At 65.2% G+C, this 56116-nt stretch carries 53 protein-coding genes and 1 tRNA gene (2 of these 54 only partly in view); 32 read left to right on the top strand and 22 right to left on the bottom strand.

All coding sequences use genetic code 11. The features are described from left to right. The 3 genes in view from SH584_RS11670 to cysQ are tightly spaced (each overlapping or abutting the next) and all read left to right on the top strand, a layout consistent with a single transcriptional unit that may run on beyond the window. Nucleotides 1-399: the end of an acetyl/propionyl/methylcrotonyl-CoA carboxylase subunit alpha gene (locus SH584_RS11670; protein ID WP_324807282.1), read on the top strand. The gene continues 1494 nt to the left of window position 1, outside the view; only the last 399 of its 1893 coding nucleotides appear in the window; its start codon lies off the left edge, out of view; its stop codon occupies nt 397-399. After that, nucleotides 396-1175 carry an SDR family NAD(P)-dependent oxidoreductase gene (locus tag SH584_RS11675; RefSeq protein WP_322840999.1) on the top strand — a complete coding sequence of 260 codons (780 nt, stop codon included), beginning with the start codon at nt 396-398 and terminating at the stop codon, nt 1173-1175. Before SH584_RS11670 ends, SH584_RS11675 begins: the two co-directional genes overlap by 4 nt. Continuing rightward, complete coding sequence (gene cysQ, locus SH584_RS11680) at nt 1172-2002, top strand: 3'(2'),5'-bisphosphate nucleotidase CysQ (protein WP_322840998.1); 831 nt, start codon at nt 1172-1174, stop codon at nt 2000-2002. Before SH584_RS11675 ends, cysQ begins: the two co-directional genes overlap by 4 nt. A gap of 6 nt (nt 2003-2008) precedes the next feature. Here cysQ and SH584_RS11685 read toward each other — a convergent pair whose 3' ends face one another. Beyond that, nucleotides 2009-2260, bottom strand: a complete 252-nt coding sequence (locus SH584_RS11685; RefSeq protein ID WP_324807286.1) for a hypothetical protein — start codon at nt 2258-2260, stop codon at nt 2009-2011. Nucleotides 2261-2396: 136 nt separating this feature from the next. Here SH584_RS11685 and SH584_RS11690 point away from each other — a divergent pair, with 136 nt between their 5' ends. Then, the gene (locus SH584_RS11690; protein WP_324807288.1) at nt 2397-3317 is read left to right on the top strand and encodes a MarR family winged helix-turn-helix transcriptional regulator; all 921 of its coding nucleotides are present in this window, start codon (nt 2397-2399) and stop codon (nt 3315-3317) included. Nucleotides 3318-3399: 82 nt separating this feature from the next. Continuing rightward, nucleotides 3400-4083 carry a hypothetical protein gene (locus tag SH584_RS11695; protein ID WP_324807290.1) on the top strand — a complete coding sequence of 228 codons (684 nt, stop codon included), beginning with the start codon at nt 3400-3402 and terminating at the stop codon, nt 4081-4083. Between the two features lie 132 nt (nt 4084-4215). On the opposite strand, the gene SH584_RS11700 is transcribed toward SH584_RS11695, so the two are convergent. Both SH584_RS11700 and SH584_RS11705 read right to left on the bottom strand, forming a co-directional pair. Next, a tRNA-Val gene (locus SH584_RS11700) sits at nt 4216-4291 on the bottom strand. Between the two features lie 60 nt (nt 4292-4351). After that, nucleotides 4352-4915 (bottom strand): helix-turn-helix domain-containing protein, encoded by a 564-nt coding sequence (locus SH584_RS11705; protein ID WP_324807292.1) that lies wholly within the window; start codon nt 4913-4915, stop codon nt 4352-4354. 95 nt (nt 4916-5010) lie between these two features. Here SH584_RS11705 and SH584_RS11710 point away from each other — a divergent pair, with 95 nt between their 5' ends. Then, the gene (locus tag SH584_RS11710; RefSeq protein WP_324807294.1) at nt 5011-5505 is read left to right on the top strand and encodes a DUF6456 domain-containing protein; all 495 of its coding nucleotides are present in this window, start codon (nt 5011-5013) and stop codon (nt 5503-5505) included. Between the two features lie 52 nt (nt 5506-5557). After that, nucleotides 5558-6205 (top strand): glutathione S-transferase family protein, encoded by a 648-nt coding sequence (locus SH584_RS11715; RefSeq protein ID WP_324807296.1) that lies wholly within the window; start codon nt 5558-5560, stop codon nt 6203-6205. Nucleotides 6206-6262: 57 nt separating this feature from the next. On the opposite strand, the gene SH584_RS11720 is transcribed toward SH584_RS11715, so the two are convergent. From SH584_RS11720 to rpsF, 4 genes are all read right to left on the bottom strand, one after another. Then, complete coding sequence (locus tag SH584_RS11720) at nt 6263-6661, bottom strand: hypothetical protein (RefSeq protein ID WP_324807298.1); 399 nt, start codon at nt 6659-6661, stop codon at nt 6263-6265. A gap of 257 nt (nt 6662-6918) precedes the next feature. After that, nucleotides 6919-7536, bottom strand: a complete 618-nt coding sequence (gene rplI, locus SH584_RS11725; RefSeq protein ID WP_324807300.1) for a 50S ribosomal protein L9 — start codon at nt 7534-7536, stop codon at nt 6919-6921. A gap of 12 nt (nt 7537-7548) precedes the next feature. Then, on the bottom strand, nt 7549-7773 hold the full coding sequence (gene rpsR, locus SH584_RS11730; protein ID WP_322840989.1) for a 30S ribosomal protein S18: 225 nt from the start codon (nt 7771-7773) through the stop codon (nt 7549-7551). A gap of 3 nt (nt 7774-7776) precedes the next feature. Next, nucleotides 7777-8214, bottom strand: coding sequence for a 30S ribosomal protein S6 (gene rpsF / locus SH584_RS11735; RefSeq protein ID WP_322840988.1), 438 nt, complete (start codon nt 8212-8214; stop codon nt 7777-7779). 209 nt (nt 8215-8423) lie between these two features. Between rpsF and SH584_RS11740 the strand changes: the two genes are divergently transcribed. After that, nucleotides 8424-8891, top strand: a complete 468-nt coding sequence (locus SH584_RS11740; protein WP_322840987.1) for a lysozyme inhibitor LprI family protein — start codon at nt 8424-8426, stop codon at nt 8889-8891. Nucleotides 8892-8938: 47 nt separating this feature from the next. Beyond that, on the top strand, nt 8939-10108 hold the full coding sequence (locus tag SH584_RS11745) for an aromatic ring-hydroxylating oxygenase subunit alpha (protein WP_324807303.1): 1170 nt from the start codon (nt 8939-8941) through the stop codon (nt 10106-10108). Here SH584_RS11745 and SH584_RS11750 read toward each other — a convergent pair. Further along, nucleotides 10047-11384, bottom strand: coding sequence for an APC family permease (locus SH584_RS11750; protein ID WP_322840985.1), 1338 nt, complete (start codon nt 11382-11384; stop codon nt 10047-10049). The two genes, SH584_RS11745 and SH584_RS11750, sit on opposite strands and share 62 nt — an antisense overlap. Nucleotides 11385-11467: 83 nt before the next feature. Here SH584_RS11750 and fabD point away from each other — a divergent pair, with 83 nt between their 5' ends. The 4 genes from fabD (at nt 11468) to dnaJ (ending at nt 16430) form a co-directional block, all read left to right on the top strand. Further along, complete coding sequence (fabD, locus tag SH584_RS11755) at nt 11468-12406, top strand: ACP S-malonyltransferase (RefSeq protein ID WP_322840984.1); 939 nt, start codon at nt 11468-11470, stop codon at nt 12404-12406. Beyond that, on the top strand, nt 12406-13143 hold the full coding sequence (gene fabG / locus SH584_RS11760) for a 3-oxoacyl-[acyl-carrier-protein] reductase (protein WP_322840983.1): 738 nt from the start codon (nt 12406-12408) through the stop codon (nt 13141-13143). Before fabD ends, fabG begins: the two co-directional genes overlap by 1 nt. Before the next feature lie 110 nt (nt 13144-13253). Further along, a complete protein-coding gene (dnaK, locus tag SH584_RS11765; protein ID WP_322840982.1) occupies nt 13254-15197 on the top strand; it encodes a molecular chaperone DnaK in 1944 nt (647 codons plus the stop codon). 114 nt (nt 15198-15311) lie between these two features. Beyond that, the gene (gene dnaJ / locus SH584_RS11770; RefSeq protein ID WP_324807306.1) at nt 15312-16430 is read left to right on the top strand and encodes a molecular chaperone DnaJ; all 1119 of its coding nucleotides are present in this window, start codon (nt 15312-15314) and stop codon (nt 16428-16430) included. 1 nt (nt 16431) lies between these two features. Here the strand turns inward: dnaJ and SH584_RS11775 are convergent, their stop codons facing one another. The 4 genes from SH584_RS11775 to radC are packed head-to-tail and all read right to left on the bottom strand — an operon-like array spanning nt 16432 to nt 21611. After that, nucleotides 16432-19014, bottom strand: a complete 2583-nt coding sequence (locus SH584_RS11775) for an HWE histidine kinase domain-containing protein (RefSeq protein ID WP_324807308.1) — start codon at nt 19012-19014, stop codon at nt 16432-16434. Then, the gene (locus tag SH584_RS11780) at nt 19011-19547 is read right to left on the bottom strand and encodes a biliverdin-producing heme oxygenase (protein ID WP_324807310.1); all 537 of its coding nucleotides are present in this window, start codon (nt 19545-19547) and stop codon (nt 19011-19013) included. Before SH584_RS11780 ends, SH584_RS11775 begins: the two co-directional genes overlap by 4 nt. Further along, nucleotides 19544-20872 (bottom strand): adenylosuccinate lyase, encoded by a 1329-nt coding sequence (gene purB / locus SH584_RS11785; protein WP_322840979.1) that lies wholly within the window; start codon nt 20870-20872, stop codon nt 19544-19546. Before purB ends, SH584_RS11780 begins: the two co-directional genes overlap by 4 nt. 46 nt (nt 20873-20918) lie before the next feature. After that, nucleotides 20919-21611, bottom strand: a complete 693-nt coding sequence (gene radC, locus SH584_RS11790) for a RadC family protein (protein WP_324807312.1) — start codon at nt 21609-21611, stop codon at nt 20919-20921. A 93-nt stretch (nt 21612-21704) separates the two neighbouring features. On the opposite strand from radC, the gene SH584_RS11795 reads away from it, so the two are divergent. The 8 genes from SH584_RS11795 (at nt 21705) to SH584_RS11830 (ending at nt 28250) form a co-directional block, all read left to right on the top strand. Further along, the gene (locus SH584_RS11795) at nt 21705-24995 is read left to right on the top strand and encodes an intermembrane phospholipid transport protein YdbH family protein (RefSeq protein ID WP_322840977.1); all 3291 of its coding nucleotides are present in this window, start codon (nt 21705-21707) and stop codon (nt 24993-24995) included. A gap of 11 nt (nt 24996-25006) precedes the next feature. Beyond that, nucleotides 25007-25225, top strand: coding sequence for a YnbE family lipoprotein (locus SH584_RS11800; RefSeq protein ID WP_322840976.1), 219 nt, complete (start codon nt 25007-25009; stop codon nt 25223-25225). Then, complete coding sequence (locus SH584_RS11805) at nt 25225-25599, top strand: YdbL family probable chaperone protein (protein WP_322841378.1); 375 nt, start codon at nt 25225-25227, stop codon at nt 25597-25599. Before SH584_RS11800 ends, SH584_RS11805 begins: the two co-directional genes overlap by 1 nt. Before the next feature lie 160 nt (nt 25600-25759). Next, nucleotides 25760-26077, top strand: coding sequence for an AtpZ/AtpI family protein (locus SH584_RS11810; protein ID WP_322840975.1), 318 nt, complete (start codon nt 25760-25762; stop codon nt 26075-26077). Between the two features lie 37 nt (nt 26078-26114). Further along, nucleotides 26115-26903 (top strand): F0F1 ATP synthase subunit A, encoded by a 789-nt coding sequence (locus SH584_RS11815; RefSeq protein WP_322840974.1) that lies wholly within the window; start codon nt 26115-26117, stop codon nt 26901-26903. A gap of 30 nt (nt 26904-26933) precedes the next feature. Beyond that, on the top strand, nt 26934-27161 hold the full coding sequence (locus SH584_RS11820) for a F0F1 ATP synthase subunit C (RefSeq protein WP_322840973.1): 228 nt from the start codon (nt 26934-26936) through the stop codon (nt 27159-27161). Between the two features lie 41 nt (nt 27162-27202). Then, nucleotides 27203-27697 (top strand): F0F1 ATP synthase subunit B family protein, encoded by a 495-nt coding sequence (locus SH584_RS11825; RefSeq protein WP_324807317.1) that lies wholly within the window; start codon nt 27203-27205, stop codon nt 27695-27697. Continuing rightward, a complete protein-coding gene (locus tag SH584_RS11830; protein ID WP_322840971.1) occupies nt 27690-28250 on the top strand; it encodes a F0F1 ATP synthase subunit B family protein in 561 nt (186 codons plus the stop codon). The genes SH584_RS11825 and SH584_RS11830 overlap by 8 nt, the downstream gene beginning before the upstream one ends. A 50-nt stretch (nt 28251-28300) precedes the next feature. On the opposite strand, the gene SH584_RS11835 is transcribed toward SH584_RS11830, so the two are convergent. Both SH584_RS11835 and paaZ read right to left on the bottom strand, forming a co-directional pair. Continuing rightward, nucleotides 28301-28729, bottom strand: a complete 429-nt coding sequence (locus SH584_RS11835) for a CBS domain-containing protein (RefSeq protein WP_322840970.1) — start codon at nt 28727-28729, stop codon at nt 28301-28303. A gap of 64 nt (nt 28730-28793) precedes the next feature. After that, nucleotides 28794-30818, bottom strand: coding sequence for a phenylacetic acid degradation bifunctional protein PaaZ (paaZ, locus tag SH584_RS11840; RefSeq protein ID WP_322840969.1), 2025 nt, complete (start codon nt 30816-30818; stop codon nt 28794-28796). 127 nt (nt 30819-30945) lie between these two features. Between paaZ and SH584_RS11845 the strand changes: the two genes are divergently transcribed. Beyond that, nucleotides 30946-31437, top strand: coding sequence for a PilZ domain-containing protein (locus SH584_RS11845; protein WP_324807323.1), 492 nt, complete (start codon nt 30946-30948; stop codon nt 31435-31437). On the opposite strand, the gene paaG is transcribed toward SH584_RS11845, so the two are convergent. After that, nucleotides 31424-32203, bottom strand: a complete 780-nt coding sequence (gene paaG / locus SH584_RS11850) for a 2-(1,2-epoxy-1,2-dihydrophenyl)acetyl-CoA isomerase PaaG (RefSeq protein WP_322840967.1) — start codon at nt 32201-32203, stop codon at nt 31424-31426. The two genes, SH584_RS11845 and paaG, sit on opposite strands and share 14 nt — an antisense overlap. A gap of 47 nt (nt 32204-32250) precedes the next feature. After that, a complete protein-coding gene (locus SH584_RS11855; RefSeq protein WP_324807327.1) occupies nt 32251-33666 on the bottom strand; it encodes a right-handed parallel beta-helix repeat-containing protein in 1416 nt (471 codons plus the stop codon). A 77-nt stretch (nt 33667-33743) separates the two neighbouring features. On the opposite strand from SH584_RS11855, the gene paaA reads away from it, so the two are divergent. From paaA to SH584_RS11890, 7 genes are read left to right on the top strand one after another with little or no spacing between them, the layout of a single operon-like run. After that, the gene (gene paaA / locus SH584_RS11860) at nt 33744-34724 is read left to right on the top strand and encodes a 1,2-phenylacetyl-CoA epoxidase subunit PaaA (RefSeq protein WP_322840965.1); all 981 of its coding nucleotides are present in this window, start codon (nt 33744-33746) and stop codon (nt 34722-34724) included. Beyond that, nucleotides 34721-35023, top strand: coding sequence for a 1,2-phenylacetyl-CoA epoxidase subunit PaaB (gene paaB / locus SH584_RS11865; protein WP_322840964.1), 303 nt, complete (start codon nt 34721-34723; stop codon nt 35021-35023). The genes paaA and paaB overlap by 4 nt, the downstream gene beginning before the upstream one ends. Next, complete coding sequence (gene paaC / locus SH584_RS11870; RefSeq protein ID WP_324807329.1) at nt 35023-35847, top strand: 1,2-phenylacetyl-CoA epoxidase subunit PaaC; 825 nt, start codon at nt 35023-35025, stop codon at nt 35845-35847. Before paaB ends, paaC begins: the two co-directional genes overlap by 1 nt. A 3-nt stretch (nt 35848-35850) precedes the next feature. After that, nucleotides 35851-36924 (top strand): 2Fe-2S iron-sulfur cluster-binding protein, encoded by a 1074-nt coding sequence (locus tag SH584_RS11875; RefSeq protein ID WP_322840962.1) that lies wholly within the window; start codon nt 35851-35853, stop codon nt 36922-36924. Between the two features lie 31 nt (nt 36925-36955). After that, nucleotides 36956-38170, top strand: a complete 1215-nt coding sequence (locus SH584_RS11880; RefSeq protein ID WP_324807332.1) for an amino acid aminotransferase — start codon at nt 36956-36958, stop codon at nt 38168-38170. Continuing rightward, nucleotides 38163-40205, top strand: a complete 2043-nt coding sequence (locus SH584_RS11885; protein WP_324807334.1) for an alpha-ketoacid dehydrogenase subunit alpha/beta — start codon at nt 38163-38165, stop codon at nt 40203-40205. The genes SH584_RS11880 and SH584_RS11885 overlap by 8 nt, the downstream gene beginning before the upstream one ends. After that, on the top strand, nt 40206-41396 hold the full coding sequence (locus tag SH584_RS11890) for a dihydrolipoamide acetyltransferase family protein (protein WP_322840959.1): 1191 nt from the start codon (nt 40206-40208) through the stop codon (nt 41394-41396). Here SH584_RS11890 and SH584_RS11895 read toward each other — a convergent pair. From SH584_RS11895 to SH584_RS11905, 3 genes are read right to left on the bottom strand one after another with little or no spacing between them, the layout of a single operon-like run. After that, nucleotides 41393-42430, bottom strand: a complete 1038-nt coding sequence (locus SH584_RS11895; RefSeq protein ID WP_322840958.1) for a histidine kinase dimerization/phosphoacceptor domain -containing protein — start codon at nt 42428-42430, stop codon at nt 41393-41395. The two genes, SH584_RS11890 and SH584_RS11895, sit on opposite strands and share 4 nt — an antisense overlap. Before the next feature lie 4 nt (nt 42431-42434). Beyond that, nucleotides 42435-42872 carry a response regulator gene (locus SH584_RS11900; RefSeq protein WP_322840957.1) on the bottom strand — a complete coding sequence of 146 codons (438 nt, stop codon included), beginning with the start codon at nt 42870-42872 and terminating at the stop codon, nt 42435-42437. A 1-nt stretch (nt 42873) separates the two neighbouring features. After that, nucleotides 42874-44319, bottom strand: coding sequence for a sensor histidine kinase (locus tag SH584_RS11905; protein WP_324807338.1), 1446 nt, complete (start codon nt 44317-44319; stop codon nt 42874-42876). 229 nt (nt 44320-44548) lie between these two features. Between SH584_RS11905 and SH584_RS11910 the strand changes: the two genes are divergently transcribed. Both SH584_RS11910 and SH584_RS11915 read left to right on the top strand, forming a co-directional pair. Then, a complete protein-coding gene (locus SH584_RS11910) occupies nt 44549-45424 on the top strand; it encodes an ABC transporter ATP-binding protein (protein ID WP_324807340.1) in 876 nt (291 codons plus the stop codon). Between the two features lie 5 nt (nt 45425-45429). After that, entirely contained in the window at nt 45430-49032 is a 3603-nt protein-coding gene (locus SH584_RS11915) for an ABC transporter permease/M1 family aminopeptidase (RefSeq protein WP_324807342.1), read from the top strand. 52 nt (nt 49033-49084) lie between these two features. On the opposite strand, the gene SH584_RS11920 is transcribed toward SH584_RS11915, so the two are convergent. Further along, nucleotides 49085-52195 carry a DEAD/DEAH box helicase gene (locus tag SH584_RS11920; RefSeq protein WP_324807344.1) on the bottom strand — a complete coding sequence of 1037 codons (3111 nt, stop codon included), beginning with the start codon at nt 52193-52195 and terminating at the stop codon, nt 49085-49087. Between the two features lie 135 nt (nt 52196-52330). Here SH584_RS11920 and SH584_RS11925 point away from each other — a divergent pair, with 135 nt between their 5' ends. Then, the gene (locus SH584_RS11925) at nt 52331-53314 is read left to right on the top strand and encodes an isoaspartyl peptidase/L-asparaginase family protein (protein ID WP_322840952.1); all 984 of its coding nucleotides are present in this window, start codon (nt 52331-52333) and stop codon (nt 53312-53314) included. Nucleotides 53315-53321: 7 nt separating this feature from the next. Here the strand turns inward: SH584_RS11925 and SH584_RS11930 are convergent, their stop codons facing one another. Then, nucleotides 53322-55103, bottom strand: coding sequence for a Mur ligase family protein (locus SH584_RS11930; protein WP_324807346.1), 1782 nt, complete (start codon nt 55101-55103; stop codon nt 53322-53324). Next, a protein-coding gene (gene cphA / locus SH584_RS11935; protein ID WP_324807348.1) for a cyanophycin synthetase crosses the window boundary here: on the bottom strand, nt 55103-56116 show its end. 1785 nt of this gene lie beyond the right edge of the window; only the last 1014 of its 2799 coding nucleotides appear in the window; its start codon lies off the right edge, out of view — the gene reads right to left on this strand; its stop codon occupies nt 55103-55105. Before cphA ends, SH584_RS11930 begins: the two co-directional genes overlap by 1 nt.

Here is a 56116-nt window from a genome sequence, read left to right on the forward strand (position 1 = left end):
TCGGTGGCATTGGGGCAGGGCGGCAAATTCCGCACGATCGCGCTCGACGACGAGGGCGAGGTCGCCCCGGTCGCGGGCTTCCGCGACGAAGAGCGCGTGGTCGTCTTCCTCGAAGGGCAGGCTTTTGCGTTCGACCGTTCGGCGCGCGGATCGGTCGGCGCGGCGGCGGGCGATGGCGCGATCCTGTCGCCGATGCCGGGCAAGGTGACCTCGGTCGAAGTGGCCGCGGGCGACGCAGTGACCAAGGGTCAGCGGCTGCTGACGCTGGAAGCGATGAAGATGGAGCATGGGCTGACCGCGCCGTTTGACGGAGTGGTCGCCGAACTCAATGCAAGTGCAGGCGCGCAGGTCGCGGTCGACGCGCTGCTGGTGAAAATCGAAAAGAAGGAAGCATCATGAAGATCGACGGAACAGCGGCAGTCGTCACCGGCGGCGCATCGGGACTGGGCGAAGCGACCGCGCGGGCGCTGGCGGCGAAGGGCGCCAAGGTCGCCATCTTTGACCGGGATTCCGAGCGCGGCGAAAGGGTCGCTGGTGAGATCGGCGGGGTATTCTGCGAAGTCGACGTGACCAGCGACGACAAGGTCGCGGCGGCGTTCGAAAAGGCGCGCGCCGCGCACGGGCAGGAGCGGATCCTGGTCAACTGCGCGGGTGTCGCCAACGCGGTCAAGACGGTCGGCAAGGACAAGGCGACGGGGGAGCTGAAGCGTTATCCGATGCACCAGTTCGAACTGGCGATTGGGATCAACCTGGTCGGCACCTTCCGGTGCATCAGCCATTCGGCGTACGGAATGGTCGCGAGTGAGCCGATGGACGACGGCGAGCGCGGGGTGATCATCAACACCGCCTCGGTCGCGGCCGAGGATGGGCAGATCGGGCAGGCGGCCTATTCGGCATCGAAGGGCGGCGTGCTGGCGATGGCGCTGCCGATCGCGCGCGACCTGATGAACGACGGCGTTCGCGTGAACACGATCCTGCCCGGCATCTTCAAGACGCCGATGATGGCGATGATGCCGCAGAATGTTCAGGACGCGCTGGCGGCGCAGGTGCCCTTCCCGAAGCGGCTCGGCACCGCGGAGGAATATGGCAAGCTGGCGGTGTTCATCGTCGAGAATGTCTACCTCAACGCCGAGAGCATTCGCCTGGACGGCGGCATCCGGATGGCGCCGCGTTGATCGAAAACGAAGCCCAGTTGCTCGAAGCCCTGGTCGTCGCCTCGCGCGCGGCCGGGGCCGAGATATTGAAGCTGGTCGCGGCAGGTTTCGAGGTCGAGACCAAGTCCGACCTGTCGCCGGTGACGGTTTGCGATCGCGCGGCGGAGGCGGTCATACTCGACGCGCTGGCCAAAGCGGCACCGGGCGTTCCGGTGATCGCGGAGGAGGAAGTCGCCGAGGGGCGGATTCCGAGCCATGGCGATACTTATTTCCTGGTCGATCCGCTTGACGGGACGAAGGAATTCGTCCGCGGCGGCGATGATTACACGGTCAATATCGGGTTGATCGTGGGCGGCACGCCTCGGCTTGGCGTGGTCTACCAGCCCGCGACCGACCGCCTGTGGGGCGGAGTCGTCGGCGGCGGGGCGTTCGTCGAGGATTCGGCCGGGCGTCATCCGATCCGAACGCGCGAACTGGGCGAGGAACGCGACGCGGTCGCGTCCAAGTCGCACTTCAACCAAGCGACCGCCGACTATCTGGAGCAGGCGGTCGGCGCCTGCGGGCACGTGTCGGTCGGATCGAGCCTTAAGTTCTGCATCGTCGCGGAAGGCAAGGCGGACATCTATCCGCGGCTGTCGCCCACCAGCGAGTGGGACACGGCGGCGGGTCATGCGATCCTGCTGGCCGCGGGCGGGCGCGTCGACGGGACCGATGGGTCGCCGCTGGCCTATGGAAAGACAGCGTTCCTCAATCGCGGATTCTGCGCGACGGCGGGATGGGAAGCGCCCGCGATCGGGCCCTATCTGGAAATGTTCGGCGGCGGCGGCGACCTGCCGCAGGGCGTCTAAGCCACGCTAACCCGGAAGGTCCGGAAACGGACCGATCGCGACCCCAAGCGCTTCTTCCAGGATGGAGCGTTCGACGCGGCCGCGGCGCAGCTGCTCGAGCTCGTCGATCACCGCGTCGATGCGATCCTTCATCGAATGCGTTTCCGCGTCGCCGCCGAGGCCGGCCGCAAGGCGGCGCGCCTCGTCCAGCGCGTCGGCGAGGTCCGACAGCCAACGGGATCGGGCAAGGCTGTAGGGGGATGGCGGGGGCATCAGCATGTCGTCCTGCCTAGTCGCCGACGGTAACTGCGAGGTGGAGAATATCTCCATTGCGGTGCCGTTTCGGGCTGACATTCCTCCGCATTCGTGGCTAATCGGTCCTGCTCGGTCCCACATGTCACGGAAATGGTGTGATATGGACAATAGCGCGTACCCTCAGTCCTTCGCTTTCGCCGATTATGCGGGGCCGCCGCCGGTCCTGATCGCGGCCTCGACCGCCGCGGCGCACGACCGCGCGGCGCAGGAAATCGAAGCAGCGGGTTTGCGGATCGCGCCCATTTCGATCGCAGAAGCGCCGGCGCGGTTGTCGCTGCAGGCGGCCGCAAGCGCGCTATGGGTCGAGCTTGACGAAGAAGATGACGGCGACGCGCTGCTCGATCGGATCGAGGCGGATGCGGGTGAACGCTTTCCCGCGATCGTCGCGGCGCCAATGTCGATGATCGACCGGGTGTTCGCGCGGCTTGGGGGCGGCGCGACCGAAGTCCTGATCGATCCAACGCCTTCGGACCGGGTCGCTGCCCTCTCGCTCGCGCTGGCGTCGCGATCGGATGGGGGCGTGCTGCACGACGTTGCCGCCGAACCGAGCGCGCAGCGGTTGCGGCAATTGTCCGAGGAGGTCAGCCGGATCGCGGCGACCCTGGCGCGCCTGTCGACCGGGCCGGCGGTCGCCACGCTCGACCGTCCCGAGCCGGCCGCGCAGCCGGGCGAAGCGCCCGCGGTGGCGAGCGAGACCATCCGCCAGATCATTCGCGCGCGTCGGTTGCGCGCGCGCTTCTTCGCCGAAGATCTGTTCGCGGATCCCGCCTGGGACATGCTGCTCGATCTGTTGGCGGCGGAGATCGCGCAGCACCGCGTGCCGGTGTCGTCGTTGTGCATCGCCGCGTCGGTTCCGCCCACGACCGCGCTTCGCTGGATCAAGACGATGACGGACAACGGCCTGTTCAAGCGCCGCGCCGACCCGCACGACGGGCGGCGGGTGTTCGTCGAATTGGCGCCCGACGCGAGCAATGCGTTGCGGCGGTACTTTGGCGAAGTCGGCAAGATGACGGTCATCTGAGTACTCAGGCTGTTCGATCCATCATGCATAACTGCCACGCGCTGTTCGACATATCGAAGATGCCTCCATTTCGGATCAATCCATGAGCGCGGGGGATCGGCTGGTGGAGGAGTTGCTTCGCCTGCAGCCCGAGGGGATGAGCGCCAATCGGTGGGCGGTGGAAGCCGGACTGGGACGAACAGTGTGGGCGGACATGCGTCGCCACGGCAATCCGTCGCGGCGGACGCTGGAAAAGTTGCTGGTCGCGGCGGGGTCGTCGTTGGCGGAGTTCGAGGCGCTTCGAGCGGATGGCATTGTCGACGTGGCCGACGCCAAGTCCGGCGTGGGCGACTTCAGGCCGAGCTGGCGGTCGGGGCGGGAGCCCGGACTGCCGCTTCATGCGTCGACGGCGGCGGGCGATTACATGCCGTCGTCGGGGATCGGCTTGATCCGGATCGATCGCGCGCACGTGACCGAGCGGATCGAGCGGCCGAAATCATTGGCAGGGGCTGCAAACGCCTTCGCCTTCGTCATGATCGGCACCATGATGTGGCCGCGCTTCAGGCCCGGTCGGCGACTGGCGGTCGTTCCCGACGCGGCGGTCGCGATCGGCGATGACGTGCTGGTATCGCTTGGCGACGACAGCCTTTCGACGTGCATCGTCGCCGAAGTCGTGCGCAAGACTCCGGCGATGATCGAGCTTCGCCAGTATAATCCGGACGTGCTGTTCGCGGTGCCGCTCGACCGGGTCGGAGCGGTCCACCGGATCGCGGGTGAGTTGATCTAGCTTAAAACGCTATCGCTTTTTTCCCGCACAGCCTTGGCGAGCGTCTCGTGATCGTCGGTTCCAAGCGCGCGACCCTCGCTTCGCTCGTGATCGTCGGCTTCGCCATGCCCCCGGCATGGCTCCAGGCGACGATGGTGGGCGCTGACGGGCTCGAACCGCCGACCCTCTCGGTGTAAACGAGATGCTCTACCAACTGAGCTAAGCGCCCGCTCGACGCGGTTCGGGGCCCGATGCCACGCCGCTTGACCGAGGGCAAGTCAGCCCGACGTCAAAGCGCGCGCACAAGCCGCACCGCGACCGCTGCCCACGGAGGATCGGCGATCACGCTCTGGCGGCCGCCGGCACCCGGGGGGAGCAGGTGGAGCTTGCCATCCTCACGCCCGATCAGTCGGCCGAACAGGAAGCGCCCGGCGGGACGAGGGACGAGGAGGTCGCGGTTCAGCGCCTGGCCGTAGGCGTCGGCCTCAAGCCGCTCACACCAGATTTCGTCACCGGCGCGATAATCGCCAACGCTCGACGCGACCGTGATCGCCATCTGACCCGGGCCGACCTTGGGCGGGACCACCAGCGCGGCCCGCCGCGGCGCGGTCACGCCATTGTGGCCAAGGATCGCGGCGACGGGCAGCTCGGCGCGATCGGGGTGATCGACGAGGTCGGACGCCTCGACTCCCAACGCGGTTGCGATTCGGTTGAGCCAGCCAACCGAAACGGTTCTCGTGCCTGTTTCCAATCGGCCAACCGTCTGCGGAGTGGTGGGTGGAGAGCAGCGGCGAGCAACCTCGTCGAGCGTCAAACCTCGCGCGCACCTGACTTCGCGGATCCTCGTAATCACGGGCCTACTCCTGCAAAAGCGAACCTTATCGGTTCACCTCTGTCCTACAGTTTTGCCGATGTGGCAAGTGGCGGCGACAGATGAAGGAGTAGATTATGTCGAACCGCCTGATCGCCGAGCGTGCCATCGAGGGAGATGTCGTCGTTGCAAGGAAGGGGGCGGGCAGAGCCGCGCGGTCGGTCGCGGTCAATCTTTCCGAAAGTCCGCTCGGATGGCTGTTGTCGCGCGGGCATCTGACCCGCCGTCAATATGAGGCTGGCGAGCGACTGCGGCTCGACTGGGAGCGCAGTCAGTTGCCGCCGCGCGTGACGATGGCCTGGAACCCGGCGCCCGTGTCGCGCGGGAAGGGAGGGGCCGCGCCCGACATCGACCTCAATGGATCGCAAATCGACGCGCGGCGTCGGTTCGAAGCGGCGGTCGAGGCGGCGGGTCCGGGGCTGTCCGACATTCTGTGGCGCATCGTCTGTGCCGGAGAGGGCATGCGCGATGCCGAGACCGCGCTCGGTTGGCCGGCGCGCGCGGGGAAGTTGGTGCTTTCGATGGCGCTCGACCGGGTCGGCGATCACTTCCGGATGCCGCGAAGCGCTTGATCCTGAGGCGGCTCTCGGCTGTGGTGACGCTCCTTCTTACCGGAGCCACTTCATGATCATCTATGGGTCCAGCCTGTCGCCCTATGTCCGCAAGGTTCTTGTCGTCGCGAGCGAGAAGGGGGTACCCTTCGACCTCAAGACGATCGGCCTTGGCGATCCCGATCCGGCGTTCCGCGCGGCCAGTCCGTTCGGGAAGATGCCGGCGCTGGTCGACGGCGATTACGCGCTCAGCGATTCAAGCGCGATCGCTCATTATCTGGAGGCGAAATTTCCCGATCCGGCGCTGATCCCGGCCGATGCGCAGCAGCGGGGGAAGGTCATCTGGTTCGAGGAATTTGCCGACACGATGCTGATGGAATGCGGGCGCAAGATGTTCTTCAATCGCGTGGTCGCGCCGCGCTTCCTCAAGCGGGAAGGGAATGCCGAAGTGGCCGACAAGGCCGAGCGCGAGGAATTGCCGCCGCTGCTCGATTATCTCGAGGGCGCGCTCGCGGGCCGAGATTATTTGGTCGGGGAGAGTCTGACGCTGGCGGACATCGCGGTAGCGAGCGTCTTGGTGAATCTGGAGCATTGCGGCGCGGCGGTGGAGGCCGGTCGCTGGCCGGGTGTTGCCGCATTCGGGGCGAGGATCCACGCGCGACCGTCGTTCACGGCGTTCCTGGAACGCGAGCGGGCGGCGCTGGCGCGGCCGCTGGCCTGAATGAAAACGGGAGCGCCTCCGGTCGGAAGCGCTCCCGTCGAACGGTCGAAGCGACGCTTACTCTGCGGCGCCCTGTCCGTCCTTGGCGAAATCGCTCGACTCATCGTCGATCAGCGATTCGCTGCTGTCGCTGGCGCCGTCCGAACCGACGAAGCCGGACGATTTACCGCCGGTCGTCGCCGACTGGCTGCTGCCTTCGATGTCGCTCGACTGACCGAGCCCGCCGGTGGGCTCGTCGAGCATCGCGTCCGACTGACGCTCGCTGCCGTAATCGGCCTGACCGGTCTCGAAGCTTTCAGACTGGCCGACGCCCTGTTGTCCGCCGAGCGGTTGCTGTCCGGCCTGGAGATCCTTTTCCTGGCTGGCTTGCTCGGGCTGGGCCTGCTGGCTGCCGATCGGCTGCTGCGCCGACTGCGACTTGCTGATGTCGCTATTCTGATTGTCGCGATTTTCCATGAGGTCATCCTTCCATCGTCACCCCGAGCTCTCGGATGACAAACAAGGAGCGAAGGCTTGCCGTTCCTGCGCGGCGCGGGCGTTTGCGACGGGCCGATGGCGGGAAGATTCATCTGGATCAGTCGGTGCCGCAACGATGGAGCTTGCGAGCCAATTCGCCCGCCGGTCGCGACGGCGCGAATGCGACGGGCCGAAAAGAAAAGGGCCACCGAAGCGGCTGCTCCGGTGGCCCCAATTTCGTGCGACGATGCCTGAGGTTAGGCGGCGTCGCCTTCGCTGGCTTCCGCCGGCGCTGCTTCGTCGGTCGCATCCGCGTCCGCAGTCGCGCCCGGCTCGGCGTTGGGATCGTAATCCTCGGTGAAGCCGGCTTCGTCCTTTTCGAACATCGCCGCCATCACGTCGACGCCCTGCGCCTGAAGCTCTGCTTCCTCCGGCGAGCGAGCGACGTTTACCTTGACGGTCACCGCCACTTCGGCGTGGAGAACGACCTTCACTTCATGCATGCCGATCGACTTGATCGGACGCTGCAGAACGACCTGGCTCTTGGTGACCTTGGCACCGTCGGCCTCAAGGGCTTCGACGATGTCGCGGGCCGAAACCGAACCGTAAAGCTGGCCGGTGTTCGATGCCTGGCGGATGAGCTGGACGGTCTTGCCGTCGACGTCCTTGGAAGCGACTTCGGCTTCCGAACGACGCGACGCATTGTCGGCTTCGATCTTGGCGCGGTTAGCTTCGAACAGCTTCTTGTTGCTGGCGTTGGCGCGCAGGGCCTTCTTGTTGGGAAGAAGGAAATTGCGGGCAAAGCCGTTCTTGACGGTGACGATGTCACCGATGGCGCCGAGTTTCTCGACGCGCTCGAGCAGGATGACTTCCATCGCTAGCTCTCCTTACTTCACGACATAGGGAAGCAGGCCGATGTGGCGGGCGCGCTTGATCGCCTTGGCCAGCTCGCGCTGCTTCTTGGTGCTCACCGCGGTGATGCGGCTCGGGACGATCTTGCCACGCTCGGACACGAAGCCCTGAAGCAAGCGGACGTCCTTATAGTCGATGACCGGGGCGCCCTTGCCCGAGAACGGGCAGCTCTTGCGGCGGCGGAAAAAGGGACGAGCCATGGGTTAAGCCTCCTGCTCGGCGCGCGGGGCGCGCTCGGGACGGTCGCCGCGGTCACCACGGTCGCCACGGTCGTCGCGGCGCGGGCCACGATCACCACGGTCGCCGCGCTCGCTGCGCTCCGACTTGCGCATCATGGCCGACGGGCCGGCCTCGTGGGCGTCGACGCGAATGGTCATGAAGCGGATGATGTCTTCGTTGATACCGGTCTGGCGCTCCAGCTCGGCGATCGCCGCGGGCGGGGCATCGACGTCGAGCATGACGTAATGGGCCTTGCGGTTCTTGGCGATGCGGTAAGCGAGGCCGCGCAGGCCCCAGGTTTCCGTCTTGGTGACCTTGCCGCCGTTGTCGGCGATGATCTTGGTCGCGTTTTCCGCGAGCGTATCGACCTGGGCTTGAGCCAGATCCTGACGCGCGAGGAAAACATGCTCGTAAAGAGGCATGCTTCTTCTCATCATGTTGGCCGATCGCTGACGCCGCCCAATGCGGACGCCCCTCCGGCTGTCGTCTCAAATGCTTGAGGGCGGCGGAAACGAGTCCCGTCGCCCGGCGCGCCTATGGCGCAGGCACGCGCGAAAGGCAAGGCGACGAGGGAACCGTGGCACCGGTGCAAGCGCTGATGGTGCGAGTAGACGTAGTGGAGGGAAAGCGGATGAAGAAGTTGTGGATCGGTGCAACCTTGCTGGCGAGCGTTCCTGTCGCGGCGCAGGGCCAACCCGCCGCGGGCCCGAACCCGGCGACCACGGCGGCCAGTCCGCCCGCCCGGTTGAGCGAGGCGCAGGCCAATGCGCGCCGTACGCCGCAGTTCAAACGCTGCATGAACAGCGGCGACGCCGCGCGCGGGGTGACGATGGGGATGAACAATTGCCTTGGCGCGGAGACGAAGCGGCAGGACGCGAAGCTTAATGCCACCTATCGCCGTATTATGGCGCGCCAGTCCACGCGGGGGAAGACGCGGCTGCAGATGCTGCAGCGGGCGTGGATCCCCGAACGTGACGCGACCTGCAAGCGCGCGTCGGACGAGGCGCGGGGCGGGACGCTGAGCACGATCCTGTTCAGCGATTGCATCATCACCGAGACGATTCGCCGGACGGCCTGGCTAGAACGCTATCGCGGCTGATCGGCGGGGGAATTGAAGAGCGGAGCCCGCGCTGTCACAAGCGCGCGATGGCGACCCTTTCCAATCTTCTGCCCCTGGCCGATCCGCTCGACGGCATGAGCCTGCCCGGCTGGCTTTATCATGACCCGGAATTCCTGGAGGCCGAGAAGCGGGCGTTCCTGCGCGCCGCGCCGCAAGTGGTGTGCCACGAGCGCGAGATCGTGGAGCCGGGCGAGTGGCGCAGCCTCGATTACCTGGGCGAGAGCGTGATCGTCATTCGCGGCGACGACGGCGAGGTCAGGGCGTTCGTCAACGTCTGCCGGCATCGCGGATCGCGCCTGCTCGACGGAAGCGGCGGGTGCGCGCGGGTGCTGACCTGTCCCTATCACGCGTGGAGCTACGCCCGTGACGGTCGGCTGGTCGGGGTGCCGCATCGGCACGAATATCCGGGGCTGGATGTCGATGCGCTGGGGCTGATCCCGGTGGCGCTCGAGAAGTGGCATGGTTTCCTGTTTGTCACGCTGGAAGCCGGGGCGCCGAGCGTGGCCGAGATGATGGCGCCGCATGAAGCCGAAGTGGCACCGTACCGGTTCGAGGAACTCGAGCCGATCGGGCGAGTGACGCTCCGGCCGCGGGCGCTCAACTGGAAGACGATCGCCGACAATTATTCGGACGGGCTTCATATCCCGGTCGGGCATCCGGGGCTGACGCGGCTGTTCGGTCGGAGTTACGCGGTTGAGGCTGGTGAGCATGTCGACCGGATGGAAGGCGAGCTTCGCGACGGACCCTCGGCCAACCCCAGCGAGCGGGCTTACCAGCACATGCTGCCCGAGGTGGCGCACCTTCCGGCGAGTCACCGGCGCAAATGGCTCTACTTCAAGCTGTTCCCCAACGTCGCCTTCGACATTTACCCCGACCAGGTCGACTTCATGCAATTCCTGCCGGTCAGCGCGACCGAGACGGTGATCCGCGAAATCAGCTACGCCTTGCCCGATGACCGTCGCGAGATGCGCGCGACGCGCTACCTCAACTGGCGGATCAACCGGCGGGTGAACGAAGAAGACACCGACCTGATCGAGCGCGTGCAGGCGGGAATGGCGAGCCCGGCCTACATCGCCGGCCCTCTGGGCACGAGCGAAGTGTGCCTGCGCAGTTTCGCCCAGAAGGTGCGGGCATTTATTCCCGCGGCGCGGTCGGAACAGTCTCCGCCGCCGGGATGGTCGCGAAGCGCCGGCTGAGCCAGCGGATCGGAAGACCCGCCGCGGCAAGGCCAAGGCCCCACAGCGTCGCTTCGAGCCCTGCGCCGACGAACATCAGCAGCGAGTAGATGAGCGCCAGGCCGGCGACGATCAGCCACGGACCCATCACGCCGAGGCGAAGCGCGGCGGTCGAGCAGACGGTGTAGAGCACGAGGCTGGCAACGGTCGATACGAGCGCGATGAACTTGTAGACCTCGACGAAGCTTTCCGAAGAACTGGCCAGCACGAGCAGCGTGGCGATGCTTGCGCCGACGAGCAGCGATCCGGTAGGCGCACCCGCTGCATTGGCGCGGCGGAACAGCGGCGGAAGGTCGTTGGCGCTGGCGAGCGAGCGGCCAACCTCCGCCGACAGCAGGAGCAACGCGTTGCAGGTGCCGAAGGCGCTGATCGCAGCGATGACCGCGACGACCGCACCTGCGCCCGATCCAAGGATCGGCGAGATGGCGTCGGCGAAGGGCGCGCTGCTATCGGCGGCGATCGCGCTGGGGAGCAGCATCAGTGCGGCGACGGTCGCGGTGAGGTAGATCAGGCCGGTAAAGCCGGTGCCGAGGATCGTCGCGCGCGGGACGGTGTGGCTCGCGTCGTCGGTGACGTTGGCGACGACGGTCGCGGATTCGAAGCCGGTCAGCGAAAATAGCATCAGCGCCGCGGCGGCGGCGATGCCGGCGACGGTGATCGGGACCGGGGCGAGTTGTTCGACCGGCTGGCCGGTGCCGAAGCGCGCGGCGACGAGGATGACGACGGCGAACAGGGGGATAATCTTGATCAGCGTGGCGGCAAGCTGGACCCAGCCCGCCGACCGGGCCCCGGCGAGGTTGACCATCGTCAGGATGGCGATCGTGCCGAGCGCGACGATGGTCAGGCCGATGCCTGATCCCGCGGCCGGAACGACGAAGCCGATCGCCCCCGCGACCGCGACCGCGACGGCGGCGACCCCGGTCCATTGCGAGATGAGGTAGCTCCACATCGTCACGAAGGCGGCGGTGTCGCCAAATGCGCTGCGGACATAGACGAACGGTCCGCCGGGGATTCGACCGGCAAGCCGCGCGAAAGCGATAGCTAGGCACATCGTTCCCGCGATCGTCAGCGCGAAGGCGGCGACGAGGTTGGGACCGAACGGCGCCAGCGTCGTGGGCAGCAAGTATATGCCCGATCCGATCATCGTGCCGATGACCATGGCCGCGCTCATCGCGCCGCCAAGTCGCTTGGCGGGGGGAAGGACGGGAAGCGGCGGCGTGTCGGTAAGATCGGTCATCGCCGGCGCTTTGCATTGCGCGGCGGGGTTGGCAATCGGCGATCCGCCGCTTAACCGCCGCGACGAACTTCGAGGGGAGTATGATGCGCGCATTTCTGTTTCCGGGGCAGGGGAGCCAGTCGGTCGGCATGGGCGATGACCTGTCGCAGGCCAGTGCCGTCGCCCGCGACGTCTTCGGCGAGGTCGACGAGGCGCTCGGCCAGAGCCTGTTCCGCCTGATGCGCGAAGGCCCCGAGGACGACCTCAAGCTGACCGAAAATGCGCAGCCGGCGATCATGGCGAATGCGATGGCGGTGTTCACCGTGCTGACGCGCGAGGGCGGCGTCTCGTTGGAGAAGGCCGCCGATTTCGTCGCCGGGCACAGCCTTGGCGAATATAGCGCGCTGTGCGCGGCGGGGACGTTCGACCTGGCGACCACGGCGCGGCTGCTCAAGCTGCGCGGACAGGCGATGCAGGCGGCGGTCCCGGTCGGCGTCGGCGCGATGGCCGCGCTGTTGGGTGCCGACATCGCGCTTGCGCAGAAGATCGCCGATGCGGCGGCCGAGGGCGAAGTGTGCACCGTCGCCAACGACAATGATCCGAGCCAGGTCGTGCTGTCGGGTCACAAGGGCGCGATCGACCGCGCGGTGGCGCTGGCCAAGGAAATGGGCGCCAAGCGTGCGGTGCTGCTGCCGGTGTCGGCGCCGTTTCACTGCCCGTTGATGCAGCCTGCCGCCGACGCGATGGCCGAAGCGCTTGGCCGGACCGAGTTATTGCCGCCGCACGTGCCGCTTTATGCCAACGTCACCGCTTCGCACGTCAGCGATCCCGCGACGATCCGCGAGCTGCTGGTCGAGCAGGTCACCGGCATGGTGCGTTGGCGCGAGAGCATCGCCAACATGGTGTCGGCGGGGGTCGAGGAATTCGTTGAGCTGGGCGGCAAGGTGCTTGGCCCGATGGTCAAGCGGATCGCGCCCGAGGCGAAGGTGACGAGCATCGTCACGATCGACGATATCGAAGCGCTTGCGAAGGAGATTGGATGATGTTCGACCTTAGCGGAATGACCGCGCTGGTGACCGGCGCGAGCGGCGGACTTGGCAGCGCGATCGCCAAGGCGCTGAGCGCGCAGGGTGCGCGGCTGGCGGTGTCGGGATCGAACGTCGACAAGCTCAACAGCTTCGCGGCCGGCCTTGGCGGAGACCATGTCGCGCTGCCATGCAACCTGTCCGATGGGGCGGCGGTCGATGCGCTGGTTCCGCAGGCGGTCGAAGCGCTCGGCAAGATCGACATCCTGGTCAACAATGCCGGGATCACGCGCGACAATTTGACGATGCGGATGAAGGACGACGAGTTTTCTGAGGTCATCCGCGTCAATCTGGAAGCCGCGTTTCGCCTGATGCGCGCCGCGACCAAGCCGATGATGAAGGCGCGCTTCGGCCGGATCGTGTCGATCACCTCCGTCGTTGGTGTCACCGGCAATCCGGGGCAGGCGAATTACGTCGCGTCGAAGGCGGGCCTGATCGGCATGTCGAAAGCGATCGCACAGGAAGTCGCGAGCCGCGGGATTACCGTCAATTGTGTCGCACCTGGCTTCATGACCTCGGCAATGACCGACGCGCTCAACGATGCGCAGAAGGCCGCGATCCTGTCGAAGATCCCGACCGGCGCGATGGGCGTCGGCGAGGACATCGGCGCGGCGGTCGTCTATCTGGCGTCGAAAGAGGCAGGCTACGTCACCGGGCAGACGCTTCACGTCAACGGCGGGATGGCGATGCCGTAAGGGCAAGTCCACGCCCTTGTCGCCCGGAAACACACACCTATATCGCCCATGCAATTCAATACGCGGGCGCATCGAACGTGAGCGCCGCGTTCAGTAGAGGGCAAGTAACTATGGCGAAAGTGATCGGGATCGATCTGGGCACCACGAACAGCTGCGTGGCGGTGATGGAGGGCGGCAAGCCCAAGGTCATCGAGAATAGCGAAGGCGCGCGCACGACCCCGTCGGTCGTCGCCTTTACCAAGGACGGCGAGCGCCTAATCGGCCAGCCGGCCAAGCGCCAGGCGGTGACCAATCCCGACAATACCATCTTTGCGGTGAAGCGCCTGATCGGCCGTCGTTTCGACGATCCGATTACCAAGAAGGACACCGAGCTGGTCCCGTACAAGATCGTCAAGGGGACGAACGGCGACGCGTGGGTCGGTGCCGGCGGCAAGGATTATTCGCCGTCGCAGATCAGCGCCTTCACGCTGCAAAAGATGAAGGAAACCGCCGAGGCCTATCTCGGTGAGACGGTCACGCAGGCGGTCATCACCGTCCCGGCCTACTTCAACGACGCGCAGCGCCAGGCGACCAAGGACGCGGGCCAGATCGCGGGCCTCGAAGTGCTGCGCATCATCAACGAGCCGACCGCCGCTGCGCTCGCCTATGGGCTTGAGAAGAACGACGGCAAGACCATTGCGGTCTACGATCTGGGCGGCGGCACGTTCGACGTGTCGGTGCTGGAAATCGGCGACGGCGTGTTCGAAGTTAAGTCGACCAACGGCGACACTTTCTTGGGCGGCGAGGACTTCGACGCCAAGATCGTCGAATATCTGGCCGACAAGTTCAAGGCGAAGGAAGGCATCGACCTTCGCACCGATCGCCTTGCGCTGCAGCGCCTGAAGGAAGCCGCCGAAAAGGCCAAGATCGAGCTGTCGAGCGCGCAGTCGACCGAAATCAACCAGCCGTTCATCACCGCGCGCATGGAAGGCGGCGCGACGACCCCGCTTCACCTGGTCGAGACGATCACCCGCGCCGATCTTGAAAAGATGGTGCAGGGCCTGATCGATCGCACCAAGGAGCCGATGAAGAAGGCGCTCGCCGACGCGGGCCTCAAGGCCAGCGACATCGACGATGTCGTGCTGGTCGGCGGCATGACCCGCATGCCGCGCGTCCGCGAAGTCGTGAAGGAATTCTTCGGCAAGGAGCCGCACACCGGTGTGAACCCGGACGAAGTCGTCGCCATGGGCGCGGCGATTCAGGCGGGCGTGCTTCAGGGCGACGTCAAGGACGTGCTGCTGCTCGACGTCACGCCGCTGAGCCTTGGCATCGAGACCTTGGGCGGCGTCTTCACGCGGATGATCGATCGCAACACGACCATTCCGACGAAGAAGAGCCAGACCTTCTCGACCGCCGACGACAACCAGAATGCCGTCACGATCCGCGTCTTCCAAGGCGAACGTGAAATGGCGGCGGACAACAAGTCGCTTGGCCAGTTCGACCTGGTCGGCATTCCGCCGGCGCCGCGCGGCGTTCCACAGATCGAGGTCACTTTCGACATCGACGCCAACGGCATCGTCAACGTCCACGCCAAGGACAAGGGCACCGGCAAGGAGCAGCAGATCCGCATTCAGGCGTCGGGCGGTCTGAGCGACGCCGACATCGAGAAGATGGTCAGCGAAGCCGAGCAGTTTGCCGAGGACGACAAGAAGCGTCGCGAAGGCGCCGAGGCGAAGAACCAGGCCGAAAGCCTGATCCATTCGACCGAGGGCCAGATCAAGGAACATGGCGACAGCATCGACGCTTCGCTGAAGACCGAGATCGAGACTGCGATCGCCGAAGCCAAGACCGCGGTCGAAGGCGGCGATGGCGAGACCATAAAGGCCAAGACCGATGCGCTTGCGCAGGTCGCGATGAAGATGGGTCAGTCGATCTACGAAAAGACCCAGGCCGCCGGCGGTGCCGACGCGACCACCGACGGTCCGACCGCGGACGCCACGGCAGACGCGGGCCAGCCCGAGGAAGAAGTGGTCGACGCCGAATTCTCGGAAGTCGACGACGACAAGAAAGCCTGATTGCGGCAATGGCCGTTCGTTCGGGGCCTGTCACCGGATCGCTCGCCACCCGCACGAAGTGGCGCAGCGGTCGGGTGACGGGCCCGGTTCGTGAGGGGTGGGAAAGCAGTGAGCGTGGTTGAGACCGATTATTACGAACTTCTTGGCGTCTCGCGCGATGCCGACGGCGCGACGATCAAGTCCGCGTACCGGCGGCTGGCGATGGAATGCCATCCGGACCGGCACGGTGGCTGCACCGAGCAGGAAGCCAAGTTCAAGTCGCTGAGCGAAGCCTACGACTGCCTGAAGGATCCGCAGAAGCGCGCCGCATACGACCGCTTCGGCCATGCTGCCTTCCAGCAGGGCGGCGGTGGCAATCCGTTCGGCGGCGGGCAGGGCTTCGACGGCTTTTCCGATATCTTCTCCTCGATCTTCGGCGAATTCATGGATCCGCGGGCGCAACGCGCCACCGCGGCGCGCGGATCGGACCTGCGCTATGATCTGGAACTGACGCTGGAGGAAGCGTTCGCGGGGACCGAGAAGACGATCGCGATCCAGTCGCTCAGCGGCTGCGAGGCGTGCAATTCGTCAGGCTCGCGCGGCCACAGCGCGCCGCAGACCTGCACCACCTGCAACGGCGCGGGCAAGGTTCGCGCGAAGCAGGGCTTCTTCGTGGTCGAGCGCGGCTGTCCGACCTGCATGGGGTCGGGTGAAGTCGTCGCCGATCCGTGCGGCGCCTGTGGTGGTGAAGGTCGCGCGCTCAAGAGCCGCAAATTGAGCGTCAACATTCCCGCCGGCGTCGATGACGGCACCCGTATTCGCGTCGCCAGCGAAGGCGAAGCGGGGGTCCGCGGTGCGGGGTCAGGCGACCTCTACCTGTTCGTCCACCTGAAGCGGCACGCGCTGTTCGTTCGCGAGGGAACGACGCTGATCGCCGAGGCGCCGATCAGTTTCACCACGGCCTCGCTCGGCGGGCAGATTTCGATTCCCGGGATCGACGGTGCGCGGATCGACATCAAGATCCCGGCCGGCATTCAGTCCGGCGAGCAATTGCGTCAGCGGGGCGCTGGCATGAGCGTGCTTCAGGGCCGCGGTCGCGGCGACCTGATCACCCGCATCCTGGTCGAGACGCCGACCAAGCTCAGCAAGGAGCAGAAGGCGATCCTCGAACAATTCCGCGCGACCGAGACGGGTGACGAATGTCCGGCTAGCAAGGGTTTCTTCGGCCGGATCCGCCACCTGTTCGAAGGCTGATCTACTCGGCGTCTTCCAGAATGTCGGGAAGCCGCCGGGCTACCGTCGCCAGCGTGTAGGGCTTCTGAAGGACGATTCGCGCCAAGTGACGGTCGGGCAGGCGCGCCTGCTCGCCATAGCCGGTCGCGAACATGAACGGGATGCCGAGATCGTCGAGACGGTCCGCAATCGCGAAGCTGTTCGAATCGCCGAGGTTGATGTCGAGGATGGCGACGTCGGGCTTATGCTTGTCGATGGTGACGATCGCGCCGGGGACGGTCGGTTCGCTCAGCACTTCGCCCGCACCGAGGCGAGTCAGCACGTCCTCAGCGTCGAGGGCGATGATCAGGCTGTCCTCGACGAGAAGGACCTTCCTTCCTCCCAGCAAGTCGGGCGTCTTCTTCTCCGCAATCGTCCGCGACCGCGCGTGGGGAAGGCTGATTTCCTTATGCTTTTCCGGGTCGTCGCTAACGACGATGTGATTGCCGGGAATGACGAAGCGGGCAGTGAAGCCGTCGGCAGCGTAATCGACATCGGAAGTGCCGCCCAAGTCGTAAGGGACACTGTGCTGGATGATCGTCGTGCCGAAGCCGCGGCGGGTCGGTTCGGTCACCGTCGGACCGCCGACTTCAGTCCAGTCGATGACGAGTGCTCCGCTATTGTCGATGTTCCACCGAACTTCGACGCGGCCGTTTTCGCTGAGACTGCCGTACTTGGCCGAATTGGTAACGAGTTCGTGGATGACGAGCGCCATGGTCGAATAGGCCTGTGGGCGGAGCAGGACCTGGTCGCCATAGGTTTCGATCCGATCCTGCCGGTCGCTGAGGAAGGCCGCGACTTCGGCATCGATCAGGCTCCTAAGCGGGGCTGGCCCCCACTGATCGTCGGTGATCTGATTGTGCGCCCGGGCGAGGGCATGGACGCGCTGGTCGATGGTCGCGACGAAATCCTCAATCGACGAGCCTTCGGGCGGCTTCGACTGGCGCACCAATCCGCGGATCAGCGAGAGAATATTACGAACGCGGTGATTGAGCTCGGCGATCAGCAGCTCCTGCCGATCGGACGCTGCCTGTCGTTCGACGCTGGCCTCGTCGGCCAGTCGAAGCACGACCTCGATCAGCGTGGCGCGGAGAGTCTCGGCGACGCGCAGCTCCGACGGCGTGAACTTCTCCGACTTGCCGTGGACGGTCTCCTTATATTCCTCGAAGCTCTGGCGAGGATGGAGACGCGGACCGTTGGGGCCGAATTCCACGGGCTTCTGCGGATTGCCGGCCCAGCGCACCGATTGGATGATTTCCTGCCGGAACAGGACGACATAATCGCGCGGGCTTCGGCTTATCGGGATGGCGAGCATCCCGGCCGCGCGCGAACTGAAGCGCTCGGCGTCAGGGACGAGGCTGCTGATCTGGTCGGTTGCGAAGGTCTTGCCCGCCGCAGCGCCGTTGAGCGCGTTGACGATCTGCGCGAAGCCGGGGGTGTCGGGGGTCTGGCCCGAAAAAGCGTAATTGCCGTTGATCCAGACGCCGACGCCATCGGCCGGGATCGCGCTGGTCAGGATGTCGCTGAGCCAGTCGGGATCGTTGAGTAGCGATTCGTCCGACGCGACCGCGCCGAGCAGCTGGTCGCTGATGTCGCGCGCCTGCCGCTCATATTCCATCGTCATCTGGCGCTCGCGCGCCTCGATCCGCATCGCGAACATCTGCGCGAACAATTCGGCGACCGAGCGGCGTTCGAAGCTGGGGCAGCGCGGGCTGTAATGGTGGCAGGCAATCAGGCCCCACAGCTCGCCATCGACGACGATCGAAATCGACATCGACGCGCGGACGCCCATGTTGCGCAGATATTCGATGTGGATCGGCGAAACCGAACGAAGCACCGACAGCGACAGGTCGAGCGGCTGCTTATGCTCGTCGAGGGTGGGGACGATCGGAACCGGCACGGCCTCGATGTCGGTGATGACCCGAAGCAGGCTGCGCTTGTAGAGTTCGCGCGCCTGGCGCGGAATGTCCGTCGCGGGGTAGCGAAGCCCCATGAAGCTGCCGATCCCCCCCTTGGCGCTTTCGGCGACGACTTCGCCCGAGCCGTCGCCGGCGAACCGATAGACCATGACGCGGTCGAAGCCGGTCAGCGCCCGCACTTGGCGCGCGCCTTCGTTGAAAAAGCGCGCGAGATCCGTCGCCTGTTCGAGCCGGCTGATCATTCCGCGAACGGTGCCGGTCGCATCGCCATAGTGATGCTCGGTCGACGGTTCGGCCTCGATGATCACCTGGCTGCCGACGCTGTGCACGGCAATGTCGTACGGGCGCCCGTTCTCCGCCAGCGGGCAGCGGAACATGCGTTCGATCGCATCGGCACCGCGAAGGAGCGCGAGGCGGTTGCGGAGCGAGTGGATGGCTTCGTGGCTAAGTAGGGTCGAGGCTGGCTTGCCGATCAGCGTCGCCGGATCGACATCAAAGAATTCGCCGATGTTGGCGGAAACGCGGGCGATCAGCCAATCGGTCGAGACGACCAGCATGAAGCCGATCGGCTGAATGGCGCCAAGCTGGTGAATGGGTTCGCGGTCACAATTGGTGAGATCGACTTGGGGCGGTAGTGCGGAGTTCATTCATCTTCCAAGGTCGTGCCGGACGGCATGAAGCAAGCGAACGTCTCGACTGCCTTTTGCCCCGCCAGATTCCGTTGAACGTCGGAAACGAGATTTCGTTCAAGATCAGCGATGAAGTGCCGCCAGCTGCCTTTCGGGGAGGGGGCGTCGAGGAACGTTCGGGGCATAGTGCCCGGCACGTCGCGTTTCAGCAAGGCGCCGCCGAGGCGCGAGCCTTCAAGGACGTAAGCGCCTCCCCAGATCGCGGCTTCGCTGTCGTAGGCGGGAGGCTCACACGGCGCGGGCGGCGTCAGGCCGAGTGCTTCTAAATCGCCGAGGAGCAACGTCAATCGGCGGCGACTGTCCCAGTCGGTGATGACCAGCGAAGCACCGGCTTCGTCGAGCGCCTGCTCGACGGGGAGGAACGCCGACGCCTGGGCGAGCAGGAAGCGGGCGTAATCGTCCGGATCCGCGAGGTCGAGGCGCGAGAAATAGGCGTCGACCCGCTGGTGCGCCGCATCGGTCGCGGCGCGAAGCGCGGCGCGTGCGGTCAAGCCGCGGCCGGACCGAACACCCGGTCGAAGATCGTGTCGATCCGCTTGAGGTGGTAGCCAAGATCGAACAGCGCCGACAGTTCCGCGTCCGACAGTCGCGCGGTCACGTCGGGATCCGCGCGAAGCAGGTCGAGGAGATTGAGCGCGCCGTCGCTTTCCCACACTTTCATCGCGTTGCGCTGGACGAGCGAATAGCTGTCCTCGCGGCTGAGGCCGGCCTGGGTCAGCGCGAGCAGGACGCGCTGCGAGTGGATGAGGCCGCCCATGCGGTCCATGTTGCGCTGCATGCGGTCGGGATAGACGAGCAGCTTGTCGATCACGCCGGTAAGGCGGGCGAGCGCGAAATCGAGGGTGATGCAGGCGTCGGGGCCGATGAAGCGTTCGACCGACGAGTGCGAGATGTCGCGTTCATGCCAGAGCGCGACATTCTCCATCGCCGGGACGACCGCGGCGCGAACGACGCGGGCGAGGCCGGTGAGATTCTCGGTCAGCACCGGGTTGCGCTTGTGCGGCATCGCCGACGAGCCCTTCTGGCCGGGCGAGAAATATTCCTCCGCCTCGAGCACCTCGGTGCGCTGGAGGTGCCTGATTTCGACCGCGAGCCGCTCGATGGACGAAGCGATGATGCCGAGCACCGCGAAGAACATCGCGTGCCGGTCGCGCGGGATCACCTGCGTCGAGGTCGGCTCGGGCGAGAGGCCGAGTTCGGCGGCGACATGTTCCTCGATCGCGGGATCGATATTGGCGAAAGTACCTACCGCGCCGCTAATCGCGCAGGTGGCGATGTCGTCGCGCGCAGCTTTCAGGCGGACGAGGTTGCGGTCGAATTCGGCGTAGGCCTGCGCCAGCTTAAGCCCGAAGGTCACCGGCTCGGCATGGATGCCGTGGCTTCGACCGATCGTCGGGGTCATCTTATGCTCGAGGGCGCGACGCTTCAGCACGTCGAGGAGCTTTTCGAGATCCGCGACCAGCAGGTCGGCGGACTGCTTGAGCTGCACCGCGAGGCTGGTATCGAGCACGTCACTGGAGGTCATGCCCTGATGAAGCCAGCGCCGTTCAGGACCGAGCTTCTCGCCGGCCCATGTCAGGAAGGCGATGACGTCATGCTTGGTGACCGCTTCGATCGCATCGATGGCGGGAACGTCGATCTCGCCGAGCACGTCTGCGTCGTACGCCTTGCGGATCGTGGTGGCGTCGTCGGCGGGAATCATTCCGATCTTGCCCATCGCTTCGGCGGCGAAGACTTCGATCTGCCACCAGATGCGGTAGCGGTTTTCGGACGACCAGATCGCGGTCATGGCGGGGCGGGAATAGCGAGGAACCATGGGCGAGGCGGCTAGCAGGGCGCGCGGGGCATCGCAATTGCGCCGATCAGATCAGGCCCATCGCCTTCATGCTCGACCGGCCCTGCGCGCCGACGATGACATGGTCGTGCACGGTGATCTTCATATGGCGGCCAGCTTCGATCAAATCCTTGGTCAGGCGAATGTCCTGACGGCTGGGGGAGGGGTCGCCGCTGGGATGATTGTGGACGATGATGATCGCGGTGGCGCCGAGCGCGATGGCGCGCGCCATCACCTCGCGGACATGGACCGAAGCCTCGTCGACGCTTCCGCTCCACATCGCCTCGTTGGCGATCAGCATGTTGCGGGCGTTCAAGAACAGGATGCGGACCTCCTCGATCCCCTGATGACCCATCGCCGCCTGCAGATAGTCGCCGAGCGCGTCCCAGCTTGAGAGGACGGGGCGACCCTCGATCCGCGTTTCCAGAAGTCGCAGCGAAGTCGCTTCGGCAATCTTCAGCGCGCCGATCACGCCGTCGCTCAATCCTTCGCGGCGAAGCGTCTCGGCGTCGGCTCCAAGAAGCGGCCCGATGCCGCCGAACCGCGCGATCAGCGTTTTTGCCCGCGCCTTGGTGTCGCGGCGCGGGATTGCGAGCGCCAACAGATATTCGACAAGTTCATGATCAAGCAGTGCCTTGCCGCCGCCATCGAAAAGGCGCTGGCGAAGGCGGGCACGGTGGCCGGCGGCGTCGGCCGGCCCGGGGGTCGGTTCATCCGCCATGGCATCGCAATGCTAGGGTGGCGAAAAGGACACGACAAGGGTTAAGCGTGACACAGGCGGAACGGTCCGCGAGGCGCGGGGTTGTTCGGCAGAATGAGCGTTGGCAGTGAAGATGGCGGGCTTCGTGAAGAAGTAGCGAAGGAACTCGACGAAGGTCTCGTCGAGCCTATCGTCGTTCGCCATCGCGGCCATTGGCACCGCGTATGGCGTTTTACTCGGCTTGGAATGCTGGTCATTCTGATACTGGCGCTTTTGGCGCTCGCGGGGGTGTGGATTTTTCGCAAGCCGATTGCCGAAGACCTTCTGGCGGACGAAATGCGCAGCCGCGGGGTCGAAGCGACCTACCGCATCGATCGCGTGGGCCTTCGCACGCAAGAACTGAGCAACCTTGTTATCGGTGATCCCGCCAACCCCGACCTGACCGCGCGCAAGGCCGTGGTGCAGGTGCGGATCAAATGGAACGGCAAGGTCGAGGTCTATCGCGTCGCGGCGCGCGGCGTTCGGCTGAAGGGCCGGGTGGTCGGCAATCGCGTCAGCTGGGGCCAGATCGACAAGCTGCTTCCGCCGCCAAGCGGGAAGCCGTTCACGCTGCCCGACCTCGCGGTGGATCTGAAGGACGCGACGATCGCGCTTGCCACCCCGTACGGCCCCTTGGGCTTTGCGCTGGAGGGGCGTGGCAATTTGTCGGGCGGTTTCCGCGGAAAGCTTGCGGCCTCTGCGCCGAGACTTCGGCCCGGGTCGTGCACGCTCGATTCGTTCAAGGCATTCGTTAAGGTCGGCGTGACCGCGCGAAGTCCGCGCGTCGAAGGACCGATCGGTGCGACCCGCTTCGCCTGCCCGGCGAGCAATCTCGTTCTTGATCAGCCGCGGATGGAGATCGATTCGCGCTTTTCAGAGGCTTTCGGAAGCTTCGATGGAAGCGGGCGCCTGTCGCTCGCGGGCCTCACCGCGGGCGTGAACGGCCTCGCCGGAGTCACCAGCAACCTCACCTTCAAGGGAAGCCCCACCACGATCCTTGGACGGATCGACCTGTCGGCGCGCAACGCCAGGATCGCGCGGGTGCTGGCGCAGCGGACGCGGTTCGACGGCCGCTACCGGCTGGAAGCGCGGCGCGGTGGCCTGACCTTGGTGGGCGACTATGGCGCATCCTCGGTCGCAACCGCACCGGGACTGACGTCGTCGCTGACCGATCCGCTTCGTTCGGCCGCTGGAACACCGCTGGCGCCGATTGCCGAGCGACTGGCCGCCAGCATCCAGGGCGCGGCCCGCCAATTCGACGTGTTCGGGTCACTGCGCCTGATCAACCAGCGCGGCGGGGGCGCGGTCCGGATCGAGACCGCCGAAGCACGGTCGGCTAGCGGCGCGCGGATCGACGTGTCGGGCGGCGACGGCGTGACCTTCTACTGGCCCGACAATCGGCTTCGCATCGACGGCAACATCGCTGCGGCGGGAGGCGGTCTCCCGACCGCACGCATCGCCTTGCGCCAGCCCCGAAATGGTGGGCCGATCAGCGGGACCGCCGACATCGCGCCGCTCGCAGCGGGGGGTGCGAAGCTGACGCTGGCGACCGTTCGCTTCTCGGGCCGCAGCGATGAGTGGACACAGATCGACACGATCGCGCTGATGGACGGGCCGTTCTCCAATGGACGCGTCACGGGGTTGCGCCTGCCAATCGCGGGACGGATCGGTGCCGGAGGCGCGCTCCGGTTCGGCGAGGGCTGCATCGATGCGCGCTTCGCCAGTCTGACGACGGGTTCGCTTCGCCTTGGCCCGACGCGACTTCCGCTGTGCGCGACGAACGGCGCGATCCTCAGCCGTGTCGCCGGGGGGCGAACCGACATCGGCGTCGCGACCAACAATTTGCGCCTTCGCGGCGCGCTCGGCCGCTCGCCGTTCTCGCTTGATGCGGCGCGCGCGCGGTTCGGCGACGGCAGCCGTTTCGACCTGAGCCGCGCGAGAGCGAGGTTGGGCCAGCCCAATTCGCCGGTGCTGATCAACGCGGAGACGCTGCTGGGCACTTTTGCCGGAAGCGGGATTACCGGCACCTTCGCCGGCGGCGATGCGACGATCGGACGCGTTCCGCTGCGCATCACCGATGCCGACGGACGCTGGCGGTTCTTCGGCGGCGACCTTGGCGTCGACAGCGCACTCACCGTGTCCGATCAGGCCGATCCGGCGCGTTTCTACCCGCTGCGCAGCGACAATGTCCGCTTCACGCTTGCCGACGGCCGGATCAAGGCGCTCGGGACGCTCCGCCATCCGCCAAGCGGGACGGCGGTGACCGAGGTCACGATCAATCATAATCTCGACAATGGTCGCGGCGATGCGCTGCTCGACGTTCCGATCCTGACCTTTGGCGAGCAGTTGCAGCCCGAGGAACTGACCCGCCTGACCGAAGGCGTGATCGCGCTGGTCGAGGGGTCGGTCAACGGGCAGGGGCGCATCGCGTGGAACGGCAGTGGCGGCGTGACCTCGAGCGGCGAATTCTCGACCCGCGACCTCGACCTTGCGGCGGCGTTCGGTCCAGTGACTGGCATTGCGGGGACGGTCGCGTTCGACGACCTGCTCGGCCTTACCACGGCGCCGGGACAGACGCTGAACGTCGCGTCGATCAACCCCGGTATTCTCGTCGAGAACGGGGTCATTCGCTATCAGATACTCCCGGACCGACTGGTGAAGATCGAGCGCGGCGAATGGCCGTTCATGGGCGGGCGGCTGGTCCTGCAGGAAACGATCCTCAACTTCGGCCGCCCGAGCGCCAAGCGGCTGACGTTCGAGGTGATCGGGCTCGATGCCGAGACCTTCGTCGGTTCGCTCGGCTTCAAGGAAATCCAGGCGTCGGGCGTATTCGACGGCGTCCTGCCGATGATCTTCGACGACGAGGGCGGGCGGATCGTCGGCGGTCGTCTCGACAGCCGGCCCGGTGGCGGGACGCTGGCCTATAATGGCGTCGTCAATCGCGCTAATCTGGGCACCATGGGCGGACTGGCCTTCGACGCGCTGCGCGACCTTCGCTTCCGGTCGATGATCATCCGGCTGGACGGCTTCCTCGACGGCGAATTCGCGACGCGGCTGACGGTCGAAGGTGTCGGACTTGGCAACACCAGCACCCAGCGGCTGATCCGCGCGATCAATCGCATCCCGTTCAAGTTCAACGTGACGATCCGCGGACCATTCCGCGGACTTATCGCGACCGCCAAGAGCTTCCGCGATCCGACCCAGGTGATCGAGCCCGCGCTTCCGCGCCCGCTCGATGAGGTGCCGGGAATCACGTACGAAACGCGCCGCCGCGAGGAGACGCAGCAGCAAAGCCAGACCCCGGTGGAGGAGGATATCAGCGCCACTCCGCCTTCCGCCCAGCCAACTCCAGCAAGCCAGCCATGAGGATGCCGCCCATGACCCGTTCGAAACTGCCACCGGCACTGCTCGCCGTCGGCCTGATGCTGCCGCTTGGCGGATGCATCACGGTCGACACGCCCGACAAGCCGATCGAGATCAACCTCAACGTCACCATCCGCCAGGAAGTGCTGGTGCGGTTGCAGCGCGACGTCGAGACGCTGATCAACCAGAATCCCGAGGCCTTCCCGCAGCAGACCCCGCAGAATCGCCAGTGATGCGGCCGGTCGTGATCCTTGCCTTGGCATTGGGGGCAGCGGTGGCGGCGCCGCTCGGCGCCCAGCGGCCTCCGGTCGTAGTCGAGGCGCAACGCAGCGGGACGGCGGGCGAGAAGTATAACGGCTATCAGTCCGCGGTCGGTGTCCCGACTCCCGCGCTTCGGCGGCAGGTGTCGGCGGTCAACATCCGCAGGCGTTCGCTCTATGCCAATCTGGCGCGGCGGCGCGGAGTGACGGCCGAGGAAGTCGGGCTAACGGCAGGCTGCGCGCTGCTGGCGCGGGTGCCGGTCGGCGGATATTATATGCTGGTCGATGGCGCGTGGCGGCAGCGGACCGCGAGCGAGCCGGTGATCCTGCCAAGCTACTGCCGATAACGCCTGAAGTGGCGCTTCGGGCGGCACGCGGCGGTTGACTATCGGCGCCTCGGTTCATAAAGGGGCGGCGCCTTGGCGGGCTTGTTGGCCGCCATGTTCTCAGCCCCACGCGCCCGCACCTTCCTAAGAGCGCTGGCGCACAGGTGAAGGAGTTGGGAGCATGACGGAAAACGAACCCGGGCAGGTTCCGAAGTCCCCGCAGGATGCACGGCTCGATTCGCTCGAAGAGCGACTGGAACGCGCACAGTCCCGCGAGGCCGAACGAACCGGCCAGGCGCGCGAACCGGCCGATGCCAACGAGCAACTCGGTCAGCGCGTCCTGTCCACCCTGCTCGGCGGCCTGTTGGGCGGTGCGGTGATCGGTTGGCTGCTCGACAGCCTGCTGGGCACCGGGCACGTGCTTCTGGTGGTCCTGATGGTGCTTGGCACCGTCGGCGGCTTCTGGAGCATTATCAAGATGTCGAGCCGGCGCTCCTAGGGCGACCGGCCGCTACGACTAGAAGGAAACGGCTCACGTGGCGGCAGAATCGGGCAAGATCGATCCGATGCACCAATTCCTGGTCGAGCCCCTGTTCGGGCGCGACTGGTCGATCGCGGGTCAGAACATTGCGTTCACCAACTCGGCGATGTGGATGGCTCTCGCGCTCGGCGCGATCTGGCTGTTCATGCTGGGTGGGATGAAGCGCGAGCTGGTCCCCGGTCGCTGGCAGATGGCGGTCGAAGGCTTCACCGGCTTCATCACCTCGATGATGGATGCGAACATCGGTCCCGCCGGTCGCAAGTACACGCCCTACGTCTTCTCGCTCTTCATGTTCATCCTGACCGCGAACCTGCTCGGCATGCTGCCGACGGCGCTGGTCGGACTTCACGCCTTTACCGTGACCAGCCACCTGACGGTGACCGGTGTCCTCGCGATCATGAGCTTCGCGATCGTCCTGGTGATCGGCTTCGCCAAGCACGGCTTCCATTTCTTCAGCCTCTTCGTGCCGCATGGCGTGAAGGGCCCGATGGCCGTGGTGCTGTTCCCGATCGAGCTGATCAGCTTCCTGATGCGCCCGTTCAGCCTTGCGCTTCGACTCTTCGTCGCGATGACCGCCGGCCACATCCTGATGAAGGTGCTCGCGGGCTTCGTCATCAATGGCCTCAATGCCGAAGCACTGTGGGTCGCCCCGGTCGTGGCGCTACCCAGCTTCATCCTGATGATCGGCATCACCGTGCTCGAACTGCTGGTGTGCGCCATCCAGGCCTACGTTTTCGCCCTGCTCACGTCGCTCTACCTGAACGACGCGATCAACCTTCACTAAACACCACTTTAAACCCAAGGGAGTAACATCATGGATCCTCAAGCTGCAAAGCTGCTCGGTGCCGGTCTGGCCGCCATCGGCGTCGGCATGGCCGCCATCGGCGTCGGCAACGTCTTCGGCTCGTTCCTCGAGAGCGCGCTTCGCAACCCGGCAGCCGCCGACGGCCAGCAGGGTCGCCTGTTCATCGGCTTCGCCGCCGCCGAGCTTCTCGGCCTGCTGGCGTTCGTCGTTGCGATGATCCTGCTGTTCGTTTCGTAAGAACGACACGCAGCTTCACGATTAATCCATAGGGGTCGGCCATGCCGCAGATCGCCCAAATCGGCGAGATCTTCGCATCGCAGCTGTTCTGGCTGGCGATTTTCTTCGGCGCGATTTTCGCCGTCGTCGGGCTTGGGATGCTTCCCAAGATCCAGTCGACGGTCGATGCTCGCGACGCGAAAATCGCCGCCGACCTGAAAGCAGCGGAGGGGGCTCGCGAAGCCGCCGATGCGCTTGAGGAAGCCTATCGGGCCGAGATGGACAAGAGCCGCGCCGAAGCGGCTCGCCTGTCCGCCGAGGCCAAGGCAAATGCCGCCCGTGCGACCGAGCAATCGGTCAACACGGCGGACGCCGCGATGGGCAGGAAGATCGACGCGGCGATGGTTCGGATCGGCGAGGCCCGCGCCTCGGCGATGGCGGAAATCGAAACCGTGGCCGCCGAAGCCGCCGAGCAGTTGGTCAGCCGCGTCGCGGGACTGACCGTCGATCCGGCAACGGCGCGCGCCGCCGTGGCGAAGGAACTGGCACATGGCTGAGCCGCAGGTCGAAACCGAAACCCACGCCGGCGCGGAAGTGCCCGGCGCGGCGCACGGAAGTGCCGACCCGGTCGCGCTGGGCTTCGATGCGTCGATGCTCGTCGCGCTGGCGATGGTTGTCGTGCTCGTCATTCTGTTCTGGAAGAAAGTGCCGTCGGCGATCGGCAAGAGCCTGGACAAGAAGATCGACGCGATCCGCGAGCAGCTTGCCGAGGCCGAAACGCTTCGTAAGGATGCCGAGGCGCTGAAGGCCGAGTATGAAGCCAAGGCGCGCGCAGCCGATGCCGATGCCGCGGCAATGGTCGAGCGGGCGCATCATGAGGCCGAGGCAATCGTCGCCAAGGCGTCGAGCGATGCCGAGGCGCTGATCGCGCGCCGTCAGGCGATGGCGGAAGCGAAGATCGGTGCGGAAGAGCGCGCGGCGATCGACCAGCTTCGTGCGACCGCGGCGTCGGCTGCCGCTGCCGCTGCCGCCAAGCTGATTGCCGACCGCAACGACCAGAATGCCGACAAGGCGCTGGTCGACCAGGCAATCGCCGGCCTCGGCCGCTAAAACTCAAAGAAATACGCCGGGCTGAATGACAGCCCGGCGCCTTTCCATCCTTACTGAGCGTGCTGCCCGCCAGCGGCACTCACGCCTTCCAGCGCGGTCGCCGCGGCCGATTCCTGCGCTTCGCGGCTGAGGTCGCCCAGGCTGACCATCCCGACCAATTTGTCTTCGGCATCGAGCACCGGCAGGCGTCGAACCTGCTTGTCGCTCATCCGCTGGGCGATCGCGAGCACGTCGTCGGTGTCGCGGGCATAGATCAAGTCGGACGACATCAGGTCGCGGACCGAGCAATCCGGCCCCTTGCCCTCGGCAACACCGCGCACGGCGATGTCCCGGTCGGTGATCATGCCGATCACCTTGTCGCCATCGCAAACGGGGATCGAACCGGTGTCGGCCGAGAGCATGAAGCCAGCGGCCTCCTGCGCGGTAGCGTCAGGGGAGACGGTCTTGACGTCGCTCGTCATCAGGTCGCGAATGTTCATGGAAAAATCCTCCTTGGAATGCTCGGTCAACGAGCGGCAAGGAGTCGGCGTTCCGCCTATTCGCTCAGGGCAAATTCTCGGTCAGCAGATCGTAGGTCGCGACGAGATCGTCCTTCTGATTGAAGACTTCGACCGCCCAGCGAACGACGCCGGTTTCCTCGCTCTTGAGCGCCTTCGACCGAACCGTGAGTTCGACCCGCATTGAGTCGCCGGGATAGAGCGGGGAGAGGAAACGCAGATTCTCCAGGCCGGTGTTGGCGAGGACGGGGCCGGGGTCGGGCCAGACGAACAGGCCGGCGGCGAAGCTGAGGATCAAGTAACCGTGCGCGACACGGCCTTCGAAGATTGGCGACGCCTTGGCCGCTTCTTCGTCCATGTGGGCGTAGAATTTGTCGCCGGTGAATTCGGCGAAATGCTCGATGTCCTCGATCGTAACCGTGCGTGAGGCGGTGCGAAGCGTGTCGCCGATGTGGAGGTCGCGCATTCGCTTCCGGAACGGATGACCCTCGACGAAGCGCTTGGGACCGCCGGGAATATATTGTCCACTGATCGCGGCGATCATGCCGGGGGTCGACTGGATCGCGGTGCGCTGCATGTAATGCTTCACCCCGCGAATGCCGCCCATCTCTTCACTCCCGCCCGCGCGGCCCGGGCCGCCGTGGACGAGGACGGGGAGCGGCGAGCCGTGGCCGGTCGATTCGGCGGCATTGTCGCGGTTGATGACGAGCATCCGCCCATGGAATGCCGCCGCGCCCTGGATGAAGTCGCGGGCCACGTCGGGCGAATGGCTGAACAGCGACAGCGCGAGGCTGCCCATGCCGCGATTGGCAAGCGCGACGGCATCGGCGAGGTCGCGATAGGGCATGATCGTCGAGACCGGCCCGAACGCCTCGACGTCGTGGACGGCGGTGGCGGTCCAGGGATCGTCGGCGCGAAGCAGGATCGGGTCGAGGAAGGCGCCAGCCGAATGTCCCGGCGCAGCGTCGGGGTCGCCGACGACGATCCGCGCCCCGGCTTCGACCAGCTTGGCCACCTGGCGGCGGACGTCGTCGCGCTGGGCGCAGGAGACGAGCGCGCCCATGCGACTGGCCTTGTCGCGCGGATCGCCGACGACCGTGGCGGCCAGGCGCTCTCGGATCGCGGCTTCGACCGCGTCGAGATATTCGGCCGGCGCCATGGCGCGGCGGATCGCGGTGCACTTTTGTCCCGCCTTGACGGTCATCTCGTTGACGACTTCTTTGACGAACAAGTCGAACTCGGGCGTCCCCGGGGCTGCATCGGGTCCGAGGATCGAGGCGTTGAGGCTGTCCTGCTCGGCCACGAAGCGGACGCTTTCGCGCGCGACGACGGGGTGGGAGCGCAGCTTGAGCGCGGTCGAGGCCGAGCCGGTGAAGCTGACCACGTCCTGACCGGTGAGGTGATCGAACAGGTCGCCGACCCCGCCGACAATCAACTGCACCGCGCCAGGCGGAAGCAGGCCGGTGTCGATCATCACCCGGAAGGCGGCTTCGCACAGGTAGGCGGTCGACGAGGCCGGCTTGATGATTGCGGGAACGCCGGCGAGCAGGGTGGGCGCCAGCTTCTCGAGCATTCCCCACACGGGGAAGTTGAATGCGTTGATGTGGACCGCGGCGCCCTGCATCGAGGTGTAGATGTGCTGACCGACGAAGCTGCCTTCCTTCGACAGTGGCTCGAGTGCGCCGTCGAGCAGGACATTCGCGTCGGGAAGCTCGCGCCGGCCTTTGGACGAAAAGGAGAGCAGGGTGCCCGCGCCGCCTTCGATATCGATCCAGCCGTCCTTGCGGGTGGCGCCGGTGAGGTAGTTGAGCTCGTAAAGCTCCTCTTTCCGCTCCAAGATGGCGAGACCGAGGCTTTTGAGCAGGCGCGCCCGATCATGGAAGGTCATCGCGCGGAGCGCGGGACCGCCGACGGCGCGGGCATGGTCGAGCATCGCCTTGAAGTCGATTCCGCCCGATCCGGTGCTCGCGACCTCGGTGCCGTCGATCGCGGAAACGAGGGATGACTGGCTGGCGGCATCGCCGGCGATCCAGCGATCCTGGGCGAAGTTCAGAAGCTGAGCGGTTTTCATGGTCCCTCGATAGGCGATCCGGGCGGGTGCGCGACAGTGTTTTCGCTGACTCCGATCCGGATCAAAGCGCAAGCTCCTGTTGGTCATACCCTGCGCTTCTTGTTCCGATGGACGGGAACGACAGCCGGTGAAGTCGCGCGAGCCGCGGCGCAAGGTGATGCTGAAAGCGCGAATGCGTGTCGCGAGCGCGTGGCATGACGCGTGCATCCTCAACCTGTCGTCGCGCGGGCTGATGCTCCAGACCTCCAAACCGCCCGAGCGCAATTCCTATCTCGAGATCCGCCGTGGTCCTCATGTCATCGTGGCGCGGGTGATGTGGTCCAGCGGCCATCGGGTCGGGTTGAAGGCGCAGGATGAGCTTTCGATCGACGATCTGGTGTCGGAGGTGGAGGTACGCGGCGGCGTGAATGCGTTGCCGTCGGAACGGAGACGGGTGCCTCGTCCGTCCCCGGACAGATCGGAACGCCACCGGCACTGGGGTCGGCGCGTGCAATATTTGGCGATCGCGCTCTGCTCGGTTGCCGCTGCGATTATCGCTGCCGCAGAGGCGCGGCAGGCCTTGGCGACTCCGCTTCAGGCCGCTGATGCGGTGCTGCGGCCCGACCCTACTCGCCAGTAAAGGTCGGCGGTCGCTTTTCGAGAAAGGCCGCGACGCCTTCGCGATAATCCTTGGTGAAGCCGAGGCGTCGCATCTCGTCGCGCTGCAGGTCGAGTTCCTCGTCGAGCGTGCGGCTGCCCGTGGTGCGGATGATCGACTTGATCGCTGCGAGGCCCAGCGGGGGCAGGGCGGCAAGGCGTTCGGCCAGCGCGTCGACCTCGACGTCGAGTTGATCATCGTCGAGGCATTTCCAGATCATGCCCCACTCGGCGGCGCGCTCCGCCGGCAGCGGCTCGCCGGTCAGCGCCAGCCCCAATGCGCGAGCCTGTCCGACCAGACGGGGGAGGTGCCAACTGCCGCCGCTGTCGGGGATGAGGCCGAGCGCGGAAAAGCTCTGGATGAATTTGGCCGACTTTGCGGCGACGACGAGGTCGCACGCCAGCGCGATGTTGGCGCCGGCGCCGGCGGCTACGCCGTTGACGCGCGCAATGACGGGTTGAGGGAGCGCCGCCAAAGCACGGACAAGGGGATTCCAGCTCTCTTCGACCGTCGCGCCGAGGTCGACCGCTTCACCGGGGGCGACGGCGCGGTCGTTGAGGTCCTGTCCCGCGCAGAAGCCGCGGCCGGCGCCGGTCAGGATGACCACGCGGGCGTCGCCAATACTGTCGATGGCGTCGCGAAGTTCGGCGTGCATTGCCCGAGTGAAGCTGTTGAGGCGATCGGGACGGTTGAGCGTGATCCGGACGATCCGGTCGGTGCGCTCGGTCAGGATGCTGGTTTTGGTCATGGCGCTGGCTTAGCGCCAAGCGCGCGCGGGTTGCAATCGCGCCCCAATTACCAAGGCTTTCCGCCGTGAAGCCCTCTCGCGAAGGGCTTCCCGTTGACCGTCAGGACGCCTTCGACCTTCGACCCGTAGAGATCGACGCTGCCGACGATGCTGCTGGTGCCGAGGTAACGGCCCTTCGGATAGCCGACCGCCGACGAACGCTGCCGCATCGTGTAGTCGCGGTAGGTGGCGCGCCAGCCCCACGGGAGCGTCCCTTCGCGCTGCAGCTCGAACCGGCAGCCGTCGAACAGAACATTGTCGCTTTCGGCCATGTTCACGATCGGCCCGCCACCGACGAACACCCGGCCGCCCGGCTCGATCGGGACATCAGTGAACAGACAGTCGCGAAACTGCGCCGCCCTCGCCGGATTGCGCGCGTCGGGATAGGGGCTGACGACCGAGCCGACGAAGGTGCAGCCGGTGAAGGACAGGCCGGGCTTTCGTGCCCACGCCGACCACGTGACCGAGCCGATGAAGCGGCAGTCGGCGAAGCTCGCATCGGCGCCGTCGCCGGCTTCGGCCAGCATGCCGCAGCCGTCGTTGTGCGCGAAGGTGCAGCGCGTAAAGCGAAGGTCGCGAACGATCTTGGTGCCCTCAGCCTCGATATCCACGCCGGCGGCGGGGGAACTCCGAACCGCTGCGCGTCCAGTGTGGCTGAAATCGCAGTCGGCAAAATCGTAACCGCGCCCGCCGATGATGCTGACGCCCTGCCGGCCGTTGTAGGTACATCGCACCCGCGAGAAACTGCTGCGCATCGGCCGTCGATCGTCGCCGTCTATCATGATGCCGTCCTGGCCATGATGATGACTGTAGAGGTTGCTGATCGTCTCGGTCGCATGGTTGTCGAACAAAAACAGGCCCGTCGCGGGGATTTGCTTGCCCTCATCCCCGAAGCGGCCGCCCAGGATCAGGCCGGCGTCGTTCCCGTCGAGCTCGAGATCGCGCAGCGTGATCGGCGCTCGGCAGCCGCGGATGTCGATCATCGCGCGGTAGGGCGTCGCGACTTCCTCGACGGCGAAATTCGGCACGTTTCTGGCGTTCGGAGCGCCGGTTCGAAGAAACGCTCCATAGCGCAGCCCTGGCCGACACTTCATCCGCGCGCCGTTCCCGACGATGTCGAGGGGGCGGGTCAGGTCGCGGAGCTCGAGCAATGGCGCAGGATTCAACAGGTAGGGGCCGCCACCTCGCGCCTGCGCGCCGACGAGATAGGTTTGGCCCTTGGCGAAGATTATTGTGCCGCCCCCCGCGCGATTGACGGCGGCCGCGAGCGCGGCGAACGCGGCGCTGTCGTTCGTTGCCCCGTCGCCTCGAGCGCCGAAGTCTTCGGGACGAAAGCTCGGACCGGACTGGGCGGACGCGATGGCCGGCCGCACTGCGGCAGCGGCCGCGGCGAGGGTGAGAAAGGTTCGGCGGTTGTGATACATCGGGTCTTCCTTGCCTTTGCCACTTGAACCGCTGCTGAGCGTTTGAACCTCGCCCCATCAATCGCTACATCGGACCCATGTACACAACCGAGCTATCCAAGAACGTCGCGCCGATCGAGGCTCCCGAGGATCCGGCACTGGTTGCCGCGTTCGAGGCGCGCGTCGCCGCCGACGAGTTCATCGAGCCAAAGGACTGGATGCCCGAGGCGTATCGCAAGACGCTGGTGCGGCAGATTTCGCAACACGCGCATAGCGAGATCGTCGGCATGCTGCCCGAGGGCAATTGGATCACTCGCGCGCCGTCGCTTCGGCGCAAGGCGATCCTGCTCGCCAAGGTGCAGGACGAGGCCGGGCATGGGCTTTATCTCTATTGCGCTGCGGAAACGCTCGGCACGAGCCGCCAGGAGATGATCGAAGCGCTGCATTCGGGCAAGGCGAAGTACAGCACCATCTTCAATTACCCGACGCTGACCTGGGCCGACATGGGCGCGATCGGCTGGCTGGTCGACGGTGCGGCGATCATGAACCAGGTTCCGCTGCAGCGCACGTCGTATGGGCCCTACGCCCGGGCGATGGTTCGCGTGTGCAAGGAAGAAAGCTTCCACCAGCGGCAGGGTTACGAGATCATGATCGCGCTCGCTAACGGCAGCGACGAGCAGAAGCGGATGGCGCAGGACGCGCTCAATCGCTGGTGGTGGCCAAGCCTGATGATGTTCGGTCCGCCCGACGACAATTCGCCCAACACCGAGCGCTCGATGCGCTGGCGGATCAAGCGCGAGACCAACGACGAACTTCGCCAGAAATTCGTCGATATTTCCAAGCCGCAGGCCGACTTCCTGGGCCTGACCATTCCCGACCCCGACCTAGTGTGGAACGAGGAAAAAGGTGGGCACGACTTCGGCGAGATCGACTGGGAGGAATTCTACGCGGTCGTCCGCGGTGAGGGCCCGGTCGCCAAGGAACGGATGAAAGCGCGCCGCGAGGCGTGGGACAATGGCGCCTGGGTGCGCGAAGCCGCGGCCGCGCATGAGGACAAGCGCCGGAAGGCGGCGGCGTGAGCGGCGATGCCGTCAGCAGCGGCGATTGGCCGCTGTGGGAAGTGTTCGTGCGATCGCGGGGCGGGCTCAATCATCGTCATGTCGGCAGCGTGCACGCGCCCGATAGCGAGTTGGCGCTTCGCCACGCCCGCGACACTTACACCCGCCGTGAGGAGGGAGTGTCGTTGTGGGTTGTCCCGTCGTCCGAAATCACTGCGTCGGATCCGTCCGATAGCGGACCGATGTTCGAGCCGGCGAAGGACAAGGTCTATCGCCACCCGACCTTCTACGACATTCCCGACGTCGTGACGCACATCTGATGCCGTCGCTTCCCACGATCGAAAAGGATGTCGAGGGACGCGCGAAAAGCGCCCCCGACCATGGGGCGTTCGACGCTGCAACCGCGGGCGGTCACGATCCGGCGCGTGCCGATTATCTGCAACGGCTTGGCGACGACGCGCTGATCCTTGGCCAGCGACTCAGCGAATGGTGCGGCCACGCGCCGGCGCTGGAGGTCGACCTCAGCCTTGCCAACATGGCGCTCGACCTGATCGGACAGGCGACCAATTTTCTTGGCGAAGCGGGCGACGCCGATCGTCTGGCCTTCCACCGCGACGTGCTCGACTTTCGCAATTGCCAGCTGGTCGAGCAGCCTAATGGCGACTTTGCCCGCACGATGGCGCGGCAGTGGCTGTTCTCTACGTGGCAGCATCTGCTTTATCGCGAACTTTCGACATCGACCGACGCGGCGATTGCCGGCATCGCCGCGAAGGGCGTCAAGGAAGTCGCCTACCATCGCGAATTGTCGGCGGACTGGATCGTCCGGCTGGGCGACGGCACCGACGAAAGCGCGCGGCGGATGGCCGACGGCCTCGACTGGTGCTGGCGCTTCGTTCCGGAACTGTTCGAGGTCGACAAATTGCTTGGCGAATTGATCGAGCGCGGGATCGCCGCCGATCCGCGTCGCTTCGAGGAAGAGTATCGTGCGGAGCTGGCCCGGGTGCTGGCCGAAGCGCGCTTGAAGGCGCCGGCTGACCAGCGACCGATCCTGGGTGGCCGGCGTGGGCACCACAGCGAACATCTGGGGCATTTGCTGGCGACGATGCAGCATCTGCCGCGCGCCTATCCCGACGCCGTCTGGTAGACCATGGCCGAACAATTTCACGCATTGCGGGTCGCGGAGATCGTGGCCGAGACCGACGAGGCGAAATCGATCCGCTTCGAGGTCCCGCCCGAGCTCGCGGAGACCTTCCGCTTCCGCGCCGGCCAGCACTTGACGCTTCGGGCGACGATCGGTGGCGAGGAAGTGCGGCGTAATTATTCGCTCTGCGTCGCGCCGCACGAGGGCGAACTGAAGGTCGCGGTCAAGCGGATTGCGGGCGGCGCCTTTTCCAATTGGGTCGGACAGGAGTTGAAGGTCGGCGACACCATCGACGTGATGGCGCCGCACGGCAGTTTCACGTGCGACTTCGATCCGGGCGCGTCGCGTCGCTATGTCGCGTTCGCCGGCGGATCGGGGATCACGCCGATCCTGTCGCTGATCCGTACCGCGCTGGGCGTCGAGGAAGGCTCGCGCTTCACCCTGCTCTACGGCAATCGCGATGCGGGGTCGGTAATCTTTTTGGAGGCGCTCGCCGCGCTGAAGGATCGATACCTCGGGCGGTTCGAGCTCTATCATTTCCTAAGTGACGAAGAGGGCGACGTCGCCCTGTTCAACGGAATGCTCGACCGCCCGACCTGCGACGCCGCGATCGACGCGCTGATCGACAATCCCGCCGACGTCGCGGCATGGTTTATCTGCGGGCCAGGCCCGATGATGGACGCGGCCGAGGCGGCGATCCTCGATCATGGCGTCGCCCGCGAGCGGGTGCATATCGAGCGGTTCACCGCCGGTCGCCCGTCGGCGGCCGCTGCGGCGGCAATGTCGCGGTTGCAGACTGAAGCGGCCGGGCAGGCGATGAGCGTCACGCTCGACGGGCGGACGCGCAAGGTCGATTTCGACGGGAATAACATTCTCGACAGCGCGCGCGCGTCGGGCCTGCCGGCGCCGTTCGCCTGCAAGGCCGGCGTTTGCGCGACGTGTCGGGCGCGAGTCACGCGCGGCAAGGTCGAGATGGCGGCGCGATACGGCCTTACCGACGAGGAAGTCGCGGCCGGCTATGTGCTGACCTGCCAATCGGTGCCGGTCGGTGAGGGCGTTGCGGTCGACTATGATGCGTGACTGTTGGCATTCGCTGCGCTAGTCCGGCGCCATGCTGGACCAGACTGCGACGACCGGGCCGAGCGGGGGCGCTCAACTTCTTGAAAAGCTGAGCGCGATCAAAAGCGATTCGCTCCTTGCGCTGATTGCACTCGCCAATGCCGATACGAGGCCGGAAAAGATCGACGTCGGGGTCGGCGTCTATCGCGACGGCCATGGCGGCACCCCGATCCTGCGCAGTGTGAAGGCAGCCGAGCAGCGCCTGTGGGAAGCGCAGACCACCAAAAGCTATCTTGGCAGTATGGGGGACGTTCGCTTCGCCGAACTGATCCGGCCGATCCTACTCGGGCGGCATGCCGCGAACCAGCGGATCATGGGACTGCAGACGCCCGGCGGGTGCGGGGCATTGTCGCTGGCGTTCAAGCTGATCGCCGAAGCGCGCCCCGGCGCGCGCGTGCTGGTGGGAACGCCGACCTGGCCCAACCACGTCCCGGTCATCGACGCCGCCGGCCTGGAGATTGCGCGATACGGATATTACGATCGGGAAAGCGCCACCATCCGCTTCGACGAGATGATGTCGATGCTCGACGGCGCGCGGAGGGGCGACGTCGTCCTGCTGCACGGTTGCTGCCACAACCCGACCGGCGCGGACCTAAGCGACGACCAGTGGGCCGATGTCGCGCGGACGGTCGCGCACCGCGGGCTTCTGCCGGTGATCGACATCGCCTATCAGGGCCTTGGTCGCGGTCTGGAGGAAGATGCACGCGGCCTTCATCGCGTGCTCGACCTGTCCGAAGAAGTCATCATTGCGCAAAGCTGCGACAAGAATTTCGGGGTGTATCGTGACCGTGTCGGATCGCTGTTCGTCGCGACGGGGAGCGCGGCAACCACGCGCACGGCGATCGACCATGTCGCCCAGCTTGCTCGCGCCATGTGGTCGATGCCGCCCGACCATGGCGCGGCCGTGGTTCGCACCGTCCTCGACGACGAAGCGCTTGCCGCCGACTGGCATGCGGAGCTTGGCGAGATGCGTGCGCGGATCAACCGCATCCGGTCCGCCATCGCCGGGGCGGATCCGCGCCTGGCCTATATCGGTCGCCAGTTCGGCATGTTCTCCATGTTGCCGTTCGATGCCGAGCAGGTGCGCTCGCTGCGCGATAGTCGCGCGATCTACATGGCCGACAGCGGCCGCTTCAACATCGTCGGCATGGCGGACGAGGCGGTCGATCGGTTCATCGCCGCCGTGGTCGAGGTTCTGAATGGCTGACGCGGATTTTAGAGACGACGGTGGCCACGTGATCGACATGGATTGGGCGGAAGTCGCGCGGCTGGTGACCACGAGCCGCGCTCTCGACGAACTGGAGGAAACGCGGCTCGTTCCCGAAAAGAAGGTGCTCTACCAATTCTCCGCGCGCGGGCACGACATGGCGCAAGTCATCCTTGGCCTGCAGCTGCGCGATGGCGATGCGGCTTGCGGATACTATCGGTCGCGGCCGATGCTGCTCGCGCTCGGCGTTCCGCTTGCCGATGCGATTGGGTCGGGGATGGGGCGCGCCGGGGGATATAGCGACGGGCGCGATATCGGCGTCGTGTTCAATTATCCCAATCCGGGCGGCGCGCATGCGCTGCCGATGTGCGGCGGGGTGGGCGCGCAATATGCGCCCGCGGCGGGCTGGGCGCAGGCCTGCCTCTATCGCGAGCGCGTTTTGGGTGAACCGTCGCGCGGGTCGATCGGCGTGGTGCTCGGCGGAGACGCGAGTTGTGCGACCGGCGGATTTTGGTCGGCGATAACGATTGCGACCACGCAATCATTGCCGATGCTCTTTTACATCGAGGACAATGGTTACGGCATTTCGGTGCCATCGCATTACCAGACGCCGGGCTGCGACATCGCTGCGAACCTCGCCAGCTTCCAGAATTTGACGATCTTCAACGGCGACGGGACCGATCCGGTCGAGACGGCGCGCCTGATCGGGGAGGCGGTCGGTCATGTTCGCCGGGAGCGGACTCCGGCGCTGATTCGCCTGACCGTTCCGCGGCTTGAGGGGCATAGTTTCCAGGATACGCAAACCTACAAGTCCGAGACGGAGGTCAAGTCCGAGTGGGCGCGCGACCCGCTGCCGAAGCTGAAGGCGTTCGCGAACGACCTCGACTGGGAGCGGATCGAGGCCTCGGTGGCGCACGACGTCGAAAAGGCGCGTGAAGAGGCGGAGGCACGCGGGGTGTCGAGCCCCGACAAGGTGACGACCCATGTCTTCTTCGACGGTGAAGCGAGCGCCGTCGGTGGTGGCGCCGGGCTTGCGGTCGAAGGGACCGACCAACCTTCGCCCGAAGGCCAGCGGATCAACATGGTGACGGCGATCCGCCGCGTGCTCGACCAGGAGCTCAGCGCCAATCCCAAGGTGCTGGTATTCGGCGAAGATGTTGGTCCGAAGGGCGGCGTCCACGCAGTGACGCTGGGCCTTCAGGACAAATATGGCCATGACCGGGTATTCGATACTAGCCTCAATGAGGAAGGGATCATCGGTCGCGCCGTGGGCATGGCCTTGGCGGGTCTGATGCCCGTCCCCGAAATCCAGTTCCGCAAATATGCCGAGCCGGCGACCGAGCAGATCAATGACTGCGGCACGATGCGCTGGCGCACCGCCAATCGCTTTTCGGCGCCGATGGTTCTTCGCATTCCAGGCGGCTTCTTCAAGTGCGGCGATCCGTGGCACAGCCAGACCAACGAAGTGCAGTTCGTGCACAATCCCGGCTGGAAGGTCGCGGTGCCGTCGAACGCGGAAGATGCGGTCGGGCTTCTCCGCGCCAGCCTGCGCGGCAACGATCCGGTGATCTTTTTTGAACATCGTGCAATGCTCGACGACAGCTGGGCACGTCGTCCGTGGCCGGGCGACGCTTTCGTGCTGCCATTCGGGAAGGCGAAGAAGACCCGCGAGGGCGACAAGATCACGATCGTGACCTGGGGCGCGATGGTGCCGCGGTGCGAGGTGGCCGCGGACGGCATCAGCGCCGACGTCATCGACTTGCGCACGCTCAATCCGTGGGATCGCGACATGGTGCTCGACAGCGTCCGCCGCACGCGGCGGTGCCTGATCGTCCATGAGGATCTTCGCACCGGCGGTTTCGGCGCGGAAATCGCCGCCGTCGTGGCCGACGAGGCCTTCCTCGACCTCGACGCGCCCGTGGCCCGCGTGACGATGCCCGACATCCCGAGCCCGCATCACCCCAGCCTGCTGGAGTGGGCGGTGCCGAGCGTCGAGCGAATTCGCGCCGAAATCGACCGACTGGTGGGGTTCTAAGTGATCGACGTCATCGTTCCCGACGAGCAGGAAGGCACCAAGGCGGTCGTCCGCGCATGGCTGAAAAAGGTCGGTGACGCCGTTGCGGTCAACGATCCGCTGGTTGAGCTTGAAACCGACAAGGTCACCCAGGAAGTGCCGTCGCCGGTCGCAGGGATCCTTCGCGAAATTCTGCTAGACACCGATGCTGATGCGATGCCCGGGTCGGTGCTGGGTCGCATCGACGGCGACGCTAGCGAGACGAAGACCGGGAACGCAGACCCAACGCCCGTTCCCCAATCTGCGTCGCCGGTCGCCTCGACGAGCCGTCAGACGGTTGCGGCGGGGGAGGCTCGCTTGTCTCCCTCGGTGAAGCGCGCGCTGTTGCAGCATAATATCGATCCCTCGCGACTGACCGGGACGGGGCGTGGCGGGCGGATCACGCGCGAGGATGTCGATCGTGCAGTCGAAGGCGCGACGGTGACCCACGTCGGGGCGCCCACGACGGCGCAGCCGCGCCACTTCGAAGGCAGCGACATCCCGCACGATCGCATGCGGATGAAGATCGCCGAGAACATGGTGCGCGCGACAAGCGAAGCGCCGCATGTCACCGCCTTGTTCGAAGCCGACTTCAGCGCGATCGCCGCGCACAAGAAGGCAATGACCGAGCGCGGCGTGAAGCTGAGCTACACTGCCTATCTGATCAAGGCGGCGGCGGATGCGATGGTGGTTGCGCCGGCGATCAACGGTCGCTGGGAAGAGGACCGCATCGCGATTTCGCCGACAATCAATATCGGTATCGGCACCGCGCTTGGCGACAAGGGGCTCGTCGTCCCCGTCGTCAAGGACGCCGGATCGCTCGATCTGGTCGCGATCGGCGCCAAGCTGGACGACCTCACCGCACGGGCTCGATCAGGTCAGTTGACCGGCGGCGACGTCTCGGGTGGAAGCTTTACCATTTCCAATCACGGCGTGTCGGGAAGTCTGCTCGCCAGTCCGATCATCCTGCATGCGGGACAGGCCGCCATCCTTGGTGTCGGCAAGCTGGAGAAGCGCGTCGTCGTTCGCGACGTCGGCGGGCAGGACGCGATCCTGATCCGGCCGATGGCCTACGTTACGCTGACGATCGATCACCGCGTCGTCGACGGGCACCAGACCAACGGCTGGCTGTCCCGCTTCGTCGAGATTTTGGAAAGCTGGCCCGCCGCCTAGATCGAGGCGTGTAGCCGGGCGCGGACGCCGGCATGCCCACGATCATAGTCGAATTCGGCCGCCAGCGACCGTGCCATCGCAAGCACCAGCCGCGATCCAAGGCCGCTGCCTTTGGGCTTCTCGTCTTCGGACATGCCCACCCCGTCGTCCTCGACGAGCAGGTGGAAGCGACCCTCACTGTCGGCCTTTCCGAACTGGATCCGCACTTCGCCGGCGGCACCGGAATCATAGGCATATTTGCAGGCGTTGCTGACCAGTTCGTTGACGATGACGCCAAGCGATACTGCCTTGTCCGGGTGGAGGTGGAGCGGCTCTGCGGTCAACCGGATTGCGCGAGGGGCAGTCGGGGTCGACCAAGTCTCTTCAAGCTCCTCGACGATCGCCGCGAGATATTCGTCCATCGCGACGGCCTCGACGTCGCCCGACGAATAAAGCTTGCGATGGACCTGTGCGATCGCCTGGATCCGCCGCTGCGTATCCTCCAGCGCTTCGCGCGCCTCGACGTTCTCCAGTCCGCGCGACTGCATGTGCACGAAGGTCGACACCAATTGCAGTGAATTAGCGACGCGGTGGTTCACTTCCTTGAGCAGCGTTTCCAGACGCTCGTTGGCATTGCGCAACTGTTCCTCGGCAAGATCGCGTTCGCGCTCGAGGCGGATGCGCGCCAGCGCGAGGGTAAAGCTCTGTTCGAGCAGGTCGACGAAATCTTCGCCGATCGACTTCACCACATATTCGAAGGCGCCGGCCTTGAGCGCCGCGACTGCGACGCTGCTTTCTTCCGAACCGGTGACGTATACCACCGGCGGGCAGTCGGGCATCTCGCGCAGCTTGGCGAGGGTCTGCAGCCCGTCGAGGCCCGGCATATAATGATCGACCGCGATGACTTCGAAGTTGCCGGTAAGGGCGGCTTCGATGCCTTCCTCGCCGGTCGCTGCAGTGACCACACTGTGGCCCCGCCGCGTCAGCAGCTTCTCGACCAACCTGCGGAGGCCGGAATCATCGTCGATGTACAGGATACGCCGGGGTTGCTGCATGGAGTCAGGCCTGATCCGGGACCTGGATGACTGACAGGAACAGCCCAAGCTGACGGATCGCGTCGGCGAAGCTTTCGTAGTTCACCGGTTTGGTGATGTAGACGTTGCAGCCAAGGTCGTAGCAGCGCGCGATCTCGACCTTGTCGTCGGTCGTGGTCAGCACGACGACGGGGGTGCGATGCAGGCGCTCGTCGCTCTTGATCTTGGCGAGGATGTCGGTCCCGCTCATGTCGGGCAGGTTGAGGTCGAGCAGGACCAGCGCCGGTCCGTTTTGCGCCGGACCTTCGGGCGAATTGAACAGATATTCGAGCGCGCTCGTGCCGTCGAGAAAGTGGGTCAGCGCGTTCGAGATGCCCGCGCGGCGAATGTTCTTTTCGATCAGGCGCGCATGCCCCTCATCATCTTCGATCATCACGATGCGGACCGGTTGCTGCGCGTTCATCTCACTCTTCCCCCTTAAATTCGGTCGGCAATTCAACGATGAAGGTTGAACCTTCGCTTAAGACCGATCGTAACGTTACCGTTCCGCCAAGGCGATAGGCGAGTGCGCGGACGTTGGCGAGGCCGATGCCTTCGCCTTTCTGGTCCTGCTGGCCCGACCGGCGGAACAGTTCGAACACCCGCTCATGATCTTCCGGCGCGATGCCGCGGCCATTGTCCTGCACCTCGTAGACGACCCGCGAGCCCTGCCGCTTTCCGCGCACCGTAATGATCCCGGGACGTCCGGGCGCGAGATATTTGGTCGCGTTTTCCATCAGGTTGGTAAAAATCTGCTCGATTGCCAGCCGGTCGTGGATGATGTCGGGCAGGGGCGTCTCAATCATGAAGCGCGCGTTGCGCTCTCCGGCCAGGACCTCGAGGCTCGAGGCGATGTCGCCGATCACCTTGTCCATCGGCAATTGTTCGGCCGCCAGGACACGGCGTCCCTGACGCGAAAGGTCCAGAATCGCGTTGATCAGCCGGTCCATCTTCTGCGTCGAAGAGCGGATGAAGCCGATCGCTTCAGGCAGATCCTCCTTGGCGGCATAGCGGACGTCGTCGCTGACCAGCTCGGGCTGCGTCTTTTCGATCTGCGCGACGAAATCGGTCACGACCTTGTCGGCGCGTTCGAGTTCGGCGGTGAACCCCATGACGTTGACCAGCGGCGAGCGAAGATCGTGGCTGACGATGTAGGCAAACTTCTGGATCTCGGCATTGGCGCGTTGCAGGTCGGCGGTACGCTCTGCCACCGCGCCCTCCAGATTGGTGTTGAGCAGGTTGAGCCGCGCTCGGCTGGCGAGCAGGTCTCGGGTGAAGCGCCGTACAAGCCAGAAGGTGAAGGCCGCGACCCCGGCGAGCATAATGCCGGTCACGACCAGCAGGATCTGCAGGAACGACAGCTGGCTACCTGTTGCGGCAAGCCGCTCTTCCAGGAGCCGCTCTTCCTGTTCGCCGACGTCGTTCGCCCGCGCGCGGATCGCCTGGAGGGCACGAAGGCTGTCCACTTTGTCGAATTCGCGACGCGCCTCGACGAGGTCGCCGCTTCCCGCGACGTCCATCGAGCGATCAAGCGAGGTCAGGTAACGGATGACGATTGGGCGCAGGCGCTCAAGTCGCTGCGTCTGCGTCGGACTATCGCTGACTTGGCCTTCAAGCTTGTTGAGCGCCGGCAGGATCCGCGGCGACCATTCGCGATAGATCTGCATGCGATAATCGTTCGGCGTCAGCAGATAGCCGCGCCGCGCCGCCTCGGTCCGTTCGACCGCAATCGTCAGCGCGCCGAGCGTGTCCTTGACCTCATAGGTGTGCTGCACCCGTTCGGACGAGGCCGTGCTGCTACGGAGTCCGGCGACGATCAGGAAGAAGGCGACGATCAGCAGGACGAAGCCGCCCAGCAGTCCGACCAGCATCAATCGATTGAATTGGCGTTCCGTCTGACCGAGCAAGCAACATCTCATTCTTGTCGGAGTGAGAGGCCGACGTGGAGCGGGTTTGAAGACCTCATACCCGTTGATCGCCGAAACCTTGCGGAAAATTGCGTGCGCTCGTCAAGCGGCAGCCCACCACGACCGTCTGTCGAATGGGGATTGCGACGAACGGGGGCGGCGTTAGCTTGCCGTCACCTTGGGGGGATCAAGCATGTTGGAAATCGCGAACCTGTCGCACACCTATGCCAATGGAACAGTGGCGCTGGACGACGTCAGCCTGTCCATTCCGCGCGGCATGTTCGGTCTGCTGGGACCCAATGGCGCGGGCAAGTCGACCCTGATGCGCACGGTCGCGACGCTTCAGACGCCGACGGCGGGAACGATCACCTTCGGCGACATCGACGTGCTCGCGGCTCCCGACCGGCTGCGCAAGACGCTTGGCTATTTGCCCCAGGACTTCGGCGTTTATCCGCGCGTGTCAGCCTATGCGATGCTTGACCAGATGGCGGTGCTGAAAGGCATCACCGCCAAGGGCGAGCGCAAGTCGGTCGTCGAGACGCTTCTCAACCAGACCAATCTCTGGTCGGTCCGCGACAAGGCGATTGCAGGCTTTTCGGGCGGCATGCGGCAGCGGTTCGGGATCGCACAGGCGCTGATCGGCAATCCCGAACTGATCATCGTCGATGAACCGACCGCCGGCCTCGACCCCGAAGAGCGCAATCGCTTCCTCAACCTGCTCGCCGCGATCGGCGACAATGTCGTCGTGATCCTGTCGACGCACATCGTCGACGACGTTGCCGACCTCTGTCCGCGTATGGCGGTCCTCGCTGCCGGCAAGGTGCAGTTGGAGGGCAAGCCCGCCGACCTCATCGCCTCGACCCGTGGAAAGGTGTGGAAGAAGACGATCGCGCCACTGAACCTGGAAGTGTACCAGTCGCGCTACGAGATCATCTCGACGCGGCTGTTCGCCGGACAGACCATCATCCACGTGCTGGCCGACCAGCAACCCGAAAGCTTCGACCCGGTCGAAGGCGGGCTGGAGGATGTCTACTTCTCGACCCTGTCGACCCTTCGCCGCGCGGCCTGACCGACATGCGCATGCTGCTGGGCATCACCCGCTTCGAGCTTCGCTACCAACTCAAGAACCCCGTCTTCTGGGTTGCGATCGCGATCTTTTTCCTTCTCGGCTTTGGACTGACCGCCAGCGAGAACGTCAGCATCGGCACGCCCGGTGCGATCAACGAGAATTCGCCGTTCGCGATCGCGACCGCGACCGCGCTGCTGTCGCTGTTTTATCTGTTCATCGTTACCGCCTTCGTCGCCAATGCCATCGTCCGCGACGACAGCAGCGGCTTTGCGCCGATCGTCCGCGCGACCTCCGTCACCAAGACGCAGATCGTCATTGGCCGATTCCTTGGCGGGTTGCTCGTGGCCTGGTTCGGCTACCTCGCCGTGCCGGCGGGAATGGGCATTGGGTCGATGATGCCGTGGGTCGATCCGGAAACGGTCGGTCCGCAGAAGCTGTCCTACTACGCCTATAATTTCGCGATCTTCGCGCTTCCCAACGTCCTGCTGACGAGCGCGATCCTGTTCGCGCTGGCGACCGTGATGCGGTCGATGATGGCGTCCTACATCGGCGCGGTCGTGCTGGTGATGGGATATCTGGTGACGATCTCGGTCGCCGGCCAGAATATCGAATATCGCCAGACGTTCGCGCGCTTCGAGCCGCTCGGCAACGGCGCGCTTCGTGAGACGACGCGCTATTGGACACAAGCCGATTTGAACTCGCGTCTGGTCGACCTGTCGGGCCTGCTACTGTTCAATCGGCTGTTCGCCATCGGGCTCGGCCTCGTCTTCCTTGCCCTGACGGTGTGGCGCTTCTCGATGAGCGAGCGCGCGCCCTCGAAGCGGCGCCTGCGGCGTCTGGCAAAGCGCGAGGCGCGCGACGTCGCCTTGGCCGCAGTTGTGCCCGCATCGGGCGGCGATGCGCTGGTCGCACGAAGCCAGCGTTCGTCGCGCTGGGTGCAGTTCCGGACCCGGCTGGCGGTCGAGGTCCGGCAGGTCCTGACCAGCCCCGGCCTTATCGTCCTTGGGCTGTTCGCGATCGGCAACACCGCTGCCGGGCTGTGGTTAGGTCAATCGACCTACGGCACCAGCGAGCATCCGACGCTGGCCGCCACGATCAACACCGTGCGCGGCGGCTTCTCGGCGGTGCTGCTGATGATCGCGGTTTTCTACGGCGGCGAACTCGTGTGGCGCGAACGCGATCGGAAGCTCAACGAGATCATCGATTCCACCCCGGTCCCGAGTTGGGTGATGACGGTCCCGAAGATCGTCGCGATCTTCGTCGTCCTGCTGGTCGTTAACCTCGCCGCGATGGTCACCGGCCTGACGTACCAATTGATCGAAGGCGCGCCGCAGCTTGGCATCGTCCAATATTTCACCTGGTTCATCATTCCGGCGGCGATCGACGGATTGCTGATCGCGGTGCTCGCGGTCGTGATGCAGGTGCTCAGCCCAAACAAATATGTCGGCTGGGGGATCATCTTCGTCTGGTTCGTCGGATCGATCTTCCTGTCGAACATGGGCTATTCGAATCCGCTCTACACCTACGCGGCAAGCCCGTCGGTGCCGCTGAGCGACTTCGTCGGTGCGGGCAGCTTCTGGAAGGGCGCGCTGACGCTCAAGTTCTACTGGATGTGCTTCGCGCTGATCCTGGCGGTGCTCGCTCACTTGTTGTGGCCGCGGGGGACGGACCTTGGGCTTCGCGTCCGCGCCGCGCGCGCGTTTCGCGAACGGTCGGCAGTGCCGCTGGCACTGGCCGGGACCGCCGCCGTGGCGATGGCTGCGACGGGGGCTTACGCCTACCACAATATCAAGGTGCTTAACCGCTACGAGACTAGCGACGAGATCGAAGCCTATACGGCAGACTTGGAGCGCAAGTATCTGAAGTATGAGAATTTGCCGAGGCCGGTGGTCACGCGCGCAGCGCTGAACGCCGACCTGTTTCCGAGCGAACGCAGGCTGGATGTCACGGGCCGCTACTGGCTTCGCAACGATACCGAAAAGCCGATTGCAGAACTTCACATCCGCCGCGGCGATCCGGACACCCAGTGGCTTCGTCTCGACCTGTCGGGTGCCCGGGTGGCGAGCAACGACGAGCGCTTCGGGTATCGCATCTATCGCTTCGACCAGCCGTTGGCGCCGGGCGCGACCGCGACGCTCGATTTCAAGTCGCGCATTTGGCATCGCGGCTTCCGCGCGGGTGCGCCCGCGACCGACGTCATCGAGAATGGGACCTTCGCGAACAACAGCCAGTTCGCGCCGATCATCGGCATGAGCCGACAGGGCCTGCTGACCGATCGCGCCAAGCGCCGTCGTCAGGGACTTCCCGCCGAGCTCCGCATGGCGAAACTGGAGGACATGTCCGCCACCAGCCGCAACTATATCGGCGTCGACTGGGTCCAATCGGACATCACGCTGACCACCGATGCCGACCAGACCCCGATCGCACCGGGCAGGAAGGTGTCGGACGTCACTCGTGGCGGACGCCGCACGGCGCGCTTCGTCAGCCCGGCGCCGATCCTCAACTTCTTCTCGATCCAGTCAGCCAAGTACCAGACGGCGCTCGGCTTGCAGGACGGGGTCGAACTATCGGTCCACTATCAGCGCGGCCACGGCTGGAACGTGCCCAAGATGCTGAAAGCGATGGGCGCGTCGCTGGCCTACTACCGGAGCAATTTCGGACCCTACCAATTCGATTATGCCCGCATCATCGAATTCCCCGGCTACGCCAGCTTCGCGCAAGCCTTTGCGGGTACCATGCCATATTCGGAAAGCATCGGTTTCAACGCCGACACCAGCGATCCGGAGAAGATCGACTTCACGTCTTATGTGATCGCGCATGAGATCGCGCACCAATATTGGGCGCACCAGGTCATCGGCGCGGACATGCAGGGCGGCACGCTAACCAGCGAGACGCTCGCGCAATATTCGGCGCTGATGGTGATGAAGCGGCTTTATGGCCCCGAACAGATCCGGCGCTTCCTGAAGTATGAGCTCGATTCCTACCTCAGTGCCCGCAAGGGCGAGGTGGTCGAGGAACTGCCGCTCAACCGCGTGGAGAATCAGGGCTACGTCCACTACCGCAAGGGCTCGCTCGCGATGTATCTGCTGCAGGAGCGGCTGGGAGAAGCGTCGGTCAATCGCGCGCTCCAGCGCTTCGTCGCGGCGTGGCGCTTCAAGGGCGCGCCTTACCTTCGGTCGACCGACCTGATCGCCGAGTTTCGCAAGGAAGCGAAGTCGCCGGCTGACCAGGCGCTGATCACCGATCTGTTCGAACGGATCACCATCTACGACATGAAGGTGACCGACGCGGCCACCGTTCGCGAAGGGGCGGGGTGGAAGACCACCATCACCGTCGCGGCCGACAAATATTATGCCGACGGTAAGGGCGGCGAGCGAAAGGCGGCGCTGTCCGAACCCGTCGAGGTTGGCCTGTTTACCGCGCGTCCGGGCCTCGGCACCTTCAAGGCCAAGGACGTGATCCTGATCCGCCGCGAGCCGCTTCGCAGCGGAAGCCAAAAGCTGACCTTGTTGTCGAAGGTTCGACCAACCTTCGCGGGCGTGGATCCGTATAATTTTTACGTCGACAAGAACAGCGACGACAACGTTTCCGCGATCGGGGCGAACTAGGCACTGACCGCGCAGGATCGCCCGGGTCAGGGCGATCCTGCGCCAAGGTCGATCAGACGGCGTCGGCGAGCAGGGCGCCCAGTTCCTCGATCGCTTCGTCATTGTCGTTGGACGTCCGTTGCAGGAACCACCGGCCGTTCCGTGCCTCCATCGACGCTAGCGGCTCGTGCGCACCCTTGGCCGGGGTCAGCGCGACTCCCGCCGGTCCGATCTGGATCCGCTCGACGCCAAGGCTGCGCGCGTCGAGCGCAAGGCGCCGACCGGCGATCAGCGAGCGCGCTTCCTTCGGCAACGCCCCGTAACGATCTTCGAGTTCATCGGCGATCGCGTCAAAGTCGTCCTGCGACGTCGCCCGTGCCAGGCGAATGTAGGCGGCGATGCGGGCATCGGGTTCGACGATCCAGTCGCCGGGGAAATAACCGGTCGAGGCTCCTTCGATCGTCGGGAGGGGCGGCTCGGGCGTCACGCCTGCAAGCTCGCGCAGCACCCCGGTAAGGAGATGCTGGTAAAGTTCGACCCCGACCAGTTTCATGTGGCCGGACTGCTCGTCGCTCGTCAGGTCGCCGGCCCCGCGCATGTCGAGGTCATGGGCACTTACGGCAAAGCCAGCGCCGAGCGAATCCTGAGCGGTAAGGTGCATCAACCGCGCGCGCGTGCGGTCGGCGAGCGGCTTCCCCGGCGGCGTGGTCAGCAAGACCACTGCGCGGCGGCTAGAGCGGCCTACGCGCCCGCGAAGCTGGTGCAATTGTCCGGCGCCGAAACGGTGTGCGTCGATGACGATCATCGTGTTCGCGCGCGGCACATCCAGACCGGTTTCGATGATGCTCGTCGCCAGCAAAATGTCGCCGTCACCCTGCGCGAATGACAGCAGGGCAGCTTCCGCCTCGTCGCCTTTCATCTTGCCGTGGACGGTGACGATCGTCTGGTCGGGGGCGATCCGCTCGATCGTCCTGGTAGCATCGGCGATGTCCTCGACGCGCGGGACCACCACGAAACTCTGACCGTCGCGGGCCTTTTCGCGAAGCAGCGCGGCGCGCACGACGCTCTCGTCGAATTCCTCGAGCGAAGTTCGGACCGGAACGCGGCGCGCCGGTGGCGTGGCAATGAGCGAAAGGTCGTTGAGGCCGACCAGTGCGGTCTGCAGCGTTCGTGGAATAGGCGTTGCCGACAGGCGCAGCACGTGTCCCGCGCCAAGCCTCGCCAATTTGTCTTTCTGGGCGGACCCGAACCGCTGCTCCTCGTCAATGATGATCAGCGCGAGGTCATTGAAGCAAACCGTCTTCGACGCGATCGATGACGTGCCAACAACCATCTTGATGGTCCCGTCGGCGATGCCATTCTTGATGGCCTTCGCCTCCGCTCCCCCGGTAAGGCGGCTGAGCATCGCGACCTTGATATCGAGATCGGCAAAGCGGCGCGCGAACGTCTCGTAATGCTGTCGTGCAAGGAGCGTCGTCGGCGCGACGAGCGCGACCTGCTTCCCGGCAAGGACCGCCCGCGCCGCCGCGCGAAGTGCGACCTCGGTCTTGCCGTACCCGACGTCGCCGACGATCAGGCGATCCATCGGCTTCCCTGACGCCAGGTCGGCGCGAACAGCCTCGATCGCTTTCCACTGATCGGCGGTTTCCTGAAAGGCGAACCCGTCGGCGAAGCGCTCGTACCGGTCCGCGGGAGGGTCGAGCACGGGCGCTTCAGCGTCGGCCTTTTCCTTGGCGAGCGCACGGATGGCCCTTGCGGTTTCGGCTATCGCCGCGTCGATCGCGGGACGGCGCTTGGACCAGCTTTTTCCGTCCAGACTGTCGAGGGTCACCGCATCAGGCTCCCCTCCGTAACGCCACAGCTTGGCGGCATCGGTGATCGGGACATGGCGAATGCCGCCCTTGGCATGCTCCAACTCGATCGTCTCGCCCGCGCCGCCTCCCGGCATTTCGGCGAGCCGGAGCCCCTTGAGAATACCGACGCCATGATCCTCATGGACGACGGCATCGCCGATCCGCAGTTCAATCCGAAGGAGGTCGCTTACCTCTGACGCAGTGACCCCGTCGTCTCGCTCGGCGCGGCTGCCCATGACGTCGGCGGCGGCGACGATCACCAGTTCGTCGGTGACCACGCCGCGATCAAGTGTCGCGTTGACGCAGGAAAGCGGCGATCGCGATGCGATGGCGTTCGAGAAGTCGTCATAGGCAATGGCCTCGTGCCCGAGATCGTGCGCAATTCGACGGGCCATGAACCGCGTGTCGCGAGCGCTACCTGCGATGATCACGGGGCGTCCGATGTTGATCTGTTCGGCGAGGAACGCCGAGAACGCCTTGGCGGGTCGTCGTTCCGACGCGAAGCGGGAGACGGATTCGCCGGGCTCCACCTTGGCGATGTCGCGCCCGTCGAAATCTGCATCCCATGCGGCCGCATCCACGGTCCGCGACCGATCGGCTTTGCGCTTCGATTCCGAAAGGCTGTGCGACAGTGCAACGGCTCGATTGCGTTGCTTCGACACGTTAGGTTCGATTAGGATCGAGGCATCCGGAACGTGACGCAGCAGCGAGACGCCGCCGTCTCCGACGGCTGGCTCCGCCGCACGGCCGAGTGCCAGGCGCTCGATGTCCTGATGCGTTCGCTGGCTGAGTGCATCGAAAAGCCTGAGGCCGGTGATCCGTCCGGCTTCCACTTCGATGCGGACCGGCAAGTCGGAATCGACCGGGAAGACGTCGAGGACGGTGCCGGGTGCGCCGACCTCGCCAGGTTCGTCGATCCGATCGTCGAGACGATAGCCGAGGTCGAGCAGCGTGGCCTGCAACTGATCAAGATCGATGGCATCGCCGATCGCGACTTCGGGCGGTTCGGCGGTGAAATCCTTAGGTGGGGCAAAGCGCTGAATCGTGGCTTCGGCAGAGGCGATCAGGACCGTCGGCTTGTCCCGAGAGGTCGCCAGGGCGTGAAGCGCCGCGACCCTAGCACCCGCATTTCCGGCCGATGGCGGGGAGGCTTCGCCGGCAATCGCGTCGCTGGCGGGACACCACAGGATCTGAGCGTCGGGAAAGGCGTCACTGGCCAGCCGTGCCAGCCGTTCGGCACGCTGCTCGGTGGCAGCAACATAGAATGTGGGCGCCCCGCCAATTTCCGCAGCGAGGGCGAGCAGGCCGTCGGCCAGTGCGAGTTCGGTCATGGAAAGCCTTCATCCGGTGAGGCGCCGATCCCGGACAGGGGCTCAAGCTGCGAGCAGTTCCTCACTGCCTGCCCCAACAATCCGCCGCACGGCCAAGCCGTTCCGCTGAAAGCGCAATTTGAGACGTGCCGTGACTTGAAACGATCCGCCAACCTGAGGTGCGTCGACATTCACCCGGATATTTCCCATGGTCGAGCCGTGACAGTGGGAGCGGAGAGCATTTCTAACAAACCGAGTTCATACGCTCTGGCCCTTCATGGCGGAGCCGGCGCGAAAGTCGGTGAATGTTATGCCGAGGTCGAGCGGCATCTCGCCGAGCTGGTACGCCTTGGCGAGGGCATGCTGAAAGACGGCGGCACGGCGCTCGACGTGGTCGAGAAAATGGTGTGCGAGATGGAGGCGTCCGGGCTTTACGTGGCGGGCAAGGGGTCTGCGCCCAACATCGCCGCGCAAGTCGAGCTTGATGCCAGCATCATGGAGGGCGCGACGCGGCATGCAGGGGCGGTCGCGGCGATCCGGGGCGTTGTCCACCCGGTGGCCGTGGCGCGGCGCTTGCTCGACAATGCGTCGACCGTGATGCTGGTCGGCGAGGGCGCGACGAATTTCGCGCAAGCCATGGGCTTTGCCACGATCGATGACGACGATGCCTATTATGTGCTGCCCGTTGGAGTCAGCGCGGAGGATATCGCGGTCAGCGATATGCAGCATGGCACGGTCGGCGCGGTGGCGCTCGATCTGCAGGGCAAGCTCGCCGCCGCGACATCCACTGGCGGGGTCTTTGGCAAGCCTGCCGGCCGCGTCGGTGACACACCGATTATCGGGATCGGGACCTGGGCCGATCAGGATATCGCCATTTCCTGCACCGGCACCGGGGAATATTTTATCCGTGCTGGCGGCGCCCTGACAGTGGCCAACCGCTTTAAACTAGCTGGAGATACTCTCGATCAGGCCCTGTGGCACCTGCTTGATGACGTTCAGGTCCTTGGAGGGGACGGCGGACTGATCGCGGTTTCGAGAGCCGGGGAAATTGCGATGGCTTACAACAGCGACGGCATGAAGCGCGCGTCGGTCTCGAGCAGCCAGGAGAGTTCGGCGACGACCTTTGCGCCATGCCGCTGAACCAGGCTCAATCCTGGCTTTGTGCCGCGCGGATCAGATCGAATACGCGATCGCGGTCGGACAAGGCGAGGATTAGTGCTACGTCCCCGGGCCGAAGGTCATGGAGGATCATTGCAACGCCGTCACCAGGTGATCCGGCCATTCTGATCGCCTGAGCCTCCATCCCATTCGCGATGCACGCTTCAGCAATGAGCGCTGGAACCTCGCCAGTCGCCCGACCGCGCAGATGATCGGCCAAGTCGGCGGCAACCACCATATCCGGACGAAATCGGATTGCGCCTTTCGTGAACTCCCTGATCTCCTCGTTAGAGCGATCACCGGGATTGCTGATCAATAGAAACCGGCGCTTTGCCGGAAGCTTCTTCAGCAGGACCGATATTGCCGACATCGCATGAATGTTATGGGCGAAATCGACCAGAACCTGCGCGCCCTTGACGAGGAACTGGTTGCATCGGCCGGGATTGTCGTCGGGAGACGCCTGGAAGTTTGTCAGGCCTTGGACGATTGCCTGGTTGTCGAGCCCCATGGCCTTGGCGAGGCCGATGGCACCCATGACATTCTGGATGTTGAATCCCGCAGCGCCGTCCATGGTGACGGGGATGTTCTCTGCGGCCAGTCTGAGCGCTACCTCAGTCCCGTCGAAGTAGTGGATTTCCCGTCCGTCGAACCAGCAACAAGGCGTGCCGGAGGAGAGTGCATCGCTGATCCGGTCATTCCCCGGATCGAGCGAGAACCAGCATTTGGTTTGGGCAAACCGAAGGCCATTAGACACGACCAGCGGGTCGTCGGCGTTCAGCACCAGCACGCCATCCGGCGTGAGCGCGCGGGCCACGGCGAATTTTGCTTCCGCGAGCGCCTCAACGCTATTCACCCCATATTGCCCAAGATGATCGGCGGCGATGTTGGTCACCAACGCCGCCTGCGCCTGGAACAGCGGCAATCCGCGGCGCAGGATTCCGCCGCGGGCCGTTTCGAGAAAGGCGATTTCCAACCTTCGGTCTCGCAGCAACAAGCGTGCTCCGCCCGGGCCGGAGTAATCGCCATAGTCGAGCACGTCGTCGCCGAGCTTGACGAAATCGGTCGACGTCGACCCGCTGACCAAACCCGCCGCCTCGCCAATCGCCGTCGCCAGCCGCACGCTCGTCGATTTGCCGTTGGTCCCGGTGATCAAGGCGACCGGCACGTTATAGAGCTTGTCCCACGCGACATCGTCGACGTCGGGAACGTCGTTCACGCTCCACGTCTGCGAACCCTTGCCATGGCCAAGCGACACCAATTCCTCGTCGGACAGGATGTCGATGCCCCTCGCGTCGGCGGCCTGCTGTAGCCGAACCAGGGCGGGGTTGTGCTCGAGTTCGACCACTTCTTTCAGGTCGGCGATCAAGCGGTCGAAATCTCTCGCCTGGCTGCCAAGGATCTTGTGGGCGGTGAGGTGGAGGCTGGTTTCGATGACGAACACCGCCGAATAAAGGAGGTCGATCGGCGCCGAGATCAGCAGCGTCACGCCATTTTCGAAGATGCGACTGTTCGTCTGGCTGTCGTGCCACCCGAGCGCGTCGAGCACGCGCTGAATTTCGAGATCCCAGGCCGCCACGACCGTAGCTTTGTCGAGGCCGTGCACGGCCACATCGACCAACGCACCGCGCTTGTCCCAGATCATTCCGGGGCCGGTCATGCGACGGCTTTCGGTCAGGCTCAGCAGGTCCGAAGCCGGCTGGGGGATCGCCAGATACTGTTCGATGCGATCGAAATCGATCGTGCGGCGGCCGGCCTTATTCATCGTGGGCATCAGTCGCCGTCTTCGTCATCGCCGCGGGCCAACCGGACTCCCCGTTCGTCACTGATCAGCGCCTGCTCGTCTTCCGCCATATAATTGTAGGCCGTTGGCGCGACGGGCGTGTCGCGCAGCCCCGCCGGAGCCGAGCCAGGTTCGTCGCCGAAATGGACAATCTGCTTCCACGAGCGCGCGACATTGTCGCCGATCACCACGAGCAAATCCTTTTCGGCACCCATTTCGAGACCGCGACGGATCGCCTGCTGTTCATCCGCGATGACGGTGATGGCGTTCTCAGAGACGCCATTGGCGATGAGCCCCTTTTTCATCAACTGCGGGATTTCGTCATCGGTTCGCCCGCGCCGATTGTCGTCTGCTTTCAAAACATAATGGTCATAGTGGCCGGCAAGGATGCGGGCCGACTCCAAGACGTCCTCATCGCGGCGGTCGCCCGGGCAGGACGCCACGATGATCTTCCGCCGGTGATTGTCGAGCTTGTCGACCAGCATGGTGAGCGTTTCGAACGCCGCCGGATTGTGGGCGTAATCGAGGATGACCCGGAACGGGAGCTCGTCGAAGACATTCGTTCGACCCGGCGCCTGCGAAAAGGTCGTGTTGAAGGTCTGCAGCCCCAAGCGGATCTGATCGATGTTCTCCCCGACGCTGTAGGCCATCGCCGCCGCGAACATCGCATTCTGGACATTGTGCGCGGCTTTCCCCTCGATCGTTGCAGGGATCAGATGCGTCCAGATCAGCGAAATGTGGGTGCAATTGTCATAAATGGTGATCATGTCGCCATTCATCGCCTTTTCCAGGACGATCGCTTTTCCGCCGGCATCGATATGGCGCTTCACCAGCGCATGATCGTGGTGCCGGGTGACATAAAAAATATGATCTGCCTTGCAATAATCGGCCATCAGCAGGCAGTTCTTGTCGTCCGCATTCAGGACGACGGTGTCGTTGGCAGCCTCCACCACGATGCGCTTGATCTTTGCCAGTTCCTCGACCGTGTTGACCCCGCCGAGCCC

It is taken from the genome of Sphingomonas sp. LY29 (genome assembly GCF_035593985.1).
Lineage (GTDB): Bacteria > Pseudomonadota > Alphaproteobacteria > Sphingomonadales > Sphingomonadaceae > Sphingomicrobium.

What these genes read in the sequence shown, in the direction of transcription:
- SH584_RS11675 (WP_322840999.1), top strand. Translation starts at nt 396, where the DNA reads ATGAAGATCGACGGAACAGCGGCAGTCGTCACCGGCGGCGCATCGGGA.
- SH584_RS11685 (WP_324807286.1), bottom strand. Translation starts at nt 2,260, where the DNA reads ATGCTGATGCCCCCGCCATCCCCCTACAGCCTTGCCCGATCCCGTTGG.
- SH584_RS11690 (WP_324807288.1), top strand. Translation starts at nt 2,397, where the DNA reads ATGGACAATAGCGCGTACCCTCAGTCCTTCGCTTTCGCCGATTATGCG.
- SH584_RS11695 (WP_324807290.1), top strand. Translation starts at nt 3,400, where the DNA reads ATGAGCGCGGGGGATCGGCTGGTGGAGGAGTTGCTTCGCCTGCAGCCC.
- SH584_RS11710 (WP_324807294.1), top strand. Translation starts at nt 5,011, where the DNA reads ATGTCGAACCGCCTGATCGCCGAGCGTGCCATCGAGGGAGATGTCGTC.
- SH584_RS11715 (WP_324807296.1), top strand. Translation starts at nt 5,558, where the DNA reads ATGATCATCTATGGGTCCAGCCTGTCGCCCTATGTCCGCAAGGTTCTT.
- SH584_RS11720 (WP_324807298.1), bottom strand. Translation starts at nt 6,661, where the DNA reads ATGGAAAATCGCGACAATCAGAATAGCGACATCAGCAAGTCGCAGTCG.
- rplI (WP_324807300.1), bottom strand. Translation starts at nt 7,536, where the DNA reads ATGGAAGTCATCCTGCTCGAGCGCGTCGAGAAACTCGGCGCCATCGGT.
- rpsR (WP_322840989.1), bottom strand. Translation starts at nt 7,773, where the DNA reads ATGGCTCGTCCCTTTTTCCGCCGCCGCAAGAGCTGCCCGTTCTCGGGC.
- rpsF (WP_322840988.1), bottom strand. Translation starts at nt 8,214, where the DNA reads ATGCCTCTTTACGAGCATGTTTTCCTCGCGCGTCAGGATCTGGCTCAA.
- SH584_RS11740 (WP_322840987.1), top strand. Translation starts at nt 8,424, where the DNA reads ATGAAGAAGTTGTGGATCGGTGCAACCTTGCTGGCGAGCGTTCCTGTC.
- SH584_RS11745 (WP_324807303.1), top strand. Translation starts at nt 8,939, where the DNA reads ATGGCGACCCTTTCCAATCTTCTGCCCCTGGCCGATCCGCTCGACGGC.
- SH584_RS11750 (WP_322840985.1), bottom strand. Translation starts at nt 11,384, where the DNA reads ATGACCGATCTTACCGACACGCCGCCGCTTCCCGTCCTTCCCCCCGCC.
- fabD (WP_322840984.1), top strand. Translation starts at nt 11,468, where the DNA reads ATGCGCGCATTTCTGTTTCCGGGGCAGGGGAGCCAGTCGGTCGGCATG.
- fabG (WP_322840983.1), top strand. Translation starts at nt 12,406, where the DNA reads ATGTTCGACCTTAGCGGAATGACCGCGCTGGTGACCGGCGCGAGCGGC.
- dnaK (WP_322840982.1), top strand. Translation starts at nt 13,254, where the DNA reads ATGGCGAAAGTGATCGGGATCGATCTGGGCACCACGAACAGCTGCGTG.
- SH584_RS11775 (WP_324807308.1), bottom strand. Translation starts at nt 19,014, where the DNA reads ATGAACTCCGCACTACCGCCCCAAGTCGATCTCACCAATTGTGACCGC.
- purB (WP_322840979.1), bottom strand. Translation starts at nt 20,872, where the DNA reads ATGGTTCCTCGCTATTCCCGCCCCGCCATGACCGCGATCTGGTCGTCC.
- radC (WP_324807312.1), bottom strand. Translation starts at nt 21,611, where the DNA reads ATGGCGGATGAACCGACCCCCGGGCCGGCCGACGCCGCCGGCCACCGT.
- SH584_RS11795 (WP_322840977.1), top strand. Translation starts at nt 21,705, where the DNA reads ATGAGCGTTGGCAGTGAAGATGGCGGGCTTCGTGAAGAAGTAGCGAAG.
- SH584_RS11800 (WP_322840976.1), top strand. Translation starts at nt 25,007, where the DNA reads ATGACCCGTTCGAAACTGCCACCGGCACTGCTCGCCGTCGGCCTGATG.
- SH584_RS11805 (WP_322841378.1), top strand. Translation starts at nt 25,225, where the DNA reads ATGCGGCCGGTCGTGATCCTTGCCTTGGCATTGGGGGCAGCGGTGGCG.
- SH584_RS11810 (WP_322840975.1), top strand. Translation starts at nt 25,760, where the DNA reads ATGACGGAAAACGAACCCGGGCAGGTTCCGAAGTCCCCGCAGGATGCA.
- SH584_RS11820 (WP_322840973.1), top strand. Translation starts at nt 26,934, where the DNA reads ATGGATCCTCAAGCTGCAAAGCTGCTCGGTGCCGGTCTGGCCGCCATC.
- SH584_RS11825 (WP_324807317.1), top strand. Translation starts at nt 27,203, where the DNA reads ATGCCGCAGATCGCCCAAATCGGCGAGATCTTCGCATCGCAGCTGTTC.
- SH584_RS11830 (WP_322840971.1), top strand. Translation starts at nt 27,690, where the DNA reads ATGGCTGAGCCGCAGGTCGAAACCGAAACCCACGCCGGCGCGGAAGTG.
- SH584_RS11835 (WP_322840970.1), bottom strand. Translation starts at nt 28,729, where the DNA reads ATGAACATTCGCGACCTGATGACGAGCGACGTCAAGACCGTCTCCCCT.
- paaZ (WP_322840969.1), bottom strand. Translation starts at nt 30,818, where the DNA reads ATGAAAACCGCTCAGCTTCTGAACTTCGCCCAGGATCGCTGGATCGCC.
- paaG (WP_322840967.1), bottom strand. Translation starts at nt 32,203, where the DNA reads ATGACCAAAACCAGCATCCTGACCGAGCGCACCGACCGGATCGTCCGG.
- SH584_RS11855 (WP_324807327.1), bottom strand. Translation starts at nt 33,666, where the DNA reads ATGTATCACAACCGCCGAACCTTTCTCACCCTCGCCGCGGCCGCTGCC.
- paaA (WP_322840965.1), top strand. Translation starts at nt 33,744, where the DNA reads ATGTACACAACCGAGCTATCCAAGAACGTCGCGCCGATCGAGGCTCCC.
- paaC (WP_324807329.1), top strand. Translation starts at nt 35,023, where the DNA reads ATGCCGTCGCTTCCCACGATCGAAAAGGATGTCGAGGGACGCGCGAAA.
- SH584_RS11875 (WP_322840962.1), top strand. Translation starts at nt 35,851, where the DNA reads ATGGCCGAACAATTTCACGCATTGCGGGTCGCGGAGATCGTGGCCGAG.
- SH584_RS11880 (WP_324807332.1), top strand. Translation starts at nt 36,956, where the DNA reads ATGCTGGACCAGACTGCGACGACCGGGCCGAGCGGGGGCGCTCAACTT.
- SH584_RS11885 (WP_324807334.1), top strand. Translation starts at nt 38,163, where the DNA reads ATGGCTGACGCGGATTTTAGAGACGACGGTGGCCACGTGATCGACATG.
- SH584_RS11895 (WP_322840958.1), bottom strand. Translation starts at nt 42,430, where the DNA reads ATGCAGCAACCCCGGCGTATCCTGTACATCGACGATGATTCCGGCCTC.
- SH584_RS11900 (WP_322840957.1), bottom strand. Translation starts at nt 42,872, where the DNA reads ATGAACGCGCAGCAACCGGTCCGCATCGTGATGATCGAAGATGATGAG.
- SH584_RS11905 (WP_324807338.1), bottom strand. Translation starts at nt 44,319, where the DNA reads ATGCTGGTCGGACTGCTGGGCGGCTTCGTCCTGCTGATCGTCGCCTTC.
- SH584_RS11910 (WP_324807340.1), top strand. Translation starts at nt 44,549, where the DNA reads ATGTTGGAAATCGCGAACCTGTCGCACACCTATGCCAATGGAACAGTG.
- SH584_RS11915 (WP_324807342.1), top strand. Translation starts at nt 45,430, where the DNA reads ATGCGCATGCTGCTGGGCATCACCCGCTTCGAGCTTCGCTACCAACTC.
- SH584_RS11920 (WP_324807344.1), bottom strand. Translation starts at nt 52,195, where the DNA reads ATGACCGAACTCGCACTGGCCGACGGCCTGCTCGCCCTCGCTGCGGAA.
- SH584_RS11930 (WP_324807346.1), bottom strand. Translation starts at nt 55,103, where the DNA reads ATGCCCACGATGAATAAGGCCGGCCGCCGCACGATCGATTTCGATCGC.